Below are 57671 nucleotides of genomic sequence, written 5' to 3'. Positions count from 1 at the left end.
CGCCGCACTGGCCCGCAGATGCAGAGTGATCGGACCCGAGATCAACAGATCGTGATCGAGCGCATCCCCGGTGAAGGTGACCGCGGCGGCCTCGTGCGCGCGATCATCGATCGACCAGTCGCGGCCCAGGAAGGTGGGCAACCCCATCAGCAGCCATGTGCTGGTCTGCGAGGCGATACCGGGACGCTTGCGCGGCAATCGGATTCGAGCGCCGTACCGGTCGGGTCGGTTTCGTAGGGAGCCATCGTGCGCGGCGTGCGGGGCGGCCCCGCTGGGCTGCCGAGACAGATACCAGCGATGCGCGCGGGCTTGCGGGTGCGGATAGTGCTCGCGACTGACCCAGCCCCCGCCGAGCTGACGCACGGTCACCGGACCGTAAGCATCGATCCCGTTGTCGATGCCCTTGACCCACCGGTCGAAGAACGCGCACTGCAGTTCATCGAGGCGCTGCGGATGATCGGCGGTACCGAACCCGGTGCCGGGACCCACGTGATAGCTGTCCTCGACCACGAGCTGCGCTGCGCCACCGGGCAATCGCAGCCGCTGATGCAGACCCGTGGTGGAACGAGCGAACACGTCGTGCCAACCGGCATGAATCCAGGTGGCGGCGGTGACCTGCTCGAGGCGGGGGCGGCGGGCTCGCGCATCGGCGTGATAGAAGTGCTCGGGATGCTGCTCATCGACCATGACCGCGGCCATATCGGTGAGCCGGGTGAACGGACTGGCCAGCCGGTCGCGCAGATAGCGCACGGCGGCACCGGACTTCAGCAGCCCCGGAATCGAGGGCAGCCATTTGCCGCCGTTGACCGCCGCCAGCCACGCCAGCGTGAACGTGGACTGGCTGCCGCCGGTGAGAATCAGATCCCGGGTCGGATCCTCCGAACCGACCAGCGCGAACACGGCTTTGAGCCCTTCGGGACGATGCCCGGCGGTCTGCAGCGCGGTCAGCGCGAGGTAGGAGATGCCGGTCATGGCGAGATCCCCGTTGCACCACGGCTGTGCACGCACCCAGGCCAGCACCTCGAGATGATCGCGCTGTTCACGCGCGGACATGATCTCCAGGCGGCCGGTGGACGTGCCGGTACCGCGCACATCCACCGCGACATGCACATAACCCCGCGCAATGAGAGTCCGGTTGGCGCGCACCGACTCCAGCGCACCACCACCGAGCGCACGCAGCATCTCCCGACCACCCGCACGTCCATGCGCCGAGGGCGCTACGAACCGGTAGACCAGCGGCCCGGCGGCCGTGACGGCGTCGATGAGCGGATTGGCGCGCGTCATCAGCGTCTTGTTGTACGGGGTGAGAGTGATGACCGCGGGCAGCGCCTCGGTGACCGCGCGCCCGCGCCGATCGGCGGGCCGGGTGATGTCCGCCGACAGGATGGTGCCGTCGCTCAATCGGATCCCGACGCCGCGCTGCAGATGCACGCGCGGGTGGCGGGCGGGCCCGATGTCGAAGCGCGCGTTGGGCGGCAGGCCGGGCGCGGAAGGTGCGGGCGGGGTGGAGAGTTCGTGCGGGTGCGCCATGGTCGGCTCCTTTGCCGGGACCGCCCGCCACCACGCGGGCGTCTGTCTCAGACGGTACGGGCCGGATGGTGTGCTGTCACTTGGTATTCCGCACGATTTCACCGGTTCGGTTCGTGCAGCCGACCAGGTGTCACAGTTGGTGCACGACAGTGTCTTTCACGAGATCAGCATCACGATCGAAGGCATCGGGCGCCGCGACAGCGCCGCGCAGGTGTGGCAGGCTGGCCGGGCATGAAGACCATGCTGATCACGGGAGCCAGCTCCGGCATCGGATTGGCCGCCGCGCACCAGCTCGCCGCCGCGGGACACCGCCTGCTGCTCGTCGGCCGCGACCACGAAAAGCTCGACGCCGCAGCCGCATCCGTGCGTGCGAACACCGACGCCGACATCGACGCCCTGCCGTGCGACCTCTCGCACCTGGACGAGGTCCGTGCCCTCGCCGACACCGTGCGCGCCCGCTGCGACCGCCTCGACGTGCTGGCCAACAACGCGGGCGGCTTCTACTACCACCGCACCGAAACCCCCGACGGGCTCGAGGCCACCTTCGCCGTCAACCACCTCGCCGGATTCCTGCTCACCGAACTGCTGCTGGATCTGCTGCGCGACAGCGCACCCGCCCGCATCCTGTTCACCTCCTCGACCATGCACCACGGCGCCAGCCTGCACCTCGACGACCCGCAACTGCGCCACGGCTACACCGGCGCCGCCGCCTACGGGCGCGCCAAACTCGCCAACATCCTCTACGTGCGCGATCTGGCGCGGCGGCTGGCCGGAACCCGGGTCAGCGCCAACGCCTTCCACCCCGGCGTGGTCGCCACCGGCATCTGGGATTCCGCGCCCTGGTTCGCCCGCCCCGCCCTCGCCGTCGGCAAACGCGTGTTCATGACGACCCCCGAGCAAGGCGGGCAGACGCTCACGTATCTGGCGAACGATCCGGATGTGGCCGCGGTCTCCGGCTGCTACTTCCAACGCAACCGGGTCACCGCACCCACGCCCGCCGCGCAGGACGACGCCGCCGCCACGCGCCTGCACCGGTTGTGCGCCGAACTGGTCGGCCTGCCCGAGTAATTCGCGCCCTCCGATTGCCCTGACGGCGGCCGGTTGCGCCGCCGATCACGACAGCCAGGATCGCCGTCAGCACGCACCGCACCGCACCGCACCGCACCGCACCGCACCGCACCGCACCGCACCGCACCGCACCGAGGAGGGTAAGCGGGTGAGGTCAGAGGGTTCGGATGACGCGGGCGGGATTGCCTGCGGCGAATACTTTTTCGGGCAGGTCGCGGGTGACGACGCTGCCCGCGCCGACGACGGTGTTCGCGCCGATCGTCACCCCCGGGCACACGATCACCCCGCCGCCGAGCCACACATTGTCACCGATCGTGATGGGCGCGGCGGTCTCCCAGCGCTGACGGCGCAACGCGTGGTCGGTCATCGGATGCAGCGCGGTCAGCAATTGGGCGCGCGGCCCGATCGATACATCGTCACCGATGGTCACCGGCGCGCAATCCATGACGATCGCGTCGTAGTTGAGAAAGCTGTTGCGGCCCAACCGGATCAGCGACCCGTAGTCGCACTGGAACCGCGGCATGATCCACGACCCCTCCCCGATCTCCGCGAGCAATTCCTCGAGCACCGCGCGCCGCTGCTCGTCCTCCCCGGCGCGAGTCGCATTGAAGGTGTCGAGCAGTCGCCCGCAGCGCAGGCGTTCGGCGACCAGTTCCGGGTCGTTGTCGCGGTAGAGCTCTCCGGCCAGCATGCGTTCCTTGTTGTCTCCCACCCGACCCATCCTGTCGGAGGCCGCCACACCAGGAAAAATTCCGCGTCTGGTATCACGGAGTAGTGAAAATCGGGTTCTCGCTTCCGCAGTACGGTCCGCAGGCTCGGGAGGGCGCGCGCGTGGCCCACTACGCCGCCGCCCTCGAACAGGCCGGGGCCGACAGCCTCTGGGTGGGTGAACGGTTGCTGGCGGCCACCAATCCCAGCGTCGGATACGGCGGCAAGGACACCATTCCCGACGAATTCAATTCCGTGCTCGACCCGTTCCTGCTGCTGGGGATCGCGGCGGCGGTGACCGAGCGGGTGCGGTTGGGCACCAATGTGCTGATCGCGCCGCTGCATCGGCCCGCGCATCTCGCGCGAGCGCTCACCACGCTCGACGTGGTCAGCGAGGGGCGGCTGATTCCGGGATTCGGGATCGGGTGGTCGCCGGAGGAGTACGCGGCCGCCGGTGTGCCGTTCACGCAGCGCGGGGCGCGCCTGGACGAGACCCTCGATGCGCTGCAAGCCATCTGGACCACCGACCCGGCCGGATACACGGGCCGGTACGTGCACGTGCCCGAACATCGCAGCGAACTGCAACCCGTGCAGCAGCCGCACCCGCCGTTCTATCTGGGCGCGTTCAGCCCGGCCGGGCTGGCGCGCATCGGGCGACGCGGCGACGGCTGGCTGCCCGTGGTCCCGGTGCCGGGCCCGCCCGGTTGGGGCAAGCAGCTGCTGAAGCTGCGCGCGATCATCGACGAGGCCGCCGTCGAAGCCGGGCGCGACCCGCAGGCCATCGACACCGTGCTGCGGGTGAACGTGGCCGCGGGCACCGACCTCGAACTCATCGCCACCACCATCGAAACCGTCGCCGCCGACACCGGATTCGACGACTTCTTCATCGACCTGCTCTACGTCACCGACACCGTCGACGCGACCCTCGACACCGCGCTGCGACTGCTCGAGCGGCTGCGCGGCTGAACGACCGACTGATCCGGGCAAATCCGGCACGAGCCCTGTGCCGGAGCCCGGGTGCCGAAGCCCGGCCGGTGACCCCGCCACCGTGACGGAGCCGGGTGAGCGCGCCGCGCCATCACCGGGCATACTCGATCCCGTTGTGCCGCAGGGCCGCCCGGGTGATCCGTCCGGGACACTCGCCCGCGGAGTTCATGGAAGGGAGTCCGGGCCGGTGGGGTTGCGGAATCCGGTCGTGCTGGCCGGAGTCGTCGGAGTCGGAGTACCGGTCCTGGCGGCGGGGGTGGTCGCGGCGCTCACCATCAAACCCGGTGACAGCGGCCCGGACTCGGACACCGGCTCACAGGCGGCCGCCACCACGTCACAGTCGGCTCCGGCCACCACGACCACGCTTGCGCCACCGACCCTCGCCGCCACACCGGACCCGGTGGGCTTCCAACCCGACACGCTCTCCTTCGTCTCCGCCACCGAAGGCTGGCTGCTCGGCCGCGGCTACCCGTGCACGGTCCAGTACTGCCTACAACTGCGTCACACCACCGACGGCGGCGCGACCTGGCAGCCCGCACCACTGCCCGCGCCCTTGCACGACGCCGGGACCAAGCCGACGTGGTTGCACTACACCGATTCCCGCAACGGCTGGATCCAGGCGAAGAACGCATTGTTCGCCACCCACGACGGCGGGACCACCTGGAAGCCGGTCGACCCCGGGATCACCGGCGACTGGTCGGTGACATGGACCGACGACACCGTCTATCTCACCACCGTCGACCCGGGCCGCGATGTGGTCCTCTACAGCAGCCCCCTCGACCACGAATCCTGGGGCGAGACCTCCGAAGTCCCCGTCAGCTCCGGCGGCGGCCCCAAGCCGATGCCCAGCGTCACCGTGGTCGGTTCACGAGCCCGGCTGGTCGTCTACAACCGCACCCAATCCGGATCCCGCCTCGTCGACGGCGTCTGGAGCACTTGGAAATTGCCGTGCGGCGGTAACGGCCCCGCCGACTGGACGGCCCTGTCGGAGCGGCGGCTGTTCGCCCTGTGCGGCCGCTTCGGCCCCGACTCCGAGGATCCAGCGACCACCCGGCTGCTGACGTCTACCGACGGCGGCGCGACCTTCACCGAAATCAGCCAGCTCGCACCGGAACTCACCGCCCACACCACGCTCACCGCTATCGATGCCACCCATCTGGTCGTGAGCCTCGACAACCGGCTACTGCTTTCGGCCGACGGCGGTGAAACATGGAGCACCACCTACACCGCCCCGACCAAGGACTGGGAGGTGTTCGACTCCGAGTTCTCCACCGACACCACCGGATTCGTAATCATGGTCAAGCCCGGCGGCACCAACTACGCGACCGAAATGCTCACTACCCAGGACGGCGGCCACACCTGGTCCCCGGTTACGTTCGCCTCCTGACACCGGCTCAGTGACCGGCCGTGGCGCGCGCGTAATTCCAGCCCTGCCACGGATCGTCCGACAGGCGGGCACGGATGACGTTCGCGATGGCGGCGCGTTGCGGGTCGGGCAGACGGTCGGCGGCGGGCAGCACATCGGCCGACAGCTTGCTCAGGTAGTCGGTGTCGAGGCTCCTGCCCGACTGCCAACGGTCGATATTGCGTTCGGCCACAAAGCCTTCCGGGTTCAGCACCGCCAAACCCAGCAGCGTCACCACTGCCGCGCCGACGGCCGCGCGCGGCACCCAGTCGCGCCGCAACCGCACCAGGCTGGCCAGCACCAGCACGTAGACCAGCGCGATCCAGCCCTCGAACACCTCCACCAGCAGCCGCATCACCGTGAACCCGTAGGCCTGCTGGTAGAGCCACATGCGATGCAGCGCCGAGGCCACGATCACCAGGGTCAGCCCGCACACCACCGCGACCGCCACCCGCAGCCAACGACGCTCATCCGGGGAACTCTGCCGCGCGAACCGCAGCACCGCGCCGATCACCGCCAGCGTCAGCATGCTCACGATCGACAATTGCCAGAACCCGCCGCGCGCGTACTCCGCATAGGTCAGCGCGGCCGTCCGCTGCACATACCCGTCGCCGCCGAACAATACGGCGATCTGGGTGCCGACAAACGCCACGAACACGATACTCAACGCCCCCACCGGGATTCCCCACTCCAACGGGGAGAAGCGGCGAATCCCCATCCACCCCAACGGATCTCCCGCCGCGAGATAGTCGTCGTCCGCGTCGTCATCGGCGCTGTCGGCGTGGTCGGCACTGTCCGCGTCATCGGCGCTGTCCTCGACATCGGAGCCGTACTCGATCCCCACCCCGTCCTCGGCATGCCCCGGCGGCGGCCCGGCCAGCAGATACAACGCTCCCGCCGTCCCCGCCCCGGCGATCACGAACACCACGCCCCAGCGCACCACCGCGGGCACATCGATGTGCGGCAGCAACCCGTCCACCAGTCCCGCGAACACCGCATCCGCCCCGGACAGCAACGGCACCATGATCACCAGCAGCCCCGCGGCCACCGCCACCGACCACCACACCCGCTGCGACCCGCCGCCCATGCGCCCCCGGGCGCGCTGCATTGCCCGATACAGCCACGGCGGCGAGATCACCGCCGCGAACGGCACCGCCAACGCGTCGAACCACAGCCCGTGCACCGACCGCGGCACCACCGCCAGCGACCCGGCCACCACCGCCCCGACCGCGCACAGCACGAACAGCCACCCGGCATCCCGCACCGTCCCCACGCCAAGCAGGGCCAAAGCCAGTGCGGCCCACCAGATCCGACCCCAAGGCACCCGGCGCGAATCGGCAGCGTCCTCGTCGACCGGGCGCACCGCGGTCGTCACACCACCGCGCTGCTCCTCCCGCGCACCGTCTTGCCTGTCGGCCGAACTCGTCGCGGCGGTAGCCGATCCGGACTCGCTCTGCTGCCGCGCGGACGTCGCCACCCGGCGGCGAGCAGCGCGATCGACCGCGTACACCGCACCCGTGACCGTCAGCCCAGCCGCCAGCCAACCCACGCCCGGCCGGTCGATGGGCACCAGCACCGCGGCGGCCACACCGGTGCCGACGGTCGCCGCCAGCAGCCCGCCCGGCAACGGCACCAGCTCCGCACGCGACGGAACATCGTGCGGGACAGACGCAATCGGGTAGGGCGCGCGCCTGGCAGGCCGCGTATCCGACCGCTGTGCGAGATACCCGGCGTACGGCGTCTGCGAGCCGACCGCCGACGAGGAGTCCGGCCGCCCCGCAAGACTTCCCGGTGTGGGCTGCACGTCCCCCCAGCCGACCGGCGCCGATCCGGGCACGGGTGCCGAATCTTGCACGAATACCGGATCGGGAGTTACCGGGGCGGGCTTCTCGGTCGCAGCGGTGGGATCTCCCGGTCTGGGTTCCGGGTTTTCGGGCTGTGGGTCAGGGTTTTCGGGCATGGCGGAGCCTCCGGTAGGTGTGCGGGACCGTCCCGGGAGCGCGAGGCGCGCCGGGTGACGGGGTGGGTGTGAGTCAGGAAGTGGGGAGAGTGACGCGGATGCGGGAGCCCGGGTCGGCGACAGCGATGGTGCCGCCGTGCAGGTCGACGATCCAGCGGGCGATGGCCAGGCCCAGGCCGGTGCCGCCGGTGCTGGCCCGGCCGCCGCGGGTGAAACGTTCGAAGACGCGGGCGCGTTCGGCGACCGGGATGCCGGGGCCGTCGTCGGCGACTTCGAGGACGGTGTGGCCGCGCTCGGTGTACGCGCGTAGCCGCACCTCGCCGTGGGCGGGACCGTGGCGGGTGGCGTTGTCGAGCAGGTTGAGCAGCACCTGGTGCAGGCGGGCACTGTCGGCATGCACGCTCAGGCCGGGCGCGACCGTGACGGTGAACCGCACCGGGCGTCCGACCGCGGCTGCCATCACCTTCGCCTCCGCGACCACCTCGTCCAGCAGCGGCGCGACCGGGATGGTCTCCCGATCCAGCGACACCGCACCGGCTTCCACGCTCGAGAGCGCCAGCAACTCCGACACCAGCGCGCTCAGCCGCTCGGTCTGCGCCAGCGCCGTGCGCAGGGTGGCGGGATCGGGCTGAGCGACCCCGTCGACCAGGTTCTCCAGCACCGCCCCCAATGCCGTGATGGGCGTGCGCAATTCGTGCGACACATTGGCAATGAACTCGCGCCGCTGTTGATCGGCCGCGGCAAGATCGGCGGCCATCTGATTGAACGCCACCGCCAACTGCCCCACCTCGTCCCGAGACGTGGCCCGCACCCGGCGCGAATAATCCCCCTGCGCCATGCCTTTGGCCGCCGCGGTCATCTCCCGCAACGGCAACGTCATCCCGTGCGCGAGCACCTGTGAGAGCACCAACGCCAGCACCGTGGCCGCCAACGTGGTCTTCTGCGGCAACCACCCGATCTGATAGGCGAAGAACCCGAACGCCACCGCCCCCGACCCCACCAGCAGAATCGCCAACTTCAGCTTGATCCACGGCACCCGATCCAACGGCCGCGGCATCCACGCCGCCACCCGATTCCCGATCGCCCGCAGCATCGACCCGCTTCTCACGGTATCCGCGGGGATCGTCGTATCGGGGGCACTCATCGCGCCTCCAGCGCGTAACCGACCCCGTGCACGGTGCGGATCAGGTCCGCGCCGAGCTTGCGGCGCAACGCCTTGATGTGCGAGTCGACCGCGCGGGTGCCCGAGGCGTCGGCCCAGCCCCAGATCTCGCTGAGTAGTCGTTCGCGGGCCAGCACCGTGCGCGGACGACGCGCGAGATGCACCAGTAGTTCGAATTCCAGTGGGGTGAGCTGGGTTTCGGATTCAGCCCGCCATACGCGGCGCTGATCGGTGTCGATGCGTAGGTCACCGACGACGAGAGTCGCGCCGGGCGCGGCACTGCGCTCGACCCGCCGCAGCAGGGCGTGCACGCGGGCGGTGAGCACCCGCATGGAGAACGGTTTGGTCAGGTAGTCGTCCGCGCCGACCCCGAGCCCGACCAGCATGTCGGTCTCGTCGGTGCGGGCGGTCAGCATGAGCACCGGCACCGGCCGTCGCGCCTGGATGCGCCTACACACTTCGAGCCCGTCGAAGCCGGGCAGCATCACGTCCAGCACCACCAGGTCCGGGTCCCCGGCCGCCTCGGCCTCGACCGCGGCGGGCCCGTCGTGCGCCAGGTCGACCGCGTATCCCTCCGCGCGCAGCCGGGCGGCAATGGATTCGGCGATGGTCGGTTCATCCTCGACCACCAGGATCCGGCGCGGGCTCCTCGGACTGGTTTCCATGCCGCTGACATTAGGCAACCGCCGTGGAGATGGTTCGCGCCGAATGTGAAGATCCTGTGGAGACGCCGGTCACTCACCGCATCGCGGCCGGTCATACCACCTGGAAACATTCTCTCCGACACGACGTCGTAGCATGTCCGGGTGCGCTCACCGACCGATCACACCGCGCGCCTGCGTGGCGCCGCGGTCGGCGCATCCTCGGGGGCGGTGGCGATGCTCGCACACGGACTCGGTGGCGGCACGGCCGCACCGGATACCTCATCGCTGACATTACTGCTGGCGGCCTGCACGCTCATCGGGGTCGTCGTGGCTTCGCTGCGGCCGCGCTACGGGCTCGCCGGAACGATGGCATTGCTGGCTGTCGGCCAGTCGGTCGGGCATTCGACGCTGTCGATGACGCCGGGCCACCACCATCATCTGGCTTCCCCTTCGATGCTGGCCGCGCACCTGATCGCGATCCCGGTGGGCGCGTTCGTTATTCGCGCCGCCGAGGCGGGACTGCGCCGGGCCGTCACCAGTGTGCGACGGTTCATCCTGGCGCTCGTGTCCACTCCCGCGGCCCCGGCTGCCAATGGCCGCGCGCTGACGTGTGACGATCGTGCGGAAGCGCACCGGCTGCTGGTCAGTCCGGGTATCGGCCGCCGCGGCCCACCCGCGCTCGCCGCACCCTCTTTCTTCTTCGCTCCGGCCTGACACCGCGGCGCCGCCCGACCTCCGATGTGGTCACTGCGCGCTGCGCTCGACACTGCGCCGCGCACACCAGGTTTCGCTGTGCCAACCGCGCTGTGCCGACCGGTCCGGATGCGCCCCCTCATCGACAGATGGAGACCTCCCATGTCCCAGATGCCCCGCTGCCACTCCTTCCGCCTGCGCACCGGCGGATTCGCCCGCCGGCTCGGCGCGGCCGCCGCCATCGCCACCCTCGCGCTGCTGCCCGTCGCCTGCTCCAACTCGCAGACCGCCTCCGACGGCAACACCAAGGCCGCCGCCGCGGTCAGCCTGTCCGATCAGTGGATCAAGGCCGCCGACAGCGGCATGTCCGCCGCGTTCGGCACCTTCACCAACAACTCCGACAAGCCGGTCAACCTGGTGGCCGCCACCAGCCCGGCCTCGGCGACCGTGGAAATCCACGAGACGGCCCCCGACGGCGCGGGCGAGAAGACCATGCGCCCCAAGCCCGGTGGCCTGGTCATCCCCGCGCACGGCAAGGCGACCCTGCAGCCCGGTGGCGACCACCTCATGTTCATGGGCCTGAAGGCGCCGCTGCGCACCGGCTCGGAAACCCCCATCACGCTGACCTTCTCCGACGGATCCACCACCACCGTCACCGCGCAGGTGCGCGACTTCGCGGGCGGCAAGGAGAACTATCAGCCCTCCGGCGACAACGCCACCCACGGTGGCTGACCCCCGCGCACCGCACCCGGCGCTGTCCCGGCGGCGACTGCTCGGCGGCTCGGCCGTCGTGGCGGGCGCGGCCGGGGCCGCCGGGCTCGGCTGGGGTGCGGCGACGGTCGGGCACCGCGCACACGACCGCGATCCCGGCCTGGACATGGTCGAGTTCTATGGCGCTCATCAGGCCGGAATCGCCACCGAGCCGCCGTTGCACGCGGCGTTCGTTGCCTACGACCTGGCACCCGGGACCGGCCGCGACGATGTCATCGGTTTGCTCAAGATCTGGACCGACGACGCCGTGCGTCTCACTCGCGGCGCGCCCGCCCTCGCCGATACCGAACCGGAATTGGCCGCGCGTCCGGCTCGACTCACCGTCACCGTCGGGTTCGGGCCGCGACTGTTCACCGTCGCCGGGCTCGAGGCGCAGCGCCCTGCCTGGCTGAAAGCGTTGCCGCCGTTCACCATCGACAAACTCGACCCCGCCTGGTGCGACGGGGACCTGATCGTGCAGGTCTGCGCCGACGAGGCCACCACGGTCTCGCATGCCGTGCGCGTGCTGTCCAAGCACGTGAAATCGCTGGTCTCGGTGCGCTGGGTGCAGCGCGGATTCCGCAATGCCGCACGCGGACAGACCATGCGCAACCTCATGGGCTCGGTCGACGGCACCGTCAACATCGCCCCCGACACCCTCGATTTCGATCGCCTGGTGTGGGATGACGGGGCCGCGCGGCCGTGGCTGGCCGGGGGCACCTCGATGGTGTTGCGGCGCATTGCCATGAACCTCGAAACCTGGGACGAACTCGACGCCGACGGGCGCGCCATCACCGTCGGCCGCACCGTCGCCGAAGGCGCACCGCTCTCGGGCACAACGGAATTCGACGAACCCGATTTCGCGGCCGTCGATCAGTACGGGATCCCGAAGATCCCGCCGTCCTCCCACATCGCCCGCGCCCACCACGCGCACGACGGGGAACGGTTCCTACGCCGCGGCTACAACTACGACGACGCACCCGCCCCCGGACACGTCTCCAACTCGGGGTTGCTGTTCGCATCGTTCCAGCGCGACATCGACGCCCAATATCTGCCGGTGCAGCAGCGTTTGGCCGAATTCGACGCGCTCAACCAGTGGACGATCCCGGTCGGGTCTGCCGTGTTCGCCATTCCGCCCGGGGTACCCGGGCCAGGCGGCTACCTCGGTCAGCAACTGTTCGAGGGGTCGGGAACCTAACGCTGAGGGCGACCGGTCGGATCGCAAGTGGTAGCGGTCCAACCGGGGCGTCCCGGGCCGATCAGCCCCGGCTCGACGAGCCGATCAGCCCGGGCGCGACAGGGCAATTGGCCTGAGCGAAGCAGAGCGATCAGCCCAGGCGAGACTGCGCAATCACCCTGGGCGAAGCAGCGTGATCGGCCCGGGAAGTGGCGTGATCGGCGCGGGTGCGGGATGGCGGGCAGGCGTGATGCGGGTGCGGACCTTAGGGTGTCGATCATGACCGTACTGCGATCGATCCTGCTGTTCGGGCTGGCGGCCGTCGCCGAAATCGGTGGGGCATGGCTGATCTGGCAAGGGGTGCGCGAGCATCGCGGCTGGGCGTGGATGGGCGCGGGCGTGGTGGCGCTCGGGTTCTATGGGTTCGTCGCCACCCTGCAGCCCGACGCCCACTTCGGGCGGATCCTCGCCGCCTACGGTGGCGTGTTCGTAGCCGGATCCCTGTTGTGGGCAATGGTTTTCGACGGCTTCCGACCCGACCGCTGGGACGTCACCGGCGCGCTGGTGTGCCTGGCCGGCGTCGCGCTCATCATGTACGCGCCACGCCCGGCATAGGACACGCTGGCGAATTGCTCCACGTGAAACCGACTGTGACCGAACTGCATTCACGCACCCGATGCAGAATTGCATGACGCGCCGCAGCGCGGCGTCGTCAGCCCTTCGCGGCGAGCAAGCTGTCGACGAGGGTGCGCGCCAAGGTCAGCGCGGTCTCATCACCCATGCGGGTGGCGGTGTTCGCGGCGCTGACGATGGCGTCGAGCTGGAAGGCCACCGCATGCGGATCCGCCCCCGGTAGATAACCCTGTTCCTGAGCACGGCCGATCTCCTTCTCCAGCACCGAGAACCAGTCGTCACGGTCGGCGGCGAGCGCGTCGCGCACCGGACCCGGGCGGCTGTCGAACTCGGGGACGCTCTGACCGCGGAAACAACCACCCGGCAGCATCGGCTCGCCGATATAGACGAACCAGTTCTCGACGATGGCCCGCAATCGCGGCATCCCCCGTTCCCGGTCGTAGGCGGGGCGGATCACGATGTCGATGAACATCTCTCGCGCCGACTGCACCGCGGCCAGCTGCAACTTCTCTTTAGTCCCGAACAGCGTCGCCACCCCGGACTTGCTGACCCCGAGGTCCCCCGCCAGCCGCCCCAGACTCAACCCGGTCAGCCCCTCCACCGACGCCACCTCGGCGGCATGCCGAGCGATCGTCGCCCGGGCCCGCGCGCCCTTGAGCAATCGCTGATCGGAAATCTCCTGCTCGCCAGGCTGCACCGGTTCGTCCACCTCTCCATCTTCGCACCACCGGGTTGCATAAACGCACGATCGGTCGTACTTTTCAACAATACGAACGATCGTGCGTTCACTTTGATTCCGATTCGACGCGAGATCCAACCCAACGCAGAGAGCACGCCGATGACCGAGACCACCCACCCCCAACCCGCACCTCCCGACCCCGTTCAGCCGCACACCGCACCCCTCCCAACCGACGCTCCGACTTCCGAATCCACCTCGGCCACAACCGCATCCACGCCCACAGCGGCCAACACCGGTTCCGCGCGACTGGCCCTGGTAGTTGCTTCGGGGGCGGCCTTCATGTCCTTCCTCGATCTATCGGTAGTGAACATCGCCTTTCCTGCGATCACCCGAGACTTCCCCGCGACCGCGCCGACCACCCTCACCTGGATCGTGAGCGGTTATGCGGTCGCGTTCGCCGCCTTGCTCACCCCTGCCGGTCAGTTGGCCGACGCGCTCGGGCGCGGGCGGGTATTTCTCAGTGCGCTGGCCGGATTCGCACTCACCTCGCTGTTGTGCGCGCTCGCACCCGGGGCGGATTGGCTCATCGCCGGACGCTTCCTCCAGGGCGCGACGGCCGCTTTCCTGATTCCCGCAGGTCTGGGCCTGGTTTTGAGCGTCACACCGCCACAGCGCATCGGTGTCGCCATGGCGGCCTGGACCGCGGCGGGTGGATTCGCCGCCACCGTCGGCCCGGCTGTCGGTGGGGCACTGGTGGATTGGTTCGGGTGGCGTTCGGTGTTCGTCATCAACGTGCCGATCGCGGCCGCGCTCATCGCAGCCGGGCTGCGGATGATTCGTGGCGATCAGCGGCAGCTGCACGGACTGCCCGATCTGCTGGGCACCGCCGCGACCGGCTTGGGTATCGGCGCGGTCGTGGCCGGGGTGACGCAGGGCCAGCAGTGGGGATGGGGTGACTGGCGCACGCTGGGCTGTGGGCTGGGCGGGCTTGCCATGCTCGCCTTGGCGCTGTGGCGGTCGCGGCGGCATCCACGTCCGGCGATCGCGGTGTCGTTGTGGCGCAGCCGTTCCTACGCGCAGGTCAATGCCGTCGCGTTCGTGTTCGGCGCGACCATGTTCGCCTGGCTGCTGGCCGGGCCGTTGTGGCTCGACACCATGTGGCACTACTCGGTGCTGAAGTCGGCAGGGGCCATGACGGTTGGGGCGATCGCCTCCATGGTCACCGCGGTCGCCGCCGGACGCGCACCCATCGGATGGCAGCGGTGGCTGGGAGTGTTGGGCGCGGTCATGTTCGCCGCCTCCACCCTTTATATGAGCACCGGGGTCTGGGATGGCACGCCCGCCCTGTGGAAGGCGTGGGTTCCGGCCGGGATTCTCGGCGGCGGGGGCATCGGGTTGCTCATCACCGTGCTCGGCACCACCGCCGCCAGATCCCTTCCGCCGCAACGGTTCGCAGCCGGCGTCGGCATGAATCTGACCGCCCGGCAATCCGGGGGCGCGCTCGGCGTGGCGGTACTGGCCGCCGTGTTCGCCGCCCACCCCACCCAGCCTCTGACCGCCTTCCACACCTTGTTCGCCGTGTGCGCCGTCATCGCGGTCGCCGCGGCCGTCCTCGCTGCCCTGCCCACCCGCACCCAGGAGACACCCGCATGAGCGAGCGCATCGAATCCACCGATCCCTTCACCCTGTCCGACGCGGCCGCGGCCGCCCTGCTGCGCGATGTGCCCTGGCGGCGTTTCGCGGTCATCGGCGACTCGACCGCCGCGGGCACCGGCGACCCGTGGCCCGGCTACGAAAACGTGCCCTGGGCAGACCGATTGGCGCGCTGGCTGCTGGCCGCACATCCCCACACCGACTACCTCAACACCGGAGTCGAGGGCGCGGTCATCGCTGACGTCAGCGCAGGACAACTCCCCGCACTGGAGGCGTTCCATCCCGATCTGGTCCACATCACCTGCGGCGGCAACGACCTGTTCCTGCGCGACGCCGCCCTCTCCGACGTGGAGTCCGCCCTCGACGAGCTGTGTGCCCGGGTGGCCGCGACGGGTGCACGGCTGTCGCTGTTCACCCTCGCCGACGCCTTCACCGGCCGCATGGCTCCGCTGCGTCCGCTCTTCGCCGGATTCGCCGACACCATGCGCCGGGTCGCGCACCGCCACGACGCCATCCTCACCGAATTCTGGGACCACCCCGCCCGATTGCGCGCCGACTGGCTCTCCGCGGACCGCATCCACCTGACCATGGCCGGGCACGCCGTGGTCGCCGCCGAGCTCACCAAGAACCTCGCCCGCCACACCGCGCGCGAACTCCCGCTGGCTCACCACGGCTGACATACGACAAATGCCGCACACTGCGCAGTCATGCGCCGTGTGCGGCATCGTGTTTCGACTCTTGCTCTCGCTATCGCAGTGCGACGCGCCCGGTTTCGGACACGTTCACTTCCACAATGCGGCGATCAGGACGTTCAGGATGGCCAGCCCGCCCGCGGCGTCGGTCATCCACGCCACCTCCTTGCCCCGCTTGGCGTCCGCGCGCCCCATTTCCGCGAACGCCGCCACCAGTACAGCCACCACCAGCTTCACGATCATCTTCGCCATGTTCGGGTCCTTGCCCAGCGAATGGATCGACTCGGCCATCCCCAGCAGCACCACACCGGTCACGATCTGTGCGCGCGCACCCCACACCATCAGCTCGGACACCCGCGGCCGGGAGGCGACATACCCGCCGACCACCGCCGCCATTCCGAGCAGGTGCGCCGTCACCACAAGGTTGTAGACGAAGGTCATGACTGGACACGGTAATCGATCACCACCCGACAACGACAGCCGGTAGTACAAAACGGATTCGGCGTCGTCACGACCGGTTCCCCTGGTTTCACGCTTCAACAGGCCGGGTAGTCCTCACTCATTGGCTCTCTGCGGTGTCCGGTGGGGAGTCTTGCGTCGTGGGCAGCGTGGCCGGCTAGGAGATAAAGGTGGCGGTTGTACTAGTGCTGCGAGCACGCGGGCTCGGTGATCTGCTCACCGCGGTTCCCGCGTTGCGCGCGCTGCGCCGGGCCCGACCCGACGACCACATCGCCCTCGCCGCCTCCCATCGCCTGAAACCGATCGTCGACCTGATCGCCTCCGTCGACGAGATGGTGCCCGTCACCGACCCCATCGGGTTACGTTGGGACGGCGAGAAACCCGCGCTCGCGGTCAACCTCAACGGCGGCGCCGAAGGCATCGTCGAACTGGTGCGTACCCATCCCGAACGGATCCTCACCTACCGCAATTCGGCCTTCCCGGATCTACCCGGCCCCGACTGGAAGCCGGAGATGCACGACGTCGACCGCTGGTGCCATCTGCTCGAATTCGACGGCATCGCCGCCGACCCCCGCAACCTCGGTCTGGTTCCGCCGGTCGCCGCGACCAGTCATCGCGACGCGGTTCTGGTGCACATCGGCGCGGGCGCGCCCGCCCGCCGCTGGCCCCCCGACCGTTTCGCCGCGGTGGTCCGCCACCTGCTCGTGCAGGGTCGCGAAGTCGTGCTCACCGGAGACGAATCCGAACGCGAAACCGCCCTCGGTGTCGCCGCGCGCGCAGGCCTGTCCCCCGCCCGCGTCCTCGCCGGCCAGCAAAACCTCATCGAACTGGCCGCCACCGTCGCCGAAGCCGCCCTAGTCGTCTGCGGCGACACCGGCGTAGCCCACCTAGCCACCGCCTTCGGCACCCGCACCGTCCTGCTCTTCGGCCCCAACCCGCCCTCCCGCTCAGGCCCGCCCCCACACCTCCTCGGCCGCCACGCCGTCCTCTGGGCAGGCCAAACCGGCAACCCCGACGCCCCCACCCCCGACCCCGGCCTCCTGAAAATCGGTGTCCCCGAAGTAATCAACGCCGTCGACAAGCAACTCCGCAAACGCCCCTGGCCCGGCACCAACCTCGACCGCCGCTCCCAACAGTCCTACCGCCGCGTCGGCTGAACTGGGCCGGAAGAGGACCAAAGCGGGACCGTGAATACGATCGCGTCGTGAAGTGGTTCGGGGAGGATCCTGCGAAAGACCAACAGCGGGAGATGATGCGCTCGGTTTCGTATGCCGAGGCGGTCGCCGAGTTCAGGCAATTGCTGGAGTCGAAAGATTCCGAGCGAACAAGCCTGCGAGAGCTATTGGCTTCGGCGAAGCGTTTCTCGGAGATCCCGATCCACACATTGGCCGACGAGCCCGGTTCCGACGCAATGGTCTTACAGGGTTATCGCACCTCGAGCTACCGGGAAAACCAGTCGATTCCCGCGTACATGTTCAGCCTGTCCCGGAGAATCAAAGTACGCACCGACCTCGGGACGGGATGGCAAGAGCCCGGACCATATTGGCATCGGATATCGACGGCCCTGGTGTTCGATGCCAAGGGCTTCGCCGAACGAAATATCGACGTCAACAGCACCTGGTACCCCAATAGTGGCCTGTTGTTCGATGACTGGGTGTTGGCCCTGCGTCGGCAGCCCGTGGTCCGCCGCTTTCACGACCATCCCGGGCGTAGGTACGACGTGACATTGACGTCGGCGAACCCCAGCGCCGGTGTCGACGCCGTATCCCCCGACGGCCGTTGGCGATTCACCGGCGGCGTCCTGCACACGCGGACCGCCCGGGCTGCCCTCCCCGACGTCTATTGCTTCGAGAACTGGACCAACGCCGAGTTTTTCGGCAACGACCAATTGGTCCTCGCACTCAACACCGGGCAGCCGATGCACGACGACGGCGCTTCGACCGGCAGTCGGCAGGGCATCGTCATGGTGCTACAACTCGCCGACGACCAACAATGGCAGCTCATCGCCTTCGAGTGGGGGCTCGAAAACCGTGACCACGACGAGGAATTCGTGCCCGACGCCCTTGTCTGGCATCGACGCGGCGTGCTGGCGTGGCTGTACAAGGGGGAACTGCGATGGCACGTCCGGAAGCCGGGCCAGCAACCGCCCACCCGCCTCGAACCGCTCTACCTGACCGACCTCGACTCCGACTTCGGGCTCACCGCCTACTCCGGCGAGCTGTACAACGTCGGCCACGCCATGACTCTCGACGAAACCGGACGCATCCTCACAATCCAGTCCGCCGATGGAATCCACCTGGTCGATGTCGACGACAACACTCAATCCACGGACGGAACCAACTGGGAACCGATCCCGGACGGACTGATTCTCCGCTTCGACTAGCTTTGCCGATCGGTCGGAGTGGCTGCCTCGATGGCCTTCTTCATCTCGGCGATGCCGATCTGAGTGCGGATTCGGATCTCCGGGGCGAGGGTGTCGGGGAGGAGATCGGTGGTCCAGATCAGGCGGCCTCGGTCACCCTCGTCGCGGACCTCGAACGAGGCATGGTGGTAGTCCAGTGCGGGCCTGGAACCCTGCACCACGGAATAGGCCAGCCGCCACGACTCCTCATCGATGGCGACGATCAACTCCTCGATCACATGCCCGTCCGGGAAGGTCAGAAGCCGCCGTGTTCCGTCGATGCGAGTGTCGGTCACGCGGCCGGGCAGCAAACGCTCGTGAACGGCACCGACATCACGGATCACATCCCAAATCCGTTGCGGGGCCGCGTTGATCACGACTTCGTGGCGGATGCATGCCATGGCGACGTGGGGCTCCTAGTCCTTCGACCGAACGGGTTCGACGTGTTCGAGCTCCGGCGAGATGGGGTGGGGGAAGACGAATTTGCGCATGGCCCACCAGCGGAAGGCAGTGGCGAGCAGGGTGCCGATCACCGTTGCGCTGATGAAGTCGGCGATGTTCTCCACCAGGAGCGAGACGTGCGGAGTCCGCAGCTGGAACACATAACTCGACACTGCCAACGGCAGCTGCGTGATCCCCATCCCGATGGCCGCGACCAGAAAGAACAGTGCCGCTTCGTGCCTGCTCTGGCGGCCGCCACGATCGGTGAAGGCCCATTCCCGGTTGAGCACATAGGACACGACCGTCGCAACCAACGTGGCCAGAATGTTCGCCGTCAACGGTTTGCCATGCAGCACAGTCCACTTCAGCCCGAAGAACAGCACCGTCGTCGTAACGAACGCAATCCCACCGACAATCAGGAACTTCCACAACTGCGCGTTCCGAACGAACACCGACAGCATCCGCTCAGGCACCCTCACCGCAACAATCCGGACCATGAACACACCGCCAGGTTATCGGACGATGCAGCGCCGCTCTCGGCGACGAGAACCAGGAAACGCCCAGCGGCTTTAGCCCCAGAGTGTCAGGGCGACATCATCGATGCCGACCCCCAGATCTCCCTCCATGCCGTTTCGTGAGGATCGGCCGAATGCATGCTCGGCTCACCGACGTTCGGCTCGTCGTTGTGGTTGTGCACGATGCCCGCGCCCGCCTCGACACAGCTGAGGGTCGTCGCGACGATCTCCTCGATCGTGCGTGGCACATGGGGATTGGCTTGCTTCGACGTCGGCCCGTTGACGGCAGCCTCGATCACCAACGGTGTACCCGAACCTATCCGAACCCCCTATATGCCTACGACAGTGCGATTCTGGTTCCTGTCGATCCGCATCCACAAACTATGAAAACGCGACATTTCACAGAGGGCCCGGGTTAGCCTTCGCGTGATCTCGCGGAGGCGCGGGGCGGCGGATCGGGAGGGACATATGGCAATGGGCCGTGCTTTGGGGCGAATCGGTTGGACTGCACAGGCTTTGGTGGCCGGGAGTGCGGTTGTGGGGCTCGCGGCGGCCCCTGCGTCGGCCGCCTCGGTGCTGTCGATCGGGGGGAATCCCGCGCAGTTGCAGGTGGGGACCAGTTATCGGCTGGAGCGGAACATGCTCGCCTCCGGGACGGACGGGATTGCGAGCGGGCCTTCGTCCGGGTGGGCGTCCGGGTCCAGCGCTGGGCCCGCCTACTGGTACTTCTACGACAACGGGCGTTGCTTCAGTGATGGCCCCGCCGGATCCGACGTGGAAGTTTTGGCCGCGACGTGGATACCGACTTCCGCGGGCGTGCACACCCTTCAGGTCGGAGTTGGGTCCAGTGCTCCAACCATGACTGTCACCGTCCAACCCGCACCGCTCGGAGCTCCGATCCAGACACCCCAGCCGGTAGATTGCGGAAACCACAGTTCTCCCTCGACGGGAAGCGCGTAAGCCACACCGGAATCGACCCATCACGCGATATTCGCTGGCGCGGACGCTGTGTCCCCGTGACGATTCGGGATGTGAATCTAGTTCCTGGCCCGGTGCGGGCGACGGCTCGGGCGGTTGGGGCCGGTGAGTGGTTGGAGCGGTTGCCGGAGACGGTTGCGCGGCTCGAGGAGGAGTGGGCGGTCAGCGTTGGCAGGGCGTTCGAGGCGGGGACGGAAGCGTTTGTGGCCGAGGCGGTTTGTGCGGATGGGACGCGGGCCGTGGTGAAGGTGCTCGTGCCGCGCGCTGATCGCAGTGAGCGGCATGAGATCACGGCCTTGCGGCTGGTCGATGGGGACGGGTGTGTGCGGCCTTTGCGGGTCGACGAGGAATGTGGGGCGTTGTTGTTGCCGCGGTTGGGGCGGTCGTTGGATCGGCTGGGGTGGGGTTATCGGGCGCGGGAGGAAGTGTTGTGTGCCACTGCGATGCGGGTGTGGCGGCATGCGGCGGACAGTGGGCTGCCGACAGGTGTTGACAAGGGGCGGGGGTTGGCGGGGCTCATTGCCGCCAAGTGGGAGGAGCTCGGGCGGCCGTGTTCCGAGCGGGCCGTGGAGCAGGCATTGGGGTGTGCTGCGGAACGGGTTGCGGCGCATGATGATTCGCGGGCGGTGTTGGTGCATGGGGATGTTCATCAGTGGAATTTGCTCGAGGATGGCGACGGATTCTCGCTCGTTGATCCCGATGGGCTGATCATCGAGCCCGAATATGATCTCGGCGTTCTGATGCGGGAGGATCCGCTGGAGTTGATGGCCGAGGGGCCGTGGGTGCGGGCGGGGCGGCTGGCTCGGCGGACCGGGCTCGATATTCGCGCCATTTGGCAGTGGGGTGTGGTCGAACGGGTCTCGACCGGGCTGGTGTGCACCGAGATCGGGCTGCAGCCGGTGGGGCGGCAGATGCTCGACGCCGCGGATCGGGTGGCGGTCGAGTGCCCGTGATCGGGTGTGGGTGCCGGGGTGGCACAGTGGTTGCCGGAGACCACCGAGCGAGGAGGAACAGTCCATGAGCGGACGTACGCCCAGCCAGTGGGAGGAGATCGTCGCGGCCGATCCGACGCATTCGACCCGGTATGCCGAGCGGTTTCGGAACCTGGCCGCCGACGGGGCCGACATTGTCGGGGAGGCGCGCCTGATCGACGCGATGCTCGCGCGCGGAAGCCGGGTGCTGGACGCGGGGTGTGGGGCCGGGCGGGTGGGCGGATATCTGCACGGGGTCGGTCACGTGGTGGTCGGGGTGGATGTGGATCCGGTGTTGATCGCGGCGGCCGAGCAGGACTATCCCGGGCCGACGTGGTTGGTCGGGGATCTCGCCGAACTCGACCTGCCGGGACGAGGAATCGCCGACGGGTTCGATGTGATCGTGTGCGCGGGCAATGTGGTGACGTTCCTGGCGCCGTCGACGCGGCAGGCCGTACTCGGCGGATTCGCCCGGCATCTCGCGCCCGGCGGACGGGTGGTCGTGGGGTTCGGGGCCGATCGCGGCTACGAGTTCTCCGAATTCCTGGACGACGCCGAGCAGTCCGGGCTCACCGAAGAGGTACTGCTGTCGACCTGGGATCTGCGGCCCTTCGGCGCGGAATCCGACTTCCTGGTGGCGGTGCTGTCGCGGGCCTGACCCGCTAAGGGGTCGAATCCCGCTGTATCGCAGACAGCGTCAGGGCCGCCATGACAAGGGCGATACCGCCGAGCTCCGGACCCGAGGGACGCTGCGACAGGGCGATCGCGCCGATGACGGCGGCGGTCGCCGGAAGCAGGGCAAGTAACAGGGCAAAACGGGCACGGCCGACCGTGCGCAGCACCAACTGGTCGAGGGCGTAAGGCACCGCGCTCGACAGCACCCCTACACCGACGCCCAGCAGCCAGGTGTCCGGGTCGGCGAAAGCCGTTGCGTCCAGCACCAATTGGCTGCTCACCAGAATCGGGGCCAGCAGCAGCGCGGCAGCGGCCATGCCGACGGCCAACGCATCGAGACCGGATCCGGCATCGGCCACCTGCTTGCCCAGCAGGATGTAGCCCGCCCACATCGCCGCGGCCAGCAGAGCGAACCCGACACCGAGCGGGCGCGCGTCGGAGGACACTCCCGCCAGCAGGAACACACCCGCGATCACCAAAACGACAGCCGCGAAATCGCGCAACCGCCGGGAACCGAGCGTAGCCACCGCGACGGGTCCCAGGAATTCGATGGCGACCGCCGTACCGAGCGGAATCCGCGCGATCGCTTCATAGAACGCGATATTCATGCCCAGGGTGACGACACCGAACCCGGTGGCAACCAAAACCGTCCGCCGCGTCCAAGCCACCCGCCACGGCCGCCGCCACGCCAGCAAGGCCACCCCAGCCGCGGCGGCACGCAGCCACGCGACAGTCGCGGGTTCGACGGTAGAGAACAGATGCACGCCGATCGCCGCGCCCAGATACTGCGAGACACCGCCCGCAATGAACACGAAAGGAACCGACCACCCCGGTAGCGCGGCCCGGCGCTGCGGTTCGACTGCGACGGACGTACCCACGCCGACACCGTATCTCGCGCTGCTGTCGGCCGGACCTTCCACGACGGCTAGCTCGGCTGATCCTCGCGAGCGGTCGACAACGCCGCCGAATACGCCGCCAGCGCACTGGGCCAGAACTGTTCGAGGTAGTCGCGCGCATCGGCCAGCCCGCGCGGGTCCAGGGAGTACAGACGGCGGTTGCCGTCGGGCCGCATCATCACGAGCCGCGCTTCGCGCAGCACCTTCAGATGCTGCGAGACCGCCGAACTGGTGACCCCGAGGGCCTCGGCCAGCTCGCCAACCGATTTCGCCCCCTGCGGCAGTGCTTCGAAGAGCGCGCGTCGAGTGTCGTCGGCGAGCGCGCTCAACACCTTCACTCCATTAGCGACCACTTAAATAGATTGCCCGCAGGCCACGGCCGGGTCAATACAGCAGCGCCCGCGTCCGTCCCCGTCACAACGGAATTACGACAGTGTCGTTCCTGTTCCGACGCCTTTTTGTACCAACGTGACGGTCACAACGCGATTTCGGGCGGGACACCGCCACCTCGTACGTTCGAGTCATGCCCGTAACCGTTCCGTTATCTCGACTGCGCGGAGCCGGCCGGTACCGAACGGCCGCCACCCGCGCCGCGGCCGTCTCCGTCGTCGTCGGCGCCTCGCTGACCGCGCTCGCGGCCGCCGACCCGCACACGGACGGCACCCTGACCGGTAGCTCCGTCGCCAACGCCGCCCTCGAATCCGACGCGCCCTTCACCGCGTTCACTCCGCGCGAGGCGCAGATGCCGCAGGTCGTGCCGCAGCCCGTGCTCGACTTCCTCGCCGGTCTGCACGCCGAGCAGAACCGCCCCAAGACCGTGCGCCCGGTCGCCGGTCCGCTCACCTCGGGCTTCGGCGTCCGCTGGGGCGCCATGCACGCCGGCATCGACTTCGGCGACGGCTTCGGCACGCCGATCCGCGCGGTCACCGACGGCACCGTCATCGAGGCGGGCCCGGCGTCGGGCTTCGGCCTGTGGGTGCGGGTCATGCAGGACGACGGCACCATCGGCGTCTACGGCCACATGCAGGACATCCTGGTCCAGGTCGGCCAGCAGCTGAAGGCGGGCGACGTGCTCGCCACCGTCGGCAATCGCGGCTACTCCACCGGCCCGCACCTGCACTACGAGGTGCACGCCGGTGACACGGCCATCGACCCGCTGCCCTGGCTCGCCGGGCGCGGCATGGATGTCGGCGCACCGGCCGACTGACCCACCATCTTGCTCCGAACGCCGATGAGGGGCGTACGGATCGGCTTGCGCAACAACGGCGTTCGCGCTCGAAGAGGACGGCCCCGGCTACTACCGCCGGGGCCGTTCTCATACCCGGGTACTACGTGCCGGACCCACCGTCGGGGGACGTGGCGCACGGCAATCGACTCCTAGCGTCAGCGTCATGACCACGCTCGATCGCCCGTCGCTCGCGTCACCCGCCCGCCCGGCCCCCGCCCGCCGCTGGCACCGCCCGCTGCTGACCACCACCGTCGGCATGGCCGCGCTGGCCGTTTTCTCCCTGTGCGCCATGGCATTCGACGACCGGATGCTGCTGGGTGAATCGGTCTGGCTCAAACCGCTGAAGTTCGCCATCGCCTTCACCCTTTACAGCGGCACCCTGGCCTGGCTGCTGTCGTTCCCGCATCGCGGGCAGCGACTGACCTGGTGGCTGGGCACCGCATTCGCCACCGCGGCCGTCGTGGACGTCGGGTTCATCGTGGTGCAGGCCGCACGCGGCACGTTCAGCCACTTCAACGAGCAGCACGACGCGGTCAACACCATCGGCCAGTACGTCTTCATGTCCGGAGTGCCAGGTCTGTTCCTGGCGAATCTCGCGATCGCGGTGACCCTTTCGTGGCAGCGCGTCACCGACCGCCCCACGTCGATGGCCATTCGCACGGGCCTCGGCATCGCGGTCTTCGGCATGGCGCTCGGTTACACGATGGGCTTCAGCGGCGAGCAGAAGACCACCGATGCCTACGGTCACCCGGTCACCCTCGGCGCGGGCCACACCTTCGTGAACGGACAACCCGAGACGCGCGACGGTGTCGCGGGCATGCCGGTGACGCACTGGTCGACGGCGGGCGGCGATATGCGGATCGCGCATTTCGCGGGCCTGCACGGCATTCAGCTGCTCATCGTCGCCGCCGTCGTGCTGACCCGTTTCGCCCCGACCGTGTCCTGGCTGCGCACCGAGGCCGCCCGCACCCGGGTGATCGGCGTGCTCGCGCTCGGCTACACCGGCTTGGTGGCGCTCCTGATGTGGCAGGCGCTGCGCGGGCAGCCGGTGACCCGGCCCGACGGTGAAACCCTCACCGCCCTCGGCGTTGTCGCCGCCGTCACCGCCGCCGGTATCGGCCTGGTGTACGCGCTGAGCGTGCGCGACCGTCGTCCCGGCCGCCATGCCGCCGTCAGCGCAGCCGCTCGGCCTCACGCGTCAAGGCCACCAATGTCGCGGTGAGATCGGCGAGTTCGATCATCTCCGCCCCTTCGGAGACCGCGGTGGCGACATCCTCGGCCGCACAGCGCGCAGCGAACCACCGGTCCGACAGATCGGACACCTCCTGGGCACTCAGTACCACCGAATCGTCGGGAATACCGGTGCCCTTCACGCTGTTTCGATGTTCGTACGCGCGCTGGCGACATGATTGACGGCAATACCGTCGGCGGCGTCCGATCTCCGATTCGGCGATCTCCCGCCCGCACCACTGGCAGCAGGACAGCACGCGTCGAGACATGGTCCGCAACATTAGCGGTTGACGGGCGCGACCGGGCGGAAGGGCACGCCGCAGCAAACCGACCCGGCCGGACGAGTAGGATGGCAGGGTTCTCCCCACGGGAACCCATACGTGCGCGTCTGCGTTGGATAGACGTAGCGCAGACGCAGAAACAGTTGTTGAACGACAGTGCTGTAGTAACTCGACAGAGCTGTAGAACAGTGCCGACAGGCGAGAAGGGACCGCACTCATGGCAGATCGCGTACTCCGGGGGTCTCGACTCGGAGCGGTGAGCTACGAGACCGACCGCGACCACGACCTGGCGCCGCGCCGGATGGCGAAGTACCGCACCGACAACGGTGAGGAATTCAACGTTCCCTTCGCCGACGACGCCGAAATCCCGCCCACCTGGCTGTGCAAGAACGGCCAGGAAGGCATCTTGATGGAGGGCACCACCCAGGAGCCCAAGAAGGTCAAGCCGCCGCGCACCCACTGGGACATGCTGCTCGAGCGCCGCAGCAAGGAAGAGCTCGAGGAGCTGCTGCAGGAGCGCATGGAGCTGATCAAGAGCCGCCGCCGCGGCTGAGCGACAGCACAGACGAGAAAGGTCCCCCGCACCATTGGGTGCGGGGGACCTTTCGCGTGCCGGGTCATGTCGTGCCGGGTCACCTCGTGCGGGGTGACAGCGAGCGGCGTCGGTGGCAGGCGGCGTGGCGGGTCACGGCGAGCCGTAGTGGGCGGCAAGCAGATTGGCGACGAGTTCGCGGCGGCTACGTACCCCGGACTTCTCGAAGATCGACTTCAGATGCTGCTGAACGGTGAACGGTGACACCACCAGCAGGTCGGCGATCTCCCGCGTCGAACGGCCCGCCAGCACCAGCGCCGCGATCTGCTGTTCACGCGGGGTCAGTGGGAAGGCGGCCAGCTTGAGCGGCGCGATCTCCGGGGCGCGGGCGGGCTCGAGGATCACGGCGATGGGCCCGGTCGGGTCGGCGTCGGGCACGGTGTGCAGTCGCGACGCATGGGCCACCAACCAGCGGCCCGCGCGGGTACGCAGCCGAATCCGCGGCACCACCGGCGAATTCGGGTCGTGTTCGAGGCTGCGCAGCCGCATCGCCACCGCGACGATCGCCTGCGGCAGCTCCGCGCGCGGGGGCTGATCGGCGACCTCGGCCAGCAGGGTCCGCGCCTCGGGGGTCATCGCCAGCACGGCCGCGGTGTCGTCGAGCAGCAGCAGTCCCGGGGCCGGATGGCCGTCGGGGGCCGCCAGATCCGCCAGTAGCACGGCCGCGCGCAAGCCCTCGGCCAGATGCGCCGCGACACCGTGCAGGTAGCCGATCTCCTCGGCACGGAAGCCCAGCGGTGAGGGTTCGCGATGCAGGCACAGCACGCCCCAGCAACTGTCGCCGACCCGCAGCGCCGCCCGCAGTTCGTCGCCCATCCCGAGCGGCGCGAGGATGTCGCGGTAGCGGACGCTGCTGTCCGGGCTGCCGTGGGTGGCGTCGAACAGCGAGCGGATCGGGTCGGCCGCGGTCGCCAGCACCCGGAACCGGTTCACGTCGGAGTCGAGGAACTCGTTCGCCAGGAACAGCGGGGTGGCCGATTCCGGAATCGCGTCGATGACCGAGCCGGTGAACAGCACGGTGGCCGGGTCGGTGGTGGCCGCCCAATACGCGGCAATCGGGATCGCCGTGCGTAGGGCGGCGAGCGATTCGCTCAGCACGGTGCGCGCGTCCAACCCGGAATGGCACAGCCGCACGATGTCTCGCTGTGCCCGATCCGCCGACCGGTTCATCCCCACGGATCAAGGCTACGACCGAGTGACCGCTGCCGGGATACCACTTTTCTGGAATATCGCCCGCGGTCGTCGCGGCGCACAGTGACTGCACGGGCCCGCACCGGCGGACCGACCCCGATTCGAGGAGCGATCATGTCCGAGCAGAACAAGGCGCTGGTGCAGCGCTTCGTCGACGAATTCTGGAGTGCCGGAAAGCTGTCGGCCGCCGATGAGCTGATGGCCGCCGACGTCGTCATCCACTCCCCCGAGGTCGGCGGCATCGAGGGCTTGAAGCAGTTCAACGCCGCCCTCCGCGCCGCCTTCCCCGATTGGCATTCGACGCTGGAAGAGCTTGTGGCCGAGGACGATCGGGTGGCCGAACGCTGGACCGGGCACGGCACCCAGCGCGGCGAGTTCCAGGGCATTCCGGCGACCGGCCGCACGGTGGCGGTGCCCGGCGTCGTGTTCTATCGCGTCCGCGACGGCCGGATCACCGAATTCCGTGGCTCTTTCGACGTGTTGAGCATGCTCGGGCAGCTGGGGGCACTGCCCGAACCGCTCACGGCTGGACGGTGACGGGAACCGTCGCGCTTCCCAGGGACTTGAGCGACTTGCCGGGCACCTCGAGGGTCACGGTGATCGCGCTGGTCCCGGCGGTGTAGTGCACCTGCGGATCCTGGTTGAGTGCCACCTTCATGTGGTAGGTGGTGGCTTGGCCGGGAGCCAGCGTGGTCGACGGGATGACGGGTTCCAGGAGGTAGTCCATCCCGGTCCCCTCGCGCACGAATGTCACCGGTTTCCAAGTGTTGCTGCTCGGGTCGAGCAGCTGCATCGTGCCCTGCGGACTGAGCTTCGCGCCGCCCGGCGCGCAGCTGCAATGGCCCATGGCGGCGACCACGCCGACCGCCTGACTGGTGGCGGTGGCCGACTGATTGGTCAGCGTGAAGTCGAACGCGATTGCGTCACCGTCCAGCTTGATGGCGGTCGAGCCCGGAACGCTCACCGTGAGATCGATGCCGCCGCCCGACCCGGTGCCCTGCTGCCCGGACGCGGGTGCGGCACTGCTCGCCGGGGCAGGCGTGGTCGTCGATGCCGCGCCGACGGACGGGGTGGCGGACGGCGTCGCGACGGTGGTGTTGTCGTTGCAGCCCGCCAGCAGCGCGACCGCCGCCGCGCAACTCGCCACGGCGGCCAGACGCTTCGAAGTAGTGATGGTGTCTCCTTGGATCAGGGCCGCCGCGGCGGCCCACTCGACTTGATCAAGTTATCGTGGAGCACCTCGAAATGCGTTAACTCACAGGAACACTCGTCAGTGACTGGCCACCTTCCGGTATTGCAGCACCGCCACCGGCACCGCGATGGCGAGAATCGCCAGCGAGCAGTAGATCGAGTATTCGACACAGTGATCGGCGGGCCAGCCGGTGGCAGGCTTGAACGACGGCGGCGACCCGTTGTCGAACAGTTTGCGCCCGGCCGCCGACACCGCGGTGATCGGATTCCATGCCGCGACCGTCTTCAGCGGTCCCGGCAGCGTCTCGCTGGAGATGAACGCCGACGAGATGAAGGTCAGCGGGAAAAGCCAGATGAGCCCGGCACTCTGGGCCACCTCGACACTCGGCGACATGAGCCCGGTGATCGCACCCACCCAGGACATGGCGAAGGCGAACAGCAGGATCACCGCGAACGCCAGCACCGCGTTCACGACGCCGCCGTTGATGCGCCAGCCCACCACATACCCGCACCCGACCATGACGGCCAGCGCCAGGATATTGACCACCAGATCCGACAGGGTGCGTCCCATCAGCACCGCCAGCCGCGACATGGGCAGCGTCCGCATCCGGTCGATGATGCCCTTGTGCAGGTCGTTGGCCAATCCGACGGTGGTGAAGGCGGCGTTGAAAGCGACTGTCTGCGTGAAGATTCCGGCGAGCAGGAACTCCCGGTACTGGCTGCCGCCCAGCGACGCCCCGAAGATGTAGGCGAACAGGAACACGAACATCAGCGGCTGGATGGTGGCGGTCACCAGCAGGGTGGGCACGCGCAGGATGGTGAGCAGGTTGCGGTAGGCCACGATGGCGCTGTCGCGCACCACCCGGGGTAGCAGGATGGCGGGGCCGGAGGCGCGGTGGCGACCGTGCTCGTCGGCGGCGGTGGTGGGTGCGGCGGGCTCGGCGGGGAGCGTCGTCACGACAGGATCTCCTCTTGGACGGGCTCGGGCAGGATGGCGGCGGACTTGCGTTCGGCGGAGCGGCCGGTGAGCGACAGGAAGACATCGTCGAGGCTGGGCCGGTGCACGGTCGCGTCGAGGACGCACACGCCCCGGTCGTCGAGGCGGCGCAGCGCCTCGACCATGGTGCGGGTGCCGTCGCCGACGACGACGGTGAGTTCGTCTGTGCCCTCGGCGTTTTCGGGTTCGCCGATACCGACCTCGGCGAGTACCTGACGGGCCGGGCCGGGGTCCTGTCCGGCGGCGAGGGTGACGGTGAGCTTGTCACCGCCGATGGAGGTCTTGAGTTCGTCGGCCGAGCCGCGGGCGATGACGCGTCCGCGGTCGATGACGGTGATGCGGTCGGCGAGGAGGTCGGCCTCCTCGAGGTACTGGGTGGTGAGCAGGACGGTGGTGCCGTCGTCGACGAGTTCGCCGATGACGCGCCACATGTCGAGGCGGCCGCGGGGGTCCAGGCCGGTGGTCGGTTCGTCGAGCACGACCACCGGGGGTCTGCACACCAGCGCCCCGGCCAGGTCCAGGCGCCGGGCCATGCCGCCGGAGTAGGTGCCCGCCCGCCGCCCGGCCGCGTGTTCGAGGCCGAGCACGGTGAGCAGTTCCTCGGCGCGTTCGGCGGCGCTGCGATGGCTCATGCCGTAGAGCCGCGCCACCATGCGCAGGTTCTCGAATCCGGACAGGTTGGCGTCGATCGCCGCGTACTGCCCGGACAGGCCCAGGCGGGTGCGGGCCCGCGCCGGATTCTTCAGAACGTCCACGCCCGCAACGTGAACCGTGCCCGAACTCGGGCGTAGCAAGGTGGTGACGATGCGGACGGTGGTGGTCTTGCCCGCGCCGTTGGGCCCGAGCAATCCCATCACGGTGCCGGACGGGATCGCCAGATCGATCCCGTCGAGCACCCGCACCTTGCCGTAATACTTCACCAGCCCTTGGACTTCCACCGCGAGACTCATCGGTCCCCCTCCCGCCGGGCGTCGATGGCCGCCAACTGATCCCGCAACACCGGCCCGATGACGGCGAGGGATTCCGGCGTGGTCATGCCGGCGTGCGTGCAGCGCACCAGCTGGTCGTGCACCACACCGGTGACGTAGGGCTCCCAGGCGGCCGCGCAACGCTCCGGGTCGGCCCGGTTGATCTCGTCGTCGGCGGCGGTGAAGAACAGCATGTCGCCGTCGAAGATGTGCGGCGCGAACCCGTGCGCCTGTTCCGCGCCGTTCTCGTACCCGGTGTAGAGCCGTTCCAGGTGGTCGACGGTGAGGGCCGCGAACGGCCCGGATCGGCTGCGCAGCAGTTCGGCCGCCTCGTGCAGGGTCATGCGCGAGTCGATCTCGGCGTCGCCGCCGAGCAGGTCGCTGCCGAATTCGGCGATGATCGCCGACACCGACGGCACCGCCTGTTCAAGCCACTGGTCGGAGAGCTGGTAGCTGTCCATCAACCCCAGCAGCGCGACCTCGTCGCCGCCCTGCTGCAGCTGCACGGCCACCTCGTGGGCGATGAGCCCGCCCAGCGACCAGCCCAGCACGTGGTAGGGCCCGTGCGGCTGCACGGACTTCATGTGCGCCACATAGTATTTCGCGGCCTCAGCGATGGTGCTGTGGCTTTCCTCGCCCGCCACGTGCGGCGCCTGCAACCCGTACACCGGCCGTTCATGCGGCAGGTGCGACAGCAGCCCGGCGAAGCACCAGGACAGACCGATCGCCGGATGCACACAGAACAGCGGCGCCACATCGGAATCCGTGCCCGGACGCAGCGGCAGCACCGCGCCCAGCGCCGCGGCCAGTGCGGCCCCAGCATCACCCTTGGCGTCGGCGAGCCGCCCGGCGATGGCCGCCGGGGTGGAGTCGCCGAACATGGCCTGCACCGGCAGGTCGATGCCCTCGGCCCGCAGCGCCGCCACCACCTTGGTGGCCAGCAGCGAGTTGCCGCCGAGTTCGAAGAACCCGTCGTCGGCGCCGACCAGGCGCGGGGAGTCGGACTGGTCCATGCCCAGCACCTGCGCGAAGGCGGCACACAGCGCCGCTTCGATCGGCGTGGACGGGGCCCGGTAGCCCTCGCGGGCCGCGAACACCGGTTCCGGCAAGGCCTTTCGATCCAGCTTGCCGACCGGTGAGAGCGGCACCCGGTCCAGCAGCATGATCGACTGCGGGACCATGTAGTTGGGCACCAGTTCGGCCACGTGCGCGGTCAACTCGGCCGGGCTCGGCGCGGTCCCGTTGCGCGGCTTCACATACGCCACCAGCGCGGTGGATCCGGCCGGGGTGCGATGCCCGATGGTGGTGGCGAATTCCACCGCCCCGTGCTTGGCCAGCGCCGCGTCGATCTCACCGAGTTCGATGCGGAAGCCGCGGATCTTGACCTGATGATCGGTGCGGCCCACGTACTCCAGATCCCGTGCGCGCCCGCCGCGTTCGACCCACCGCACCAAGTCACCGGTGCGGTACATGCGCTCGCCCGGCTTGCCGAACGGGTTGGCCACGAAGCGTTGCGCGGTCATCCCGGGCCGCCGCAGGTAGCCGCGTGCCAGGGCGGCACCGGCCAGATGCAGTTCACCGGTGACCCCGCCGGGCGCCGGGTGCAGGCGCGCGTCGAGCACGCTGGCACCCACGCCGCGGATGGGTCCACCGATGGTGATGTGCCCGCCGGGTGCCATAGGCTGCGAAATCACCGTCACGATGGTGGTTTCCGTCGGCCCGTACACGTTGTAGAGCTTGCGGCCCGGGGCCCACCGGGTGACCAGATCCGGTGGCAGCGCCTCGCCGCCGACCAGCACGTGCCGCAGTGCGGTCACGCCGGTCGGGTCGACGGTGCCCAGCGCCGAGGTGGTGATGAAGGCATGGGTGATGCCTTCCTCGATGAACACCTGCCCCAGTTCCTGCCCGCCGACCACGCCGGGTGGGGTGATCACCAGGGTGGCCGCGCCGCCGAGGGCGAGCAGCAGGTCGAGCATGGCGGCGTCGAAACTCGGTGTCGCGAAGTGCAGGACGCGGCAGCCGGGTCCGACGTCGAAGCGGTGCGCGGTCTCGGCGGCGAAGTTGGACAGGCCGCCGTGGGTGACGACGACACCCTTGGGGATGCCGGTGGACCCGGAGGTGTAGATGACGTAGGCCGGGTTGTCCATGCGCAGCGCGGTGGTGCGTTCGCTGTCCACGATCGGCGCGTCGGAGGTGGCGAGCACGCGCCGCCGGAACGACGGCGCGTCGAGCACGGTCCAGTTGGCCCCGTCGGGCATGCGCTCCCGATACGACGACAGCGTGATGCCGACGGCCGCACCGGAATCCAGCAACATGTGGCTGATGCGCTGTTCGGGGTAGTTGGGGTCGACGGGCACGAACGCGGCCCCGGCCTTGGCGATGGCCAGCATGACGGCCACCGATTCGGCCGAGCGCGGAATCCCCATGGCGACCAGGGTTTCCGGGCCGACTCCGTAGCCGATAAGCACCCGGGCGAGCCGGTTGGTCCAGCGGTCGAGGGCGTCGTAGGAGATCTGGGTGCCCGCCGAGCGCACGGCGATGGCCGAGCGGTTGAGGTTGGCGGCGGCCTCGAACACCTCGGGGAAGGTGATGGGCAGCCCGGGTTCGGTGCCGCGCACCGGTGCCAGCGCCGACCATTCGGCCGAGTCGAGGAGTTCCAGATCGCCCACGGCGGTGGCCGGATTCGCGGCGGCCGCGCCGAGCAGTCGCACGAAACGCTGTGCGAGCCGCTCGGCGGTGACCGCCTCGAACAGGTCGGCGGCGTAGTTGACCGACACCGTGATGCCGTCGGGTTGCCGTTGCTCCGTCCAGGATTCGGTGAGGGTGAACTGCAGATCGAATTTGGCGATGCCCGGATCGGCGTCGTCGGCCTCGATGCGCATGCCCGGCAGTTCCAGGACCCGGACGGGCTGGTTCTGTACCGACAGCATGACCTGGAACATCGGGTGATGTGCTTGCGAGCGCACCGGATTGAGCACCTCGACCAGGCGCTCGAACGGCACGTCGGCGTGCGCGAAGGCTTCCAGGTCGGTGTCGCGGACCGCGTGCAGCAGGTCGGCGAACGCGGCCCCGCCGTCGAGGTGGGTGCGCAGCACCAGCGTCCCGACGAACATGCCGACGAGGCGGTCCAGCGCCGGATGTCCGCGTCCCGCAATGGGTGTGCCGACGGCGATGTCGTCCCCGGAGGTCAGTCGATGCAACAGTGCAACCAGTGCCGCGTGCAGCACCATGAACATGGTGACGCCGTGCTCGGCCGCGAGGGCCTGCAGCTCACGGTGGGTGAACGCGTCGAGGGTGCATTCGACGGTGCCGCCGCGGTAGGTCGGAACCGGCGGTCGTGGCCGATCTGCAGGCACTGCAAGCAGTTCCGGCAGTCCGTCGAGGGCGCGTCGCCAGTAGTCGAGCTGGCGGCTGATCACCGACTCCGGATCGTCCTCGCGGCCCAGCACATCCTGCTGCCACAGCGTGTAATCGGCGTACTGGATGGGCAGTTCGGGCCATTCCGGTGCGGTCTTGCCGCTGTGCGCCCGGTAGGCGGCGGCCACATCGGCGGCCAGCGGCTGCAGCGACCAGCCGTCCATGGCGATGTGATGCACCACCAGCACGAGCACGTGCTCGGTCTTGCCGCCCGCGATGCGCAGCAGGGCCGCGCGCAGCGGAATATCGGTGGCCAGGTGGAACCCGCCGGCGGTGACCCGGCGAATCTCGTTGGGCACCTCGGTTTCCGACACGGTCCGCAAGGGCAGGCTGACCGCGGCCTCGCCCGGTTCCAGGATCTGCTGGCAGGGTTCGCCGTCGATCTCGGGGAAGACGGTGCGCAGCGTTTCGTGGCGGCGCTGCACCTCGTGCAGGGCCGCACGCAGTGCCGGGATGTCGAGTTCGCCGTGCAAGCGCAGGGCGACGGGAACGTTGTACGCCCCCACCGCTTCTCCCTGCTCCCCCGCATTGAACTTCTCCAGGAACCACAGCCGTCGTTGCGCCGCGGAGAGCGGAATCTGCGCGGGCCGCGTGCGTTTGCGCGGTTCGGGCCGCAGATCCGCCGAGGTGGACCCCGTATCGAGAGCCGTCGCGAGACCGGCCACGGTCGGCGCGGCGAACACGGTCCGCACCTCCAGGCGTACCCCGGTGGCGGTGGCGAGCCGGGCCACCAATTGCGTGGCCAGCAGCGAGTTTCCGCCGACCTCGAAGAAGCTGTCGTCCGCGCCCAGCGCCTCGGCCCCGACCAGCTCCCCCATCACCTCGGCGACCAGTCGCTCGGTCTCGGTCTCCGGATCACGGGAGACCACCGCGACGACGGCCTGCGGTTGCGGCAGCGCGTCGCGGTCGAGCTTGCCGACCGGGGTGAGCGGAATGTGGTCGAGCAGGGTGATGGCCGACGGAACCATGTGCGCCGGAAGGTGCTTGGCGCAGTGCGCGCGCACCTCCTCGAGGTCCGGTGCCGCGGTGACGTCGATCGGCAGCGCGTAGGACACGATGCGCTGCACCCCGGCGATCTCGCGAACCTCGGTGTGAGCGAAACGGATCGCGCGGTGGGTGGTGAGCACGGCGTCGATCTCGCCGAGCTCGATGCGGAAACCACGCACCTTCACCTGGTGATCGCTGCGGCCCAGGTACACGATGTCCCCGGCCGCGGTCCAGCGCACCACGTCACCGGTGCGGTACAGACGCGCCCCCTCGGGACCGTACGGGTCGGCCACGAAACGGGCGGCGGTCAGCGCGAGCCGGTCGAAATAGCCGCGCGCGCCGCCCTGTCCACCGATGTACAGCTCGCCGGGCACACCGACCGGAACCGGCCGCAGGCGTTCGTCCAGCACCAGCGCGCGGGCGCCGCGCACCAGATTACCGATGGTGACGGGTTCGCCGACGACCAGCGGTCCGGCGATGGTGACCACCACGGTGGTCTCGGTCGGCCCGTACCCGTTGAACATGGTGCGCCCGGGTGCCCAGCGCGCCACCAGTTCCGGACCGCAGGCTTCGCCGCCGACCATGACCGCCCGCAGGTGCGGCAGCGCCCAGCGTTCCCGATCGATGGTGGCCAGCGCCGCCGGTGTCATGAAGGTGTGGCTGATCTCTTCGCGGTCCATGAGCGCGGCCAGTTCGTCGCCGCCGTACACATCCGGTGGGACGATCACCATGGTGGCGCCCGCGCCGACCGCCAACAGCAGGTCGAAGATGGCGGCGTCGAAGCTCGGGGACGAGAAGTGCATGGTCCGCGAGTCTCGGTCGACCCGCATGCGCTCGCGGATCTCGTCGGCGAAGTTGGACAGGCCGCCGTGGGTGACGGCCACGCCCTTGGGTTTTCCGGTGGAGCCGGAGGTGTAGATGACGTAGGCGAGGTCGGCGGTCCACAGGGTGGAGGCCCGTTCGGCGTCGGTGATCGGTCCGTCGTCGAGCACCTCGAGTTCGTCGAGGAGGACGGCGTCGTCGAGCAGCAGCCAGTCGACCTGGTGGTCACCGGCGGCGGCGTACAGGTCCGGTGCGTGCTCGGTCATGCTGATGCCGACCCGGCAGCCGGAGTCGGTGAGCATGTGCCGCACCCGATCCGCGGGATAGTTGGGGTCGACGGGCACGAACGCGGCCCCGCACTTGGCGACGGCCAGCGCCGACAGCACCGACTCCACCGACCGGGTCAACCCGAGCGCCACCCGGTCGCCGGGGCCCAGGCCGCGGTCGATGAGGGCTCGCGCCAACCGGTTCGAGTAGACGTCCGATTCCAGGTACGTCAGTTCGGTGTCGTCGAAGCGCAGGAACACCCGGTTGGCATTGAGGTGCGCGGTGGCCGCGAAGTAGGCGGCCAGGCTGCACTGCGGTTCGGGCGCAGGACCCCAGGCGGGCGTGAGCATCTCGCGTTCGAGCGCGGTGCGGGCGTCGATGTCGCGGACGCGGCGGCGCGGGTCGGCCGTGATCGCGTCCAGCACCCGGACCAGGCGTTCGGCCAGAGTTTCGACGCTCGACTGGTCGAACAGTTCGGCGGCGTAGACGAATTCGAAGGCCCGATCGTGCGCTCCGGCGTCACCCGAACCGGGCAGCACCCGCAGTTCCAGATCGAACTTGGCCAGCGCGATGTCGAGTTCCTCGGCCTGCAGCGACAATCCGGGCAGCCGCAGCGCGGGCACGGGCGTGTCCTGCACCGTGAGCGCGACCTGCAGCAGCGGGCGCGCCCCGAAACGGCGTGCGCCTTCTCCTGCGTCGGACTGCAGTTCCTCCACGACCCGCTCGTACGGCACCTCGGCGTGTGCCATGGCGGCCAGTTCGGTGTCGCGGTCGGCCTGCAGCAGTTCGGCGAAGGACCGGTCGGGATCGACGTCCGAGCGCAGGATCAGCGTATTGACGAACATGCCGACCAGGTCGTCGAGCCGGGTGTCGGTGCGCCCGGCCACCGGGGTGCCGATGACCACGTCGCGGCCGCCGGTGACGGCCCGCAACAGCACCGCCAGGGTGGAGCGCAGCACCATGAACAGGCTGACCCCGTGGCTGCGGGCGACGTCGGCAAGCTTGCGCTGCAACGCCTCCGGCACCTCGAAACGCACGGCTCCGGCCCGACCGGTGGGTTCGGCGGGGCGCATCCGGTCGTAGGGCAGCGGCAGTTCCTCGGGCAGATCGGCCAGCGCGGCGCGCCAGTAGGCCAGCTGCGCGGCGGCGGCGCTCTCGGCGTCGCTGTCGCGGCCGAGGATTTCGCGCTGCCACAGGCTGAAGTCGGCGTACTGCACCGGCAGTGGCGTCCAGGCCGGGGCCGCACCGCCGTGGCGGGCGGTGTAGGCGATGGCCAGGTCCCGGGTGAGCGGGGCCAGCGACCAGCCGTCGGCGGCGATGTGGTGCAGCGCGATGCCGAGCAGGTGCCGTCGATTCCCGGTGCGCAGCAGGGTCATTCGCAGCGGGATCTCGCGGGTCAGGTCGAAGCCGCGCCGGGCCAGCGAGCGCAGCGCGGTGCGCGCGCCGACCTCGTCGGTCTCGACGGCGTCCAGGACCGGCAGGCAGCGGGCGGTGTCGAGCACCAGCTGGTAGGCGCCCTGCTCGTCCTCGGGGAAGACGGTGCGCAGCACCTCGTGGCGTTCCACGATGTCGGCCAGCGCGGCCCGCAGCGCCTCGATGTCCGGATCGCCGTCGATCCGCAGCACGAATGCGATGTTGTAAGCACTGGATTCGGGGGAATATCTGTTGAGGAACCACAGTCGCTGTTGCGGCAGCGACAGTGGTACGCGCTCCGGGCGCGGTGAGTGCACAGCCAGCGCGACACGCTGCGTCCGGGGCGCTTCCGCAAGCTTGGCCGCGACACCCGCCACGGTCGGTGCCTCGAACACGGCCCGCACCGGCAACTCCACCCCGAATTCGGTGTGCAGGGCCGCGGTCAGACGCGTGGCGAGCAGCGAGTTGCCGCCGATCTCGAAGAAGTTGTCCTCCGCGCCGGGCACGGTGCCGCCCAGCACCGTGCCGAACACGAGCGCGACCTGTTGTTCCAGTTCGGTTTCCGGGGCGCGGGTGGGTGCGGCGGCCACGAAGACCGGCGCGGGCAGCGCCTTGCGGTCGAGCTTGCCGGACGGGGTGACCGGCACGGTCTCGAGGATGGTCAGCGCCGAGGGCACCATGTAGCCGGGCAGCCGCCCGCGCGCGGTCTCGAGCACCGCGGCCGCATCGAGTTCGGTGTCGGCGGTGAGATACGCGACCAGACGCGGGATTCCGCGTTCGTCGTGATGCACCAAGGTCAGCGCGAAGGTGACGCCCGGATGCCCGGCCAGCACGTGGTCGATCTCGCGCAGTTCGATGCGGAAGCCGCGGATCTTGATCTGGTCGTCGGCGCGGCCCAGGAAGCGCAGCTGCCCGGTGCCGTCGGCGACCACGAGATCGCCGGTGCGGTACATGCGTTCGCCGCGCCGCCCGTGCGGGTTGGCCGGGAAGCGTTGCGCGGTCAGGCCGTGGCGGCCCAGGTAGCCGCGCGCGAGACCGGGTCCGGACAGGTACAGCTCACCCGCGACGCCCGGCGGCACCGGGTGCAGGCGGCCGTCGAGCACGAACAACCGCATGCCGCGCACCGGGAGACCGATGGGTACCGGCCGTCCGGCGAGCATGGGTCCGGTGGCGGTGGCGGCGACGGTGGCCTCCGACGGCCCGTACATGTTGTGCATGCGCCGCGCCGGGTGCCCGGGCCGGGAATCCGGTGCGGTCCAGACCTTCACGAGTTCCTCGGGGCAGGCTTCGCCACCGACGATGACGGCCTCGAGGTCGGGCAGGTCGTCGCTCGGCACGGTACCCAGGGCTGCGGGCGTGACGAAGGCGTGCGTTACCCGCTCTTCGCGCAGGATGCGCGCGAGTTCGATGCCGCCGAAGATGCCCGCGGGCGCGACCACGATGGTGGCCCCGGCCGCGAAGCCCAGCAGCAATTCCAGCACCGACGCGTCGAAGCTCGGCGACGAGAAGTGCAGGGTGCGAGCCGAATCGGTGACCTTGAACAGATGCATCTGCTCGTGCGCCAGCGACGCGATGCCCGCATTGGTGACCACCACGGCCTTGGGCCGGCCGGTGGAACCGGAGGTGTAGATGAGGTACGCGGGTCCGCCGGTGCGCAGCGGGTGGTGGCGGTCAGCATCGGTGACCGCGGTCGCCGGGAACTGCGCGCATTCCTCGGCCAGCTGCTCGGAGCCCAGCAGCAGCCAGTCCACGTAGTTCTTGCGGTGTCTGCCTCGGTTGCGGGGCCAGTCGGGCATGTCGGCGTGCCGCTCGGCATCGGTGATGGCGAGCATGGCGCCGGAGTCGGCGAGCATGTGGGCGATGCGGTCGGCCGGGTAGTCCGGGTCGATCGGCACATACGCCGCACCGGTTTTCGCGACCGCCCACACCGCGAGAATGCTGTCTACGCCGCGCGGCAGCGCGATGGCCACCACCACCTCGGGGCCCGCGCCGTGCTCGATCAGCACCCGCGCCAAGCGGTTGGACCGCTCGTCGAGCTCGCGGTAGGTGGTGTCGGTGCCCAGGTACCGCACGGCCACGGCGTCGGGGACGCGTTCGGCGGTGTCGGTGAGCAGCCGGGCCAGCGTGACGGCGGGTTCGGCGGGAGAACCCATGATGGGGACCAGTTTCGCGGTCTCCCGGGTGTCCAGCAGCGGCAGATCGCCCACGGGAACGGACGGGTCGGCGACGGCCGCGGCGAGCACCGCACCGAAACGGCGTGCGATGGCCTCGACGGTGGCGTGGTCGAAAACGTCGGCCGCATAGCCGAATTCACCGGTGAGCGAGGTCTCCTCGCCCGGGGTTCCGGCGGGTTCGTGCACGGTGAGCTGCAGGTCGAACTTGGCGATGTCGGTGGCCATCTCGACCACTTCGGTGTCCACGCCCGGCAGGTCGATCCGCAGTTCGGGGCTGCTGTCGTAGGACAGCATGACCTGGAACAGCGGGTGCCGGGCCGCGGACCGTTCCGGGTTGACGACCTCGACCAGCCGCTCGAAGGGCACGTCGGCATTGGCGAAGGCATTGAGGTCGGTATCGCGGACCTCGGTGAGCATGCGGTCGAAACCGGCCGCCGGATCCACCCGGGTGCGCAGCACGAGGGTGTTGACGAACATGCCGACAAGCTCGTCGAGCGCGGGATCGCTGCGCCCGGCGATCGGGGTGCCGATCGCGATATCGGTGGTGTTGCACAGGCGCGCAAGCACTGTCGCCAGCGCGGCATGCAACACCATGAAGGTGGAGACGCCGCGTTCGGCGGCGACGGCGGCCAGCGCGGTGCGGGTGGACGCGGGAATGGTGAACTCGACGGTGCCGCCGTCGGTGGAACGCGGCCGCGGGCGCGGGCGGTCCAGCGGCAGGTCCAGCTGATCGGGCAGATCGGCCAGGGCGGCACGCCAGTAGGCGAGCTGCCGGGCCAGGGCGCTGGCCGGATCGGCTTCGTCGCCGAGCAGTTCGCGTTGCCACAGCGCGAAATCCGCGTACTGCACCGGCAGTGGCGTCCACGCCGGGGCGACGCCACCGGCGCGGGCGGCGACGGCGGTCATGATGTCGCGGGTCAGCGGGGCGATGGACCAGCCGTCACCGCTGATGTGGTGCAGCACCATCAGGAACAGGTAGGAGTCGGGACCGGTGGCGTAGAGCGCCACCCGCACCGGGGCCTGACTGCGCAGATCGAAACCGTACCCGGCGAATTCGGTGGCCAGCGCCACCACGTCGGCGTTCACGGCGTCGATCGGATCGAGGGTGAGCGGGATCTCGGCGGCCGGATGCACCAGCTGGCAGGGGCCGTCGGGGGTGTCGGGGAAGGTGGTGCGCAGGCTCTCGTGCCGGGCCAGCACATCCACCAGACCGGCGCGCAGCGCCGAGATGTCCAGGGGCCCGGTGAGTTTCACCGCCAGCGGCATGTTATAGGCGGCCGCATGCTCTGCGAAACGGTTGAGGATCCACAGTCGCTGCTGGGCGAGGGAGAGCGGAACATGTTGCGGGCGTGGGCTGGCCACCAGCTTCGGCGACGCCTGTTCGGGGCGCGCGTCGGCCAGCCGTGCCGCGAGTGCGGTGACGGTGGACGATTCGAACAGATCGCGGATGGTGAGCGAGACGCCGAGGGCGGCATTGACCCGGGCGACCGCCCGGGCGGCAGTCAGCGAGTTGCCGCCCAGATCGAAGAAGCTGTCCTGGACATCGAATTCGTCGGTGCCGAGCACCTCCGTGAAGATGCCGGTGAGCTGACGCTCCACCTCGTTGCTCGGGGCGGAGGCGGGCCGGGCGGCGGTGCGACGCGCGCCCGCGTCGGGTGTGGGCAGGGCCTTGCGGTCGACCTTGCCGTTGGCGCTCAGCGGTAGTTCGTCGAGGACCATCAGCAGCGACGGCACCATGTAGCCGGGCAGGGTGCGCCGCAGACCGGCGCTCAGTTCGGCCGGATCGAGCGGGCCTACGCCGGGCGCGGCCACCGCGTAACCGATGAGCTCGTCACCGCCGCGGCCACGCCGAGCCACGCAGACCGCGCGCGCTACCCGCTCGTCGGCGAGCAGGGCGGCTTCGATCTCGCCGAGTTCGATGCGCAGGCCGCGCACCTTGACCTGGAAGTCGCTGCGGCCCAGGTACTCCAGCACGCCGGAGCGGCCGCTGCCGCGCCAACGCACCAGGTCACCGGTGCGATACATGCGGGTGCCGGGGGTGAACGGGTTGGCCACGAACCGGTCGGCCGTCAGCGCGCCGCGGCCGAGGTAGCCGCGGGCGAGCTGCACGCCCGCCAGATACAGCTCACCCACGACACCGGGGGCGACCGGCTGCAGGCGCGCGTCGAGCACATAGGTGCGGGTGTTCCAGATGGGTGCGCCGATCGGCACCTCGGTGCTGCCCGGGGTGCAATGCCAGGCCGTCACGTCGACCGCGGCCTCGGTGGGACCGTAAAGGTTGTGCAGCTGCGGTGCTTCCGGGCCCGTGCCCAGGGCGGCGTGGAATTCCGCGACGGTCGCCGCGGGCAGCGCCTCACCGGAGCAGAAAACGCGTTCGAGGCCGGTGCAGCCCGCGACATCGGTGTCGGTGAGGAACACCGACAGCATGGAGGGTACGAAATGGGCGGTGGTGACGCCCTTCTCGGCGATGATCCGGGCCAGGTAGCCGGGATCGCGGTGCCCGTCGGGGGCGGCGATGACCAGGCGTGCGCCGATCTGCAAGGGCCAGAAGAACTCCCACACCGACACGTCGAAGGTGGCGGGCGTCTTCTGCAACACCACGTCCGAGCTGTCGAGCGGGTAGGCGTGCTGCATCCAGCGCAGCCGGTTCACGATGGCGGCGTGGGTGACACCGACACCCTTGGGCTTCCCGGTGGAGCCGGAGGTGAAGATGACGTAGGCCAGGTGATCCGGGCGCAACGGGGCGTGCCGGTCGGCGTCGGTGACCGGCCGGCCGGAGCGCTGCGCCAGGTCGGCGGTGTCGATATCGAATCGCGGTGCGGTGCGCGGCAGTTCGAGCCGGTCACGCGCCGTGGTGAGCACGCACAGCGGGCGCGCCTGCTCCAGGATGGCCTGGATGCGGTCGGCCGGGTGGTCCGGATCGATGGGCAGGTAGGCCGCACCCGCCTTCACGATGGCGTACATGCCGATCAGCAGGTCCAGGCTGCGGCGCACGGCCAGCCCGACCTGGGTGTCGGGACCCGCACCGCGCGCGATGAGTTCGCGCGCGAGCCGGTTGGCGCGCTCGTCGAAGGCGGCGTAGGTGAGAGTGTCCCCCTCGTAGTCCAGGGCGACGCGGCCCGCGGACATGGCGGCGCGGTCGGCGAACAGTCCGGCCAGGGTGCCTTCCTGGCGGGCCACCTGGGTCGAATTCCATTCGTGCAGGACGCGTTCGCGTTCCAGCTCGGTGAGCACCGGCATGTCGGCGATGACGGTGGTCGGGTCGACGGCGACGAAGCGGGCCAGGTAGTCCAGGAAACGCCCGTGGTGCATGGACAGTTCGGCATCGCCGTAGAGGCGCGGGTTGGCCTCGAAGTCGATGTGGATGCGATTGCCCAGCCCGTTGTACAGGTTGATCGAGAGGTCTTCGACCGGTCCGGTGGACAGCACATTGATCGAGCCCATCAGGCTGCCGAACTTGAGCTCACTGTGGAAGAGCATCAGGTTGACCATGGGCCCGAAGAAGCCGCGCGAATCCCGGGAATAGCCGCAGTCCCTGCGAATGTCGTCGCTGCGGTAGCGCTGATGCCGCAGCGCGCCGGTGATCTGCAGTTCGATGGCGCGCACGGTGTCCGCGACGGTGTCGGTGTCGGCGAACTGCACGCGGATGGGCACCACATTGGAGACCACACCGCCCGAACGCCGCAGCGCGACCGTGGTGCGCGCGGAGACGGGCAGACTCAGCACCACATCCTGGGTGCCGGTGACGGCACGCACGTATCCCGCGAGGGCGGCGACGAACAGTGCCGAGGAGTTGGAGTTGTGCGCGGTGGCGGCGGCTTCGATGGCGGCCTCGACATCGCGGCCGATCACGGCGGTGGCGCTGCGGCGGCCCGCATCCGAGACCACGGGCAGCGAACCGTTGGCCGACAGCGTGATCGGCTCCCCGGCCCCGGTCAGCTGGGTGCGCCAGTAGTCGCTGTCCGTGACGAAACGACTGGTATCCCGGTAGCGGTTCTCATCGGCGTAGATCGTCGCCAGTGGGGTGGCGCGCGAGACCACCGGCTCGGTCTGGTTCTCCAGTGCCGTATAGATCTCGGCGGCGCGGGTGGTGCCGTTCATGGCGCCGTAGCCGTCGATGACTATGTGGTGGCCGCGGGTGTACCAGATCCAGTCCGAATCCCCGACGCGCAGCACCACATTGATGGTGAGCGGATCGTGCTCGATATCGATGGGCGAGCTGGCGTGCTCGTTCATCCAGGCGCGTGCCGCCGCCTTCGGGTCGGATTCCTCGCGCAGATCGATACGCGCCCAACCCGGTCGCCAGGTCGGGTCGATGACCTGGTGCGGGACGCCGTCGATCTCGAGCAGCCGCACGTGGCCGACTTCGCTCTCGGAGCCGAACCGTTCGATCGCGTACAGCAACCGGCCCACATCCAGATCGCCGTGGATCTCCACGAATTGCGCGATGGTCAGCGGAATGTCGGGTCGGATGCGCTGGGCGTACCAGAGGGCTGACTGCGCGGGAGAAAGCGCGAAGGGTTGAGCCGAGAATTCACCCGAAGAACATTGGTCGACACGGTCGGTGGCCAATGAACTCATCAAACACTCCGTTCTGACGCTGTTAGACGCAACTCCCCGAGCCCGAAAATCAAAAACGGTGGGTCCCCCGGGTCCGGCGTTCGCGCGCACGCGCGAACCGTAGGACGTGGCCCACGCCCTATGATTCGGAGCATCACGCCGAGCGGATCGGTGGTGATCTCGAGTTGCCCGCAACGAACAGCGTTGGCGGAGCGAAGATTTAGTTCAGTTACCTCATAGCAAACCTCGCGATACGCGCTAAACTCGCATAAGGAAACCGCACGAACTCGGACATATCGGAAATCCGATCAAGTCCCGGCAATGATGTGGCGAATTTATCCGCCGGTGCGGGACGGCCCTCTCACACGTGCCCGCGACTGCGCCGAATCAGCGCCACCACGGTGGCAGCCGCGGCCAGGATACACAACAACACCTCGGGCGCGGGGCCCAAACGGGTCGCGAGTGTCGTGTTGTCGCGCAGCGGCAGCGTCGCCACCAGCGCCGCGGGCACGAACTGCGGCGTCTGCTGCTGGATGGCGCCGTCGGCGGTGATCATCGCGCTCACGCCGGTGGTCACCGAAACCACCACGGCGCGACCGTGCTCCACCGCACGCACGCGCGACATGGCCAGCTGCTGATAGGTCATCTCGCTGCGGCCGAAGGTGGCATTGTTGGACGGGACGGTGAGAATCTGCGCGCCCGCGCGCACGGACTGCTCGAAGGCGCGGTCGAAAGCGACTTCGTAGCAGGTCGCTACGCCGATGGCGACCTTGTCGCCGCCGCCCGCGGGCTGCACGTGCACCACGCCGTCACCCTTGCCGGGGACGAAATAGCCTGCGCGATCGGCGTATTCGGAGAAGTGGCGGAAGAAGCTGCGGTAGGGCAGATATTCGCCGAAAGGCTGGATGATCTTCTTGTCGTGCCGCTCACCGGGCCCGGCGTCACCGTTCCAGACGATGACCGAGTTGGTGGTGGTGCGATCGGCGTTGACCAGCACCGCGCCGACCAGGATGGGCGCCTTCACATCCACGGATGCCTGCGAGATCTCCTGCGCGGCATCGGCATTGCGCAGCGGGTCGATATCGGAGGAGTTCTCCGGCCAGATCACCACGTCCGGCTGCGGGAACTTGCCGGCCGCGATCTCGCGGGCCAGTTCCTCGGTGCGGTTGACGTGATTGTCGAGAACGGCGCGGCGCTGGGCGTTGAAATCCAATCCCAGTTCCGGCACGCTGCCCTGGATGGCGGCGACCGTGATCGGCCGGTTGCCGTCCTCCGGGCCGGGCAGCGCGGTCCGGAGGATCACTCCGGTAACCGGAACTATAGCCACAAGCATTGTCGCAGCAACAATCCGGTTCCACGATGTGAGACGGACCGGTCCCCATCTGGGCGTATTCGATGTGACCGCAGCCACTTCCGGGCTATCGGCCTCGGCGCCTCGCAACCTTCGCAAAACCACCAGTGCGAGGGCGGCCAGCAGGGTGCCGGTGAGCGCCACCGCGAAGCTCACCAGCGGCGCTCCGCCGATCATCGCGAACGGCAGGTACCACCCGTCGGCCTGCCCGAAAGCCAGCTTCCCCCAGGGAAATCCACCAAAGGGAAAACTCGACCGCACCCACTCCGCCAGCGACCACGACGCCGCCACCCACACCGGCCACCCCGGCAACGACGCCACCCACCGCGTCAACAGCCCGAACAACCCCACATACAGCGCACACACCGCCGACAGCGCCAGCCACGGCACCGGCCCCACATAAATCCCCGTCCACGGCAACAACGGCAGAAAGAACCCCAGCCCCGCCACAAACCCCAACCCGAAAGCCCCACGCGCCCGGACAGTTCCACGCACCGCAAGCGTCAGCAGCGCGATCCCGACCGGCGCCAGAAACCACAACGTCCGCGGCGGAAAACTCGCGAACACCAGCACCCCGGCGATAACCGCCGTGATCAGCCGTGTCAGTCCCGGACGCGATTGCGTCCACTCGAGTAGTCGGTTCGTCGACGACATCGCACGGTTCACCGTCACATCCTGCTCGATCGGCTCGGAAACAGCTGTCCCGGAGGATTTTTCGGGGTCGTGCTCAGGCTTCATGGATGGTGACTCCGCGGTGGACGGTGCGCAGGCAGTTCGGTGCGGGGGCGTCCGGGGTGAGCGGGGGGAGGCCGGGGACGCGGGAGCGGGGGTCGGTGGACCAGCGCTGCACGGTGTCGGCGGCGGCCGCGACCACGAGTTCGCGGGCATCCCAGATGGCATAGGAGGCAGGGGCTCCCGGGACCAGGGTGCCCGCGACGCCGTCGCGGACGCCACCGGCGCGCCAGGCGCCGCGGGTGGCGGCGGAGAAGGCGGCGCGTGGGGAGATCTGGTGGCCGGGGGTGCGGTGATTCACCGCGGCGCGCAACGCTTCCCACGGGTCGAGGGCGGTGACGGGGGCGTCGGAGCCCAGTGCGAGGGAGATGCCCGCGGAGGCCATGGCGGCGAAGGGGTTCAGGGTGGCGGCGCGTTCGGCGCCGAGGCGGGTGGCGTACATGCCGTCGGGGCCACCCCAGGCGGCGTCGAATCCCGGTTGGACGCTGGCGATCACGCCCCAGGCGGCCAGCTTTTCGATCTGCTCGGGCGTCATCATCTCGGCGTGTTCGAGGCGGTGCCCGCGCGAGGCGACGGCCGGGCCGCCGAGGCGGTCCACGACCTGTTCGAAGCCGGCGACGACCGCGTCCATGGCGGCATCGCCGATCACGTGGAATCCGGTCTGAATTCCGGCTTCGGTGCAGGCCAGCACGTGTGCGGCAATGGCTTCGGTATCGAGGTAGGAGGTGCCGACGGTGTCCCGGTCGGCATAGGGCGCGCGCAGCCAGGCGGTGTGCGAGCCGATCGCGCCGTCGACGAAGAGGTCACCGCCGAGCGCGTGCACGCCGAGTTCCTTGACCAGCGTGCGCGCTTCGTCGGCGCTGCGCACGGCCTGTCCCCAGTAGGCGCGCACTTCGACCCCGTGCGCGAAATCGAGGAGTTCGCGCACGTCCTCGGCTCCGGAGATCTCGGGTCCCGCGCATTCGTGCACGGCTACAACACCCTTGGCGGCGGCCGCGTCCAGCGCCACGCGGCGGGCCTGATCACGCTGTTCGCGGCTCAATGCCCCTAGCGCCGCGCCGCGCACCCGATGGTGTGCGTCCGCACGCAGCGGTTCGCCCCGGGTGAATCCGGTGGCTTCGGTGATGCCGGGAACCGAGTCCAGCAGCGCCGTGGATGCGACGGCCGAATGTGCGTCCACCCGAGCCAGATACACCTGTCGGCCGGGCGCGGCGGCGTCGAGCTCCGCCACGGTCGGCGGGCGTCCGTCGGCCCAGCGGGTCTCGTCCCAGCCTTCCCCGAGCACGACGCCCTCGGGCTGCGCGATCGCGAAGTCGCGCACCGCGGCCAGGCATTCCTCGAGCGAATCGGCCTGCGCCAGATCCAGTCCCGTCAGCTTCAACCCCAGCGCGGTCACGTGCACATGCGGGTCGACGAATCCCGGGGCCACGAACGCCCCGTCCAGTTCCACGATCTCCGCGTCCGGATGCAGCGCCCGTCCCGGTGTGTCCAGCCCGACCCATACCACGGTCCCGTCGCTGACGGCCATGGCCGTCGCGTCAGGATTGCTCGAACTGTAGATACGACCGCCGACAAGCAACTGGGTACTCACGGGTGCCCAGTCTGCCGGACGTCCCGCCCGCACCCACAACTGCACCGCACGTCGCGGTCCCCGAATGCGGTGCTACCACGGTGCTACCGTCATCGGATGAAGATCTCCATCTCGCTTCCGGACGATCGCGTCACCCAATTGATCAAGGAACAGCCGAACGTCTCCGACTTCCTCTACCGGGCGGCCCGCCGCATGTTGGTCGCCGAGGAGCTCGCCGCACTCACCGCCGATCCCGAGGCCGTGGCCTTCGCCGAGGCCGCCGAGGCCGCCTCGCTCGCGGCGTGGGCCGCCACCGGTGAGTGATATCCCCGGCATCCAGGGCGAGATCTGGACGCTACGCGGCGTCCGCGACCGCATCCACACCGTCGTCGTCCTCGACTCGGTCCCACACGTGGTGCGCGGCGGCCTGATCGCGGTGGCCATGGTGATCCCCACCCGCGAGGCCCCCAATCCCCGTGCCCTGCTAACGGTTCCGATCCCGGACACCGATCAATCGGTGGCCATCTTCCGCCTCAGCACCTTCAGCGCCTCGCTGTTCCTCGAGAAGGTCGGCATGCTCGACCCGGACACCCTCGAGAATGTCCGCATGGCGTTGCGCGCCCGCTTGGACCTCTAGGTCACCGGGTCAGGGTTCGCAACGCGTCGGCCAGCCCGGCCGCGCCCGCACCCAGGGGTGCGAGGAAACGGGCTTCGGCCTCGGACCGCACCCGCTCGGCCGCCGCCAGCCGCGCGTGCCCTTCGTCGGTGAGTTCGACGATGTTCTTGCGCCGATCCTCGGCGCTGCGCCGCCGCACGATCAGTCCCTTGCTCTCGAGCAGGTCGGTGAACTGGGTCATCGTGGTCCGGTCGATGCCCAGGCGCTGGGCGAGATCCAGTTGCGACAGCGGGGTGTCGGTGTCGTCCAGCAAAACCAGGACCGACAGCTCCCGGCTGTCGATTCCCAACGGCCGCAGCGCCGTTGCGATCTCCTCCGCCAACTGGTGATAGGCGCGCTTCAGCAGGTAGCCGAGGCGGGAGCGCAGAACATCGTCGGAGTCGGCCATGCCGCCGATCTTATCGCCCTACTGATAGTCAGCAGCACTGATCATCAGTACAGTTGATGGAATGGTGGATATCGAATTCGGCGTGAAGACCACGCCTCAACGGGTCGCCTACGGCGACATCCTGCGCGTTTGGGAGGAGGCCGACGAACTGCCCGAGATCGCCGACGCCTGGCTCTGGGATCACCTGCTCCCTGTGAACGGGCCTGCCGACGGGGCGATTCTGGAGGGCTGGACGCTGCTCGCCGCGCTGGCCGCCCGCACCCGGCGGCTGCGGCTGGGACTGCTGGTGACCAGCAACCGGATTCGCGAACCCGCGGTGCTGGGCAAGATCGCGAGCACCGTCGACGCCGTCTCCGGCGGGCGGTTGATCATGGGTCTCGGGGTGGGCGGCACGCGTCAGCCCGCCGATACCGGCGGCATCGCCGGACCCAATCCGGCCGAGGCCGAATACACCGGCTACGGGCTGCCGATCGTCTCCCCCGGCGAGGGCCTGGCACGACTGGCCGAGACCATCGAGATTCTCGAAAGGATGTGGAGCGAGCCGGAATTCGACTTCCACGGCCGCTACTACACGCTGCTCGGCAACCGCAACGAGCCCAAGCCCGTGCAGCGCCCGCCGCTGCTGATCGGCGGCTGGGGTGATCGCACGCTGCGGCTCGTGGCCGAACGCGCCGACCTCTGGAACATTCCGGGCCCGCCGCACAACGACCTCGAATTCCTCACGGGGCGTTCGCGAATGCTGGACGCGCACTGCGCGGAGATCGGCCGGGATCCCGCCGAGATCACCCGGTCGGTGCAGTACATCGTCGACTACGCCGACCCCGTCGGCACCCGCGACACCGTGCTGGAGCTGATCGGCGCCGGCTTCGGCCATCTCGTGCTGAGCCTGCGCGCGCCCTATCCGGACAAGGTCGCGGCGTGGCTGGTGGCAAACGTGATCACCCCGGTGCGCGAACGGCTTTGAGGCCGGGCACCGGGGTGAAGGTCGTGCGGATCAGCGCGGGTCGATGGCCCGGTAGCCGGGGCCGGGGCCCTGGCCGTCGTCGTAGTACTCGGTGACAACGGTCGCGTCGATGACCTCGCCGTCCGGGTCGATGACCTCGCCGTCCGGGTCGATGACGACATTGCGGTAGCCGTACGGGCCGACCGCGGTCGCGACGCGGCTCAGGCGACGTGCGGCGAAGGCGGCCACGACCGGGCGGAACAGGAAGCGGGTGAACGGCAGCAGGGCCAGCAGGCCCAGGGCGGTGGTGAGCAGGCCGGGCACGAACATGAGGACCGCACCCGTGGCCACCAGCGCGCCGTCGGCGACGGCGGTGCTCGGGTCGAGCTCACCGCGCGCGGCGCGGCGGAAACCCTGGAAGACGCGGCGGCCCTGGGAGCGGACCAGCACCAGACCCACGGCCGAACCCGCCAGCAGCAGCAGGATGGTGGGGAACACGCCGATGAAGTGACCGACCACGACCAGCGTGGCGATCTCGGCGACGAAGTAGGCGAGGAACAGCAGGGCAGGCATCGGGCGATCCTTTCGATCGATCTACTGCTGCAACGCGCGAGGACCCGATTTTTCTCCCGAATGCGTCCCCGGTCACACCGATCAGGCGCTACCCGGGCGAACCAGGCCGGTCTCGTAGGCCAGGACCACGGCCTGAACCCGGTCGCGCAGGCCGAGTTTGGTGAGCACGCGCCCGACATGGGTCTTGACGGTCGCCTCCGACAGGAACAGCTCACCCGCGATCTCGGCATTGGAACGCCCGGCCGCGATGTGCTCGAGCACCTCGCGTTCGCGCGCGGTCAGCACGTCGAGGATGCCCGGGTCGCGCCCTGCGGCCGGATCCTCGGCGATGAGCCGATCCAACAGCCGCTTGGTCACCTTCGGCGACACCACCGCATCCCCCGCCGCCACGCTGCGAATCGCGGAGATCAGATCCTCCGGCGGAGTGTCCTTGAGCAGGAACCCACTTGCCCCGGCCCGCAACGCCCCCAGCGCATGCTCATCGAGATCGAAGGTCGTCATCACCAAAACCCGGCTCCCCCACCCGGATTCGATGATCCGTGCGGTCGCGGTAACCCCGTCGGTCACCGGCATCCGCACATCCATCAACACCACATCCGGCCGCAACTCCCCCGCCCGGGCAATCGCGGTAGCCCCGTTGTCGGCCTCCCCCACCACTTCGATATCGGGGTGGGCACCGAGCACCATCCGCAACCCCGCACGCATGAGCTCCTGGTCATCGACAACTAGAACGGTGATCGGCACCCCCACAACCTAACTGGTCGCGGCTAGGAATCCGTCGGCGGTCGGGTGGTGGTGAAGCGGTTGCGGTAGTCGGTGGGGGTGGTGCCGAGGTGGCGGGCGAAGGCGCGGCGGAGGGTTTCGTCGCTGCCCAGGCCGCTGTGGTGGGCAGCCGCGGTGACGGTGTGGCCGTCGAGGAGGAGTCGGCGGGCGGTGTCGAGGCGGATGCGTTCGACCCAGCGGGCCGGGGTGGTGCCGAGTTCGGAATGGAACAGGCGGGTGAGGTGGCGGGTGCTGAGCGATGCGGCGGCGGCCATGGCGGGCAGGCTGTGGTCGGCGGTGGGGTCGGCGATGATCGCGAGAGTCAGGGGGTGCAGGAGGCTGCCGGGTGCGGGGGTGCTTGCGGCGGCATCGGCGAATTGGGCTTGGCCGCCGGGGCGGCGGATGAAGAACACGAGTTCGCGGGCGACAGTTCGGGCCACGTCGGGGCCGTGATCGTCCTCGACCAGGGCGAGGGTGAGGTCGATGCCCGCGGTGATGCCCGCCGAGGTGACGAATCGGCCGTCGTGGACGTGGATCGAGTCGGGGACCAGGCGGACGCGAGGATAGCGGCGGGCGAGGGTGTCGGCGTGCCGCCAGTGCGTGGTGGCACGGCGACCGTCGAGCAGACCGAGTTCGGCCAGGACGAACGCGCCGGTGCAGACCGAGGCGACCCGGGTAGCTCGGGCGGCGAGTGCTCTCGCCGTCGCGAGCAGCTCATCCTCGATAGGTTGCGCTGCGAGCCGGTCGCCGCCAGCGATCACGAGCGTGTCGATCGGCCCGGCGGTGGCTGCGGTGGCCGTATCCGAGAGCGCCAATCCCGTTGCGGTGGTGACGGTTCCACCATTCGCGGAGACCAGCGTGACCGCGTACGGGCGCCCCAGCGCGCCCGCCTGATGCAGCACCTCCGAAGGGCCGCTGACGTCGAGCAGAGTCACGCCGTCGAAGACGACGAACGCCACGCGATGGGTCATGTCCGAATCTGTGGTTCTTGTGTCTGAAAGGACATGGTGCCGACACTACGCACCGGCGAGGCTGAACACCATGACTGAATCGATTGCGGGCGTGAACATTCCGGACACCACCCTGGCCAAGGAGGCCACCGAGCTGGTGCGGGCTGCCGCCTCACCACTGTTGTTCGACCATTCCCGGCGGGTTTTCCTGTGGGGCGCCCTGCGCGGACGGGAGGCCGGGCTGCGGTTCGATGCCGAACTGCTGTACGTGGCGGCCATGTTCCACGACCTCGGCCTGACGCAGACCTTCGGGCGCACCGACCAGCGCTTCGAGATCGACGGCGCGGATGAGGCGCGGCGCTTCCTGCTGGCCCACGGCATCACGGGCGAGCCGGCTGACCTGGTGTGGACCGCCATCGCGCTGCACACCACGCCGGAGATCCCCTTGCACTTGGCTCCCGAGATCGCGCTGGTGACCCGCGGTGTCGAGTTCGATGTGCTGGGAATCGGTTACGACGCGCTCTCCGACGAGCAGCGCGCGGCCGTGGTGACCGCGCACCCCCGCCCGGACTTCAAGAACGGCATCCTCGCCGCCTTCACCGAAGGCATCCGAGCCCGCTCCGCCACCACCTTCGGCAATGTAAAAGCCGATGTCCTGGCCCACTTCGTGCCCGGATTCGAGCGCGGCGACTTCGTCGAGGTCATCAAGAACTCCGACTGGCCGGAGTAGGCGACCGCCCTCTTACTCGTCGGGGAGGTCGCGGTCCAGCGGGATGGTGGCGCGGACGGTCCAGCCGCCGTGCGGGTTTCGGCCCGCCGTCAAGGTGCCGCCCAGCACGGCGATGCGTTCGCGCATGCCGACCAAACCCAGGCCGCTACCGGGGATGCGCTCGGAGGCGGGCGGTACCCGGGCCGGGGTGGCGACGGTGAGCGCCGGTTTGGTTGACCCGCCGCCGTTTCCGTTGCCGCCGTTGCCGGTGCCCCCGATGCCGTCGGCGGTGACGATGCGGTGGCTGCCGGACCCGTGGCCGCAGTGGCCGGTGGGGCTGCTCGGGGCGGCCGCCGTCACCGGCACGCCGCCGGAGTCGGTGATGTCGAGCAGCACGTCGGTGTCGCGGCGGGTGACACTGACCGCGGCGTGCGGGGCGGCACCGGCATGGCGCAGGGTGTTGGTGAGCGATTCCTGCACGATGCGGTGGATGCCGAGACTGACCTCCGGGGTGACGGTGTCGAGTTCGCCGCTCAGTTCCAGGGATATGTCCAACCCGGCACTGCGCATCATGTCGACCATCTTGGCGATGCCCGCGGTGCCGTGCTGCGGAAGTTGTTCGGGCGCATGCTCGGTGCGCAGCAGCTCGACCGTGCGGCGTAGCTCGCGCAGCGCGTCGCGGCCGGTCCCGGCGATGGTGGACAGTGCCTGCTCGGCGGTGTCGGGATCGCGGCGCAGCGCGAAGCGAGCCCCGTCGGCCTGCACGATGATGACGCTCACCGCATGGGCGACCACGTCGTGCAGTTCGCGGGCGATGCGGGTGCGTTCGGCGGCGACCGCGTCGTGCGCGCGGCGTTCCCGGTCGTAGTCGGCGACTGCCAGGCGGGCGGCGACTTCCGCGTCGTAGGCGTGGCGCGCGCCCACGAATTCGGCCAACGTCCAGCACAGCGCGTAATAGAGCGCGGTAAACGCAATGTCGGTGCCCGACGGATTACCGATCGCCATCGCTGAGATGAGGCTGTCGAGCACGAGAATGCCCAGGTAGATGAGTCCTTGTCGGCGGCCGACATACGCAACGAGGGTGTAGAGCATGATGCCCAGCCCCAACAGCGCCGGATGCACCGACTTGTCTCCCACGGCTCCGTGCACCATCGAAGCGGTGACCGACAACAGCACCATGCCGATGGCCGCGGCCCGGGTGTGCGTGCGCCGGAACACGATCGGCACCACCAACACGACACTCAACACCAGGTAGGTGGCCTTGTAGGTGCTGTTGCTCACGGCCAGCACGTCGATGCCCAGCAGCAGCAGGGCCAGAATCGTATCGGTGATGAGCGGCTTGCCCCGCAACCACAAACTGAACCGGCGCACCAGACCACCCTACGGTCCGCCCACCGCGACCTGCGGTCCCGCTCCGCCGAGGCCGACTCGCTCGAGCCCATCCGGCAACCCGACGGTTTGATCTTGTGCCGTCACCTCTGATTGGGTCTGTCTGTGAGCCTTGCGGACTGGGCGGTCCTGCTGACCGCGGCGACGGCGGCCGGTTGGGTCGATGCGGTGGTCGGGGGCGGCGGGTTGATCGTGCTGCCGACCCTGTTCGTGGTGCTGCCCGGGCTGGCCCCGCAGACCGCGTTGGGCACCAACAAGATCGCGGCGTTCTCCGGGACCAGCGCCGCAGTGATCACCTTCGCGCGCAAGGTGCCGATGCGGTGGAAGGTGCTGCTACCGGGCGCGGTGATCGCCGCGATCGCGGCGGCCTGCGGCTCGGCGGCGGTCGCGCTGATCGACAAGAAGTACTTCGTGCCGATAGTGATGGTGGTGCTGGTCGGGGTCGCGATCTTCGTGACCATGCGCCCCTCGGTGGGCGTCACCATGGCCACCCATCCCCCGACCCGGCGCAAGACGATCCTGGTGGTGGCCTTGGCCGCGGGGTTGATCGGCCTCTACGACGGCATTCTCGGTCCGGGCACCGGCACGTTCCTGATCATCACATTCGCCACCCTGCTCGGCACCGAGTTCGTGCGCGCCGCCGCGATGGCGAAGGTGATCAACTGCGGCTCCAACCTCGGCTCGCTGATCTACCTGGCCAGCACCGGTCACGTGCTGTGGGCACTCGGCCTGTCGATGGCGGTGGCGAATGTGGCGGGCTCCGTGGCCGGTTCACGCATGGCGCTGGCCAAGGGCGCGGGTTTCGTCCGCGCCGTCCTGTTGATCGTCGTCACCGTCATGGTCATCCGCCTCGGCTGGCAACAGTTCAGCTGATCAGACGCGGGCGTCGTCGGGTTGGCGGTGGCCGCCGGGGAGGGAGCGGGGACCACCACTGTCGAAGGTGGAGCGCTGCAAGGACTCCGGGGTGAGGCGGTGGATGGTCGCGATGGGCCGGAAGGCTTCCGGGTCCGCCTGGTAGGTCTCCGGTCCCGGATGTAGTGGACCGTCCGACAACAACGCGGCCTGCTCACCGGGGAGTTCGCGCGGCGCGGGGGCGGGCTGGGACAGCCACGGCGCCAGCACCTTCGAGGTGGTCTCCTGGATCTTGCGTTGCAGCGCTTCCCCGTCCTCGAGGCCGGGCCGCTGGAACAACACGGTGAGCGCGCCCGACACGGCCCCGACGACCGCGCCGACCAGCGCGGCCGCGCCGACATCGTCGAGTTCCTCCGGGAACGCGCCACGCAACTGCCGGGCGATCTCCTGCTGGGAGGCGAGCTGCGCGTAGGCGGCGCGACCGGACACGGCGGGCACGGTGCGCGAAACCTGTGCGCGCAGTACCGCGATCCGCGCGGCGAGGGTGTCGCCGAGATGATCGCCGGGATTGTCACCGGCCGCGCGCAGGGCGCGCAGCAGCACCTCGACCGGGCGTTCCCCGGGGCGGCGGGTGGCGATGGCGCGCACGGCGGCCTGCACTCTCTCGTCCGGCTCGGGGAACAGTAGTTCTTCTTTGCTGGCGAAGTAGTTGAAGAACGTTCGGGTGCCGACTTCGGCGGCGGCCGCGATATCGGCGACGGTGGTCGCCTCGTATCCTCGGCTCTCGAACTGTTCGACGGCGGCTTCGAGCAGGGCTCGGCGGGTGCGTTCCCGTTTACGATCTCGCAGTGCGGATGGCGGCACGCGGGCAGACAGTACGGCATCCGGTCAGCAATACGTGGCATGTGCAGCCGTTGTGCGTGCCGTTTCACGGTGTGCTCCTTCGCACTTCACGCATCGTTGCAGCGTATGCAGTTTTGCGTGGGATGAATTTCGTTCCGGCTGCGTGGTTTGTTGAACGCCCGGCGTGTCGGCCTCTAGGTTGGATCTTGTGAGCATCGCTACCAAGGTTGTGGACGAACAGTTCCGCGCGCTGCCGCTGTCCGCGCTCGCCGACGCCGCGCTGAGCGCGGCCCGCGCGGCCGGGGCCGAGTACGCGGATCTGCGCGTGCACCGACTTGTGCAGCAGTCCATCCGATTGCGTGACGGCCGCGTCGAATCGGTGTCCGACAGCACCGATCTCGGGTTCGCGGTGCGTGTGATCGTTGACGGCACCTGGGGTTTCGCCTCGCATGCCGACCTCACCACCGCCTCGGCCGCCGAGGTGGCGCGGCGCGCGGTGACCGTCGCGCAGACGCTGCGTGCGCTCAATCGCGAACGCGTGGAACTGGCCCCGGAGCCGCGCTACGACGGCGCGGAGTACGTCTCCGCCCACGACATCGACCCGTTCACGGTGCCGACGCCGGAGAAAGTGGCGCTGCTGCTGGACTATTCGGAACGCCTGAAGGCCGCCGACGGCGTCGATCACGTGACGGCGTCGGTGCTGCAGGTCAAGGAGCAGACCTTCTACGCCGACAGCTTCGGCTCGCGCATCACCCAGCAGCGGGTGCGGCTGCATCCGGAGATCGAGGCCATCACCGTCGATCCGTCGGCGGGCGTGTTCGAGACCATGCGCACCCTCGCCGCCCCGGCCGGGCGCGGTTGGGAGTACGTGACCGGCGCGGACGGAACCTGGGACTGGGCAGGCGAACTCGCGCGGATGCCGGAATGGCTGGCCGAGAAGGTGAAGGCCCCGACCGTGGCGGCCGGGCCCACCGATCTGGTCATCGACCCCAGCAATCTGTGGCTGACCATTCACGAGTCGATCGGTCACGCCACCGAGTACGACCGGGCGATCGGCTACGAATCCGCGTACGCGGGTACCTCTTTCGCCACTCCCGATCTGCTCGGCACCCTGAAGTATGGCACCCCGATCATGCACGTGACCGGTGACCGGACCCAGGAGCACGGTCTGGCCAGCGTCGGCTGGGACGACGAGGGCGTGGCCGGGCAGCAATGGGATCTGGTGCGCGACGGCGTCCTTGTGGGCTATCAACTCGACCGGGTCTTCGCGCCGCGGCTGGGCCTGGAACGCTCCAACGGCTGTTCCTACGCCGACTCCGCGCATCACGTGCCGATCCAGCGCATGGCCAACGTGTCGCTGCAACCCGACCCCGAACGCGACACCTCCACCGCCGAACTCATCTCCCGCGTGGAGAACGGCATCTACATCGTCGGCGACAAGTCGTGGTCGATCGACATGCAGCGCTACAACTTCCAGTTCACCGGCCAGCGTTTCTTCCGCATCCGCAACGGCGAACTGGCCGGGCAGCTGCGTGACG

Annotated in this window: 50 protein-coding genes (2 of these 50 running past the window's edge); 24 read left to right on the top strand and 26 right to left on the bottom strand. The window is 69.1% G+C overall.

Going from position 1 to position 57671, the window contains the following annotated elements:
* A protein-coding gene (locus ACYVN4_RS24335) for a CocE/NonD family hydrolase (protein WP_460724297.1) crosses the window boundary here: on the bottom strand, positions 1-1530 show its 5' portion. Its footprint begins 417 nt before the window's first position; 1530 of the gene's 1947 nt are visible here — the first part of the coding sequence; it begins with the start codon at positions 1528-1530; its stop codon lies off the left edge, out of view.
* Between ACYVN4_RS24335 and ACYVN4_RS24330 the strand changes: the two genes are divergently transcribed.
* Both ACYVN4_RS24330 and ACYVN4_RS24325 read left to right on the top strand, forming a co-directional pair.
* Positions 1529-1765: a hypothetical protein gene (locus ACYVN4_RS24330; RefSeq protein ID WP_460724296.1), complete on the top strand. Its 237-nt coding sequence runs from the start codon at positions 1529-1531 to the stop codon at positions 1763-1765. The two genes, ACYVN4_RS24335 and ACYVN4_RS24330, sit on opposite strands and share 2 nt — an antisense overlap.
* Complete coding sequence (locus tag ACYVN4_RS24325) at positions 1762-2598, top strand: SDR family NAD(P)-dependent oxidoreductase (protein WP_460724295.1); 837 nt, start codon at positions 1762-1764, stop codon at positions 2596-2598. The genes ACYVN4_RS24330 and ACYVN4_RS24325 overlap by 4 nt, the downstream gene beginning before the upstream one ends.
* A 154-nt stretch (positions 2599-2752) precedes the next feature.
* Here the strand turns inward: ACYVN4_RS24325 and ACYVN4_RS24320 are convergent, their stop codons facing one another.
* On the bottom strand, positions 2753-3310 hold the full coding sequence (locus tag ACYVN4_RS24320) for a sugar O-acetyltransferase (RefSeq protein ID WP_460724294.1): 558 nt from the start codon (positions 3308-3310) through the stop codon (positions 2753-2755).
* Positions 3311-3372: 62 nt separating this feature from the next.
* Here ACYVN4_RS24320 and ACYVN4_RS24315 point away from each other — a divergent pair, with 62 nt between their 5' ends.
* On the top strand, positions 3373-4272 hold the full coding sequence (locus ACYVN4_RS24315) for a TIGR03619 family F420-dependent LLM class oxidoreductase (protein ID WP_460724293.1): 900 nt from the start codon (positions 3373-3375) through the stop codon (positions 4270-4272).
* A gap of 208 nt (positions 4273-4480) precedes the next feature.
* Positions 4481-5680: a WD40/YVTN/BNR-like repeat-containing protein gene (locus tag ACYVN4_RS24310; RefSeq protein ID WP_460724292.1), complete on the top strand. Its 1200-nt coding sequence runs from the start codon at positions 4481-4483 to the stop codon at positions 5678-5680.
* Positions 5681-5687: 7 nt separating this feature from the next.
* Here ACYVN4_RS24310 and ACYVN4_RS24305 read toward each other — a convergent pair whose 3' ends face one another.
* The 3 genes from ACYVN4_RS24305 to ACYVN4_RS24295 all read right to left on the bottom strand — a co-directional run bounded on the left by ACYVN4_RS24305 (position 5688) and on the right by ACYVN4_RS24295 (position 9485).
* Positions 5688-7535, bottom strand: coding sequence for a DUF4153 domain-containing protein (locus ACYVN4_RS24305; protein ID WP_460724291.1), 1848 nt, complete (start codon positions 7533-7535; stop codon positions 5688-5690).
* 196 nt (positions 7536-7731) lie between these two features.
* The gene (locus ACYVN4_RS24300) at positions 7732-8751 is read right to left on the bottom strand and encodes a HAMP domain-containing sensor histidine kinase (RefSeq protein ID WP_460724672.1); all 1020 of its coding nucleotides are present in this window, start codon (positions 8749-8751) and stop codon (positions 7732-7734) included.
* Between the two features lie 47 nt (positions 8752-8798).
* Positions 8799-9485, bottom strand: a complete 687-nt coding sequence (locus tag ACYVN4_RS24295) for a response regulator (protein ID WP_460724290.1) — start codon at positions 9483-9485, stop codon at positions 8799-8801.
* Between the two features lie 141 nt (positions 9486-9626).
* On the opposite strand from ACYVN4_RS24295, the gene ACYVN4_RS24290 reads away from it, so the two are divergent.
* From ACYVN4_RS24290 to ACYVN4_RS24275, 4 genes are all read left to right on the top strand, one after another.
* Complete coding sequence (locus ACYVN4_RS24290; protein ID WP_460724289.1) at positions 9627-10178, top strand: hypothetical protein; 552 nt, start codon at positions 9627-9629, stop codon at positions 10176-10178.
* Positions 10179-10319: 141 nt separating this feature from the next.
* Entirely contained in the window at positions 10320-10889 is a 570-nt protein-coding gene (locus ACYVN4_RS24285) for a copper chaperone PCu(A)C (protein WP_460724288.1), read from the top strand.
* A complete protein-coding gene (locus ACYVN4_RS24280; RefSeq protein ID WP_460724287.1) occupies positions 10882-12105 on the top strand; it encodes a Dyp-type peroxidase in 1224 nt (407 codons plus the stop codon). Before ACYVN4_RS24285 ends, ACYVN4_RS24280 begins: the two co-directional genes overlap by 8 nt.
* Before the next feature lie 258 nt (positions 12106-12363).
* The gene (locus ACYVN4_RS24275) at positions 12364-12699 is read left to right on the top strand and encodes a YnfA family protein (RefSeq protein ID WP_379352299.1); all 336 of its coding nucleotides are present in this window, start codon (positions 12364-12366) and stop codon (positions 12697-12699) included.
* A gap of 97 nt (positions 12700-12796) precedes the next feature.
* Here the strand turns inward: ACYVN4_RS24275 and ACYVN4_RS24270 are convergent, their stop codons facing one another.
* A complete protein-coding gene (locus ACYVN4_RS24270) occupies positions 12797-13426 on the bottom strand; it encodes a TetR/AcrR family transcriptional regulator (protein ID WP_460724286.1) in 630 nt (209 codons plus the stop codon).
* 129 nt (positions 13427-13555) lie between these two features.
* On the opposite strand from ACYVN4_RS24270, the gene ACYVN4_RS24265 reads away from it, so the two are divergent.
* Positions 13556-15049, top strand: a complete 1494-nt coding sequence (locus ACYVN4_RS24265) for an MFS transporter (protein WP_460724285.1) — start codon at positions 13556-13558, stop codon at positions 15047-15049.
* The gene (locus tag ACYVN4_RS24260) at positions 15046-15726 is read left to right on the top strand and encodes an SGNH/GDSL hydrolase family protein (RefSeq protein ID WP_460724284.1); all 681 of its coding nucleotides are present in this window, start codon (positions 15046-15048) and stop codon (positions 15724-15726) included. Before ACYVN4_RS24265 ends, ACYVN4_RS24260 begins: the two co-directional genes overlap by 4 nt.
* Before the next feature lie 105 nt (positions 15727-15831).
* Here ACYVN4_RS24260 and ACYVN4_RS24255 read toward each other — a convergent pair whose 3' ends face one another.
* Complete coding sequence (locus ACYVN4_RS24255; RefSeq protein ID WP_452402838.1) at positions 15832-16182, bottom strand: hypothetical protein; 351 nt, start codon at positions 16180-16182, stop codon at positions 15832-15834.
* 188 nt (positions 16183-16370) lie between these two features.
* Here ACYVN4_RS24255 and ACYVN4_RS24250 point away from each other — a divergent pair, with 188 nt between their 5' ends.
* Together ACYVN4_RS24250 and ACYVN4_RS24245 are read left to right on the top strand one after the other, a co-directional pair.
* Positions 16371-17357 carry a glycosyltransferase family 9 protein gene (locus ACYVN4_RS24250; RefSeq protein WP_460724283.1) on the top strand — a complete coding sequence of 329 codons (987 nt, stop codon included), beginning with the start codon at positions 16371-16373 and terminating at the stop codon, positions 17355-17357.
* 410 nt (positions 17358-17767) lie between these two features.
* Positions 17768-18583, top strand: coding sequence for a hypothetical protein (locus tag ACYVN4_RS24245; RefSeq protein ID WP_460724282.1), 816 nt, complete (start codon positions 17768-17770; stop codon positions 18581-18583).
* On the opposite strand, the gene ACYVN4_RS24240 is transcribed toward ACYVN4_RS24245, so the two are convergent.
* The 3 genes from ACYVN4_RS24240 to ACYVN4_RS24230 form a co-directional block, all read right to left on the bottom strand.
* Positions 18580-19002: an SRPBCC family protein gene (locus ACYVN4_RS24240; protein WP_460724281.1), complete on the bottom strand. Its 423-nt coding sequence runs from the start codon at positions 19000-19002 to the stop codon at positions 18580-18582. The genes ACYVN4_RS24245 and ACYVN4_RS24240 overlap by 4 nt on opposite strands.
* Before the next feature lie 15 nt (positions 19003-19017).
* Entirely contained in the window at positions 19018-19503 is a 486-nt protein-coding gene (locus ACYVN4_RS24235; RefSeq protein ID WP_460724671.1) for a GtrA family protein, read from the bottom strand.
* Positions 19504-19625: 122 nt separating this feature from the next.
* Positions 19626-19856, bottom strand: coding sequence for a 3-keto-5-aminohexanoate cleavage protein (locus ACYVN4_RS24230; protein WP_460724670.1), 231 nt, complete (start codon positions 19854-19856; stop codon positions 19626-19628).
* A 732-nt stretch (positions 19857-20588) separates the two neighbouring features.
* On the opposite strand from ACYVN4_RS24230, the gene ACYVN4_RS24225 reads away from it, so the two are divergent.
* Both ACYVN4_RS24225 and ACYVN4_RS24220 read left to right on the top strand, forming a co-directional pair.
* Positions 20589-21488, top strand: coding sequence for an aminoglycoside phosphotransferase family protein (locus ACYVN4_RS24225; protein WP_460724280.1), 900 nt, complete (start codon positions 20589-20591; stop codon positions 21486-21488).
* 64 nt (positions 21489-21552) lie between these two features.
* Positions 21553-22164 (top strand): methyltransferase domain-containing protein, encoded by a 612-nt coding sequence (locus ACYVN4_RS24220; protein ID WP_460724279.1) that lies wholly within the window; start codon positions 21553-21555, stop codon positions 22162-22164.
* 4 nt (positions 22165-22168) lie between these two features.
* On the opposite strand, the gene ACYVN4_RS24215 is transcribed toward ACYVN4_RS24220, so the two are convergent.
* Positions 22169-23059 carry an EamA family transporter gene (locus ACYVN4_RS24215; protein ID WP_460724278.1) on the bottom strand — a complete coding sequence of 297 codons (891 nt, stop codon included), beginning with the start codon at positions 23057-23059 and terminating at the stop codon, positions 22169-22171.
* A 47-nt stretch (positions 23060-23106) separates the two neighbouring features.
* Positions 23107-23430, bottom strand: a complete 324-nt coding sequence (locus ACYVN4_RS24210) for an ArsR/SmtB family transcription factor (protein WP_460724277.1) — start codon at positions 23428-23430, stop codon at positions 23107-23109.
* Between the two features lie 170 nt (positions 23431-23600).
* Here ACYVN4_RS24210 and ACYVN4_RS24205 point away from each other — a divergent pair, with 170 nt between their 5' ends.
* Positions 23601-24284: a M23 family metallopeptidase gene (locus tag ACYVN4_RS24205; protein ID WP_460724276.1), complete on the top strand. Its 684-nt coding sequence runs from the start codon at positions 23601-23603 to the stop codon at positions 24282-24284.
* Between the two features lie 184 nt (positions 24285-24468).
* On the top strand, positions 24469-25527 hold the full coding sequence (locus ACYVN4_RS24200) for a hypothetical protein (protein WP_460724275.1): 1059 nt from the start codon (positions 24469-24471) through the stop codon (positions 25525-25527).
* Here ACYVN4_RS24200 and ACYVN4_RS24195 read toward each other — a convergent pair.
* Entirely contained in the window at positions 25478-25804 is a 327-nt protein-coding gene (locus ACYVN4_RS24195) for a hypothetical protein (RefSeq protein WP_379352315.1), read from the bottom strand. The two genes, ACYVN4_RS24200 and ACYVN4_RS24195, sit on opposite strands and share 50 nt — an antisense overlap.
* A gap of 229 nt (positions 25805-26033) precedes the next feature.
* Here ACYVN4_RS24195 and ACYVN4_RS24190 point away from each other — a divergent pair, with 229 nt between their 5' ends.
* Complete coding sequence (locus ACYVN4_RS24190; protein ID WP_460724274.1) at positions 26034-26369, top strand: RNA polymerase-binding protein RbpA; 336 nt, start codon at positions 26034-26036, stop codon at positions 26367-26369.
* 132 nt (positions 26370-26501) lie between these two features.
* On the opposite strand, the gene ACYVN4_RS24185 is transcribed toward ACYVN4_RS24190, so the two are convergent.
* Positions 26502-27578 carry a response regulator transcription factor gene (locus ACYVN4_RS24185; RefSeq protein ID WP_460724669.1) on the bottom strand — a complete coding sequence of 359 codons (1077 nt, stop codon included), beginning with the start codon at positions 27576-27578 and terminating at the stop codon, positions 26502-26504.
* Positions 27579-27713: 135 nt separating this feature from the next.
* On the opposite strand from ACYVN4_RS24185, the gene ACYVN4_RS24180 reads away from it, so the two are divergent.
* Positions 27714-28136, top strand: coding sequence for an ester cyclase (locus ACYVN4_RS24180; RefSeq protein ID WP_460724273.1), 423 nt, complete (start codon positions 27714-27716; stop codon positions 28134-28136).
* On the opposite strand, the gene ACYVN4_RS24175 is transcribed toward ACYVN4_RS24180, so the two are convergent.
* The 6 genes from ACYVN4_RS24175 to ACYVN4_RS24150 all read right to left on the bottom strand — a co-directional run bounded on the left by ACYVN4_RS24175 (position 28120) and on the right by ACYVN4_RS24150 (position 48069).
* Positions 28120-28746, bottom strand: a complete 627-nt coding sequence (locus ACYVN4_RS24175) for a hypothetical protein (RefSeq protein WP_460724272.1) — start codon at positions 28744-28746, stop codon at positions 28120-28122. The two genes, ACYVN4_RS24180 and ACYVN4_RS24175, sit on opposite strands and share 17 nt — an antisense overlap.
* 123 nt (positions 28747-28869) lie before the next feature.
* Entirely contained in the window at positions 28870-29652 is a 783-nt protein-coding gene (locus ACYVN4_RS24170) for an ABC transporter permease (protein ID WP_460724668.1), read from the bottom strand.
* 92 nt (positions 29653-29744) lie between these two features.
* A complete protein-coding gene (locus ACYVN4_RS24165) occupies positions 29745-30737 on the bottom strand; it encodes an ATP-binding cassette domain-containing protein (RefSeq protein ID WP_460724271.1) in 993 nt (330 codons plus the stop codon).
* Positions 30734-44416, bottom strand: a complete 13683-nt coding sequence (locus ACYVN4_RS24160; protein ID WP_460724270.1) for an amino acid adenylation domain-containing protein — start codon at positions 44414-44416, stop codon at positions 30734-30736. Before ACYVN4_RS24160 ends, ACYVN4_RS24165 begins: the two co-directional genes overlap by 4 nt.
* A gap of 340 nt (positions 44417-44756) precedes the next feature.
* On the bottom strand, positions 44757-46400 hold the full coding sequence (gene lnt / locus ACYVN4_RS24155; protein ID WP_460724269.1) for an apolipoprotein N-acyltransferase: 1644 nt from the start codon (positions 46398-46400) through the stop codon (positions 44757-44759).
* Between the two features lie 73 nt (positions 46401-46473).
* Positions 46474-48069 carry an amidohydrolase gene (locus ACYVN4_RS24150; RefSeq protein ID WP_460724268.1) on the bottom strand — a complete coding sequence of 532 codons (1596 nt, stop codon included), beginning with the start codon at positions 48067-48069 and terminating at the stop codon, positions 46474-46476.
* Positions 48070-48165: 96 nt separating this feature from the next.
* Between ACYVN4_RS24150 and ACYVN4_RS24145 the strand changes: the two genes are divergently transcribed.
* Together ACYVN4_RS24145 and ACYVN4_RS24140 are read left to right on the top strand one after the other, a co-directional pair.
* Complete coding sequence (locus ACYVN4_RS24145; protein WP_460724267.1) at positions 48166-48372, top strand: hypothetical protein; 207 nt, start codon at positions 48166-48168, stop codon at positions 48370-48372.
* Positions 48365-48685, top strand: a complete 321-nt coding sequence (locus ACYVN4_RS24140) for a hypothetical protein (protein WP_460724266.1) — start codon at positions 48365-48367, stop codon at positions 48683-48685. The genes ACYVN4_RS24145 and ACYVN4_RS24140 overlap by 8 nt, the downstream gene beginning before the upstream one ends.
* Before the next feature lies 1 nt (position 48686).
* Here the strand turns inward: ACYVN4_RS24140 and ACYVN4_RS24135 are convergent, their stop codons facing one another.
* A complete protein-coding gene (locus ACYVN4_RS24135) occupies positions 48687-49112 on the bottom strand; it encodes a MarR family winged helix-turn-helix transcriptional regulator (RefSeq protein WP_460724265.1) in 426 nt (141 codons plus the stop codon).
* Positions 49113-49173: 61 nt separating this feature from the next.
* Between ACYVN4_RS24135 and ACYVN4_RS24130 the strand changes: the two genes are divergently transcribed.
* Positions 49174-50076: an LLM class flavin-dependent oxidoreductase gene (locus tag ACYVN4_RS24130; RefSeq protein ID WP_460724264.1), complete on the top strand. Its 903-nt coding sequence runs from the start codon at positions 49174-49176 to the stop codon at positions 50074-50076.
* A 30-nt stretch (positions 50077-50106) separates the two neighbouring features.
* Here the strand turns inward: ACYVN4_RS24130 and ACYVN4_RS24125 are convergent, their stop codons facing one another.
* The 3 genes from ACYVN4_RS24125 to ACYVN4_RS24115 form a co-directional block, all read right to left on the bottom strand.
* Positions 50107-50628, bottom strand: coding sequence for an FxsA family protein (locus tag ACYVN4_RS24125; protein WP_460724263.1), 522 nt, complete (start codon positions 50626-50628; stop codon positions 50107-50109).
* 81 nt (positions 50629-50709) lie between these two features.
* A complete protein-coding gene (locus tag ACYVN4_RS24120) occupies positions 50710-51372 on the bottom strand; it encodes a response regulator (RefSeq protein WP_460724262.1) in 663 nt (220 codons plus the stop codon).
* A gap of 23 nt (positions 51373-51395) precedes the next feature.
* The gene (locus tag ACYVN4_RS24115; protein ID WP_460724261.1) at positions 51396-52361 is read right to left on the bottom strand and encodes a GlxA family transcriptional regulator; all 966 of its coding nucleotides are present in this window, start codon (positions 52359-52361) and stop codon (positions 51396-51398) included.
* A gap of 70 nt (positions 52362-52431) precedes the next feature.
* On the opposite strand from ACYVN4_RS24115, the gene ACYVN4_RS24110 reads away from it, so the two are divergent.
* Positions 52432-53070 carry an HD domain-containing protein gene (locus tag ACYVN4_RS24110; protein ID WP_460724260.1) on the top strand — a complete coding sequence of 213 codons (639 nt, stop codon included), beginning with the start codon at positions 52432-52434 and terminating at the stop codon, positions 53068-53070.
* Between the two features lie 12 nt (positions 53071-53082).
* Here the strand turns inward: ACYVN4_RS24110 and ACYVN4_RS24105 are convergent, their stop codons facing one another.
* Positions 53083-54420, bottom strand: coding sequence for a sensor histidine kinase (locus ACYVN4_RS24105; protein WP_460724259.1), 1338 nt, complete (start codon positions 54418-54420; stop codon positions 53083-53085).
* A gap of 123 nt (positions 54421-54543) precedes the next feature.
* Here ACYVN4_RS24105 and ACYVN4_RS24100 point away from each other — a divergent pair, with 123 nt between their 5' ends.
* Positions 54544-55311 (top strand): TSUP family transporter, encoded by a 768-nt coding sequence (locus ACYVN4_RS24100; protein ID WP_460724258.1) that lies wholly within the window; start codon positions 54544-54546, stop codon positions 55309-55311.
* Here ACYVN4_RS24100 and ACYVN4_RS24095 read toward each other — a convergent pair whose 3' ends face one another.
* Positions 55312-56154: a TetR/AcrR family transcriptional regulator gene (locus ACYVN4_RS24095; protein WP_460724257.1), complete on the bottom strand. Its 843-nt coding sequence runs from the start codon at positions 56152-56154 to the stop codon at positions 55312-55314.
* A 187-nt stretch (positions 56155-56341) separates the two neighbouring features.
* On the opposite strand from ACYVN4_RS24095, the gene ACYVN4_RS24090 reads away from it, so the two are divergent.
* A protein-coding gene (locus ACYVN4_RS24090; RefSeq protein WP_460724256.1) for a TldD/PmbA family protein crosses the window boundary here: on the top strand, positions 56342-57671 show its 5' portion. Its footprint extends 197 nt past the window's final position; the window shows 1330 of its 1527 coding nt (coding positions 1-1330); its start codon is at positions 56342-56344; its stop codon lies off the right edge, out of view.

The sequence above is a fragment of the Nocardia heshunensis genome (genome assembly GCF_054782115.1).
Note: the sequence above shows the minus strand (reverse complement) of the source record. Positions and strands in the feature narration are given on the sequence as shown.

Excerpts from the sequence above, each read along its gene's own strand:
- ACYVN4_RS24330 (WP_460724296.1), top strand. The coding sequence starts at position 1,529 with ATGGTCGGCTCCTTTGCCGGGACCGCCCGCCACCACGCGGGCGTCTGT.
- ACYVN4_RS24325 (WP_460724295.1), top strand. The coding sequence starts at position 1,762 with ATGAAGACCATGCTGATCACGGGAGCCAGCTCCGGCATCGGATTGGCC.
- ACYVN4_RS24300 (WP_460724672.1), bottom strand. The coding sequence starts at position 8,751 with ATGCTGCGGGCGATCGGGAATCGGGTGGCGGCGTGGATGCCGCGGCCG.
- ACYVN4_RS24295 (WP_460724290.1), bottom strand. The coding sequence starts at position 9,485 with ATGGAAACCAGTCCGAGGAGCCCGCGCCGGATCCTGGTGGTCGAGGAT.
- ACYVN4_RS24285 (WP_460724288.1), top strand. The coding sequence starts at position 10,320 with ATGTCCCAGATGCCCCGCTGCCACTCCTTCCGCCTGCGCACCGGCGGA.
- ACYVN4_RS24275 (WP_379352299.1), top strand. The coding sequence starts at position 12,364 with ATGACCGTACTGCGATCGATCCTGCTGTTCGGGCTGGCGGCCGTCGCC.
- ACYVN4_RS24265 (WP_460724285.1), top strand. The coding sequence starts at position 13,556 with ATGACCGAGACCACCCACCCCCAACCCGCACCTCCCGACCCCGTTCAG.
- ACYVN4_RS24260 (WP_460724284.1), top strand. The coding sequence starts at position 15,046 with ATGAGCGAGCGCATCGAATCCACCGATCCCTTCACCCTGTCCGACGCG.
- ACYVN4_RS24255 (WP_452402838.1), bottom strand. The coding sequence starts at position 16,182 with ATGACCTTCGTCTACAACCTTGTGGTGACGGCGCACCTGCTCGGAATG.
- ACYVN4_RS24240 (WP_460724281.1), bottom strand. The coding sequence starts at position 19,002 with ATGGCATGCATCCGCCACGAAGTCGTGATCAACGCGGCCCCGCAACGG.
- ACYVN4_RS24235 (WP_460724671.1), bottom strand. The coding sequence starts at position 19,503 with ATGCTGTCGGTGTTCGTTCGGAACGCGCAGTTGTGGAAGTTCCTGATT.
- ACYVN4_RS24220 (WP_460724279.1), top strand. The coding sequence starts at position 21,553 with ATGAGCGGACGTACGCCCAGCCAGTGGGAGGAGATCGTCGCGGCCGAT.
- ACYVN4_RS24205 (WP_460724276.1), top strand. The coding sequence starts at position 23,601 with ATGCCCGTAACCGTTCCGTTATCTCGACTGCGCGGAGCCGGCCGGTAC.
- ACYVN4_RS24200 (WP_460724275.1), top strand. The coding sequence starts at position 24,469 with ATGACCACGCTCGATCGCCCGTCGCTCGCGTCACCCGCCCGCCCGGCC.
- ACYVN4_RS24195 (WP_379352315.1), bottom strand. The coding sequence starts at position 25,804 with ATGTCTCGACGCGTGCTGTCCTGCTGCCAGTGGTGCGGGCGGGAGATC.
- ACYVN4_RS24190 (WP_460724274.1), top strand. The coding sequence starts at position 26,034 with ATGGCAGATCGCGTACTCCGGGGGTCTCGACTCGGAGCGGTGAGCTAC.
- ACYVN4_RS24185 (WP_460724669.1), bottom strand. The coding sequence starts at position 27,578 with ATGAACCGGTCGGCGGATCGGGCACAGCGAGACATCGTGCGGCTGTGC.
- ACYVN4_RS24180 (WP_460724273.1), top strand. The coding sequence starts at position 27,714 with ATGTCCGAGCAGAACAAGGCGCTGGTGCAGCGCTTCGTCGACGAATTC.
- ACYVN4_RS24165 (WP_460724271.1), bottom strand. The coding sequence starts at position 30,737 with ATGAGTCTCGCGGTGGAAGTCCAAGGGCTGGTGAAGTATTACGGCAAG.
- ACYVN4_RS24160 (WP_460724270.1), bottom strand. The coding sequence starts at position 44,416 with ATGAGTTCATTGGCCACCGACCGTGTCGACCAATGTTCTTCGGGTGAA.
- lnt (WP_460724269.1), bottom strand. The coding sequence starts at position 46,400 with ATGTCGTCGACGAACCGACTACTCGAGTGGACGCAATCGCGTCCGGGA.
- ACYVN4_RS24145 (WP_460724267.1), top strand. The coding sequence starts at position 48,166 with ATGAAGATCTCCATCTCGCTTCCGGACGATCGCGTCACCCAATTGATC.
- ACYVN4_RS24135 (WP_460724265.1), bottom strand. The coding sequence starts at position 49,112 with ATGGCCGACTCCGACGATGTTCTGCGCTCCCGCCTCGGCTACCTGCTG.
- ACYVN4_RS24130 (WP_460724264.1), top strand. The coding sequence starts at position 49,174 with ATGGTGGATATCGAATTCGGCGTGAAGACCACGCCTCAACGGGTCGCC.
- ACYVN4_RS24125 (WP_460724263.1), bottom strand. The coding sequence starts at position 50,628 with ATGCCTGCCCTGCTGTTCCTCGCCTACTTCGTCGCCGAGATCGCCACG.
- ACYVN4_RS24115 (WP_460724261.1), bottom strand. The coding sequence starts at position 52,361 with ATGACCCATCGCGTGGCGTTCGTCGTCTTCGACGGCGTGACTCTGCTC.
- ACYVN4_RS24110 (WP_460724260.1), top strand. The coding sequence starts at position 52,432 with ATGACTGAATCGATTGCGGGCGTGAACATTCCGGACACCACCCTGGCC.